Source organism: Pedobacter sp. MC2016-14 (assembly GCF_020991475.1).
Classification (GTDB): Bacteria; Bacteroidota; Bacteroidia; order Sphingobacteriales; family Sphingobacteriaceae; genus Pedobacter.
In genome coordinates, this window is sequence record NZ_JAJMPA010000003.1 from 1 (window position 1) to 56,041 (window position 56,041).

Here is a 56,041-nt window from a genome sequence, read left to right on the forward strand (position 1 = left end):
GGGCTTTTCTTGTTTTATTTAAAACAATATTGCTCTAGCCCGGTTTTATTTTAAAATCATTTACTTAAATAAAATTATGGGAAATTTACTTTATCTAATCGCTGTTATTCTTGTTATCATTTGGGCCATTAGTTTCTTAGGTGGTTATTACACTGGAGGAATTATTCATGCACTTTTAGTTATTGCTGTAGTAGCAATCTTACTTCGGGTGATCAGAAGTGCGTAAATTTTAGGGCAAACTATATTGATTAATACTTAACGGCTGACAATTGTCAGCCGTTTTTTTTTGTCTGGTCGGTAAAATCTGCTTCCCCGTCGGTACAACAGGCTCATTAAACGATTGCTGGATTTTAAGTTGTTTTTTGGTACGTGCTTTGGACTTCATCTTGTAAATACACACCATTAAATTGAACAAAATGAAAAGAATAGTATTCGCTGTAATTTTAGCCGTAGCTTCGGTAAGCAGCATCAGCACTAAAGCGCAAGTAAATGTGAACATCAATATTGCTCAGCAACCTGCATGGGGCCCAACTGGTTATGACCATGTAGATTATTATTATCTTCCGGATGTAGACGCCTATTATTATGTGCCATCCAGACAATATGTTTATCTTGATAATGGCGCCTGGGTATGGAGAAATAATTTGCCATCCAGGTATAGCAATTACGACTTGTATAAAGGATATAAAGTAGTGATCAACAATCCTAAAGCATATTTGTCTCATCAGTCTCACGTACAGCAATATGGTAAATACAAAGGTAACCAGGGTAAACAAGTGGTAATTAGGGACAGTAAAAATTCCAGGCCATCTGTACGCAGTCAATCTGTAAATAACGGAAACAGATCGGAGCGAAAAACCAATAACGGCAAAGGAAATGGCTCCAATAAGGCTAGGGGAAACAGGGGCGGAAATAGATAAATGATGAATTAATATCGAGCCAGTGGGTTAACCACTGGCTTTTTTATGCTCATTGTTTATGAAACAAAATAAGCTGCTTTAGGACAATAAGCCCTGGTTGTCTTTGAGTTGTACGCCAGAGATTTTTAACCTGAATGATTCCTGAACCAGGTAGAATATTTTGCCCGCCGCCAGGTCAAAATCCAATCCTGCAGGGCGAATGTTGGAGATGCAGTTTCGGGAATCATCAGTTAAACCCTTTTTAGGCTGATAGGTTAAATAGGCACCTAAGCTGTCGGCAGAACTTAATCCCGGTCGCTCGCCAATCAAAATGAGCGAAAGTTTTGCTTCCAGCGCTTCGGCAATTTCATCTGCAATGGCCACGCGACCTTGTTCTACGATGCAAAGCGGTGCAAGGCTAAGACCGCTGCTGATTAGCTTCGGGAGCAGCCGGCTGAGTAGCGGGATGATGTTTTCCTGCAACGCAAGGGCGGATAGTCCGTCTGCAAGTACCAGGACTACATCTGCACCAGTGACCTGATTTTTTAAAATTTCAGCAGACTGTCCGTCCAGTTGCCTTCCCAGATCAGGTCGTTGTAAATACTGCGCCCTATCTGCAGCTCCACTGTGCAGCAAAAGAATAGGGAGATTAAATTTAGACAGCGCTTTGGCAAACTGATCTGGTTGTATGGAAGAATAGACCGCATCTCTGGCATGGGCATGCGCCAGCTTAAATTCAAGCGATGCTTTGGCAGGGATACTGGTTCCGGCGCGGCCCAGAGCTATGCGGGCATCGGTGAATTTTTTTAAAAGCGCTAGCTTTGCCATAAGCGGTCCATATTTTTTAATAACGAAGCAGAGGCATCTAAAAGACGACCAGCCTGATCTGTAATGCCTTGTTTGATGAGCCATTCTTCAAACTCAGGGGCAGGCTTTAATCCCAAAACTTTCCGGACGTATAGGGCGTCATGAAAAGAAGTAGACTGATAGTTGAGCATGATGTCGTCAGAGCCGGGAACCCCCATGATAAAATTGCATCCCGCTACACCTAGTAATGTGACCAAATTATCCATATCGTCCTGATCTGCTTCTGCATGGTTGGTATAGCAGACGTCAACACCCATAGGCAGACCCAGGAGCTTGGCACAAAAATGGTCTTCCAGTGCAGCGCGGATAATCTGTTTACCATCATATAAATATTCGGGGCCAATAAAGCCTACTACCGTGTTTACGAGCAAGGGTTTATACTCTTTTGCTACGGCATAGGCCCTGGTTTCGCAGGTTTGCTGATCTACGCCATGATGCGCATTTGCCGACAATGCACTGCCTTGACCGGTTTCAAAATACATGACGTTTTCACCGAGGCTCCCTCTTTTTAATGACAAAGTAGCCTGGTGTGCTTCCTCCAGTAAAGTTAAATTGATTCCAAAACTTGAATTGGCTTTTTCAGTACCTGCAATGGACTGGAAGCAAAGATCAACCGGAGCACCCCGGGCAATTAAATCGATAGTTGTGGTGACATGACTTAAAATGCAGGATTGCATCGGAATAGCGAATTGTTGCCTTAAATTATCGGTTAAATGCAGCAGTTTTAGCACCGCATCCGGGCTGTCTGTTGCCGGATTGATGCCAATTACCGCATCACCGCTACCATAAAGTAAACCATCTACAATACTTGCTAAAATCCCTCTTGGATCATCTGTTGGATGGTTGGGTTGCAGCCGGGTGGAAAAACGTCCCGGTAGTCCTATAGTATTGCGAAAACGGGTGATGACACTGCATTTTTTTGCTACGGCGATCAGGTCCTGGTTACGCATGATTTTGGAGACTGCAGCAACCATTTCCGGGCTGATGCCATTTGCAATGCTGGTTAAGGTAGCTGTATCTGTGGCATCGTCTAAAAGCCAATCGCGAAAAGCACCCAGGGTAAGGTGACTAATTGCAGAGAATGCGTCTGCGTCATGCTCATCAACAATAAGCCTTGTTACTTCATCGTCCTCATAAGGAATCACGCTCTCGTTTAAGAAAACCTTTAAGGGCACATCTGCTAAAGCAATCTGGGCAGCTACCCGCTCTTCATAGTTTTCGGCCGCTAAACCTGCAAGTGCATCACCTGTGCGGAAAGGAGAGGCTTTGGCCAGCAATTGCTTTAAATCATTGAATGAATAAACCCTTCCCCTGACAGTATGCTGATAAGCCATGGCTAATTCTTAAACAAGTTGAAATTAGGTTTGATGATTTTAACGCTTTTCTTGGAAAGGTCTACACTGGCGTTGAGTTCAAAGCCGATGAGCAGGATGAGCGAGTTGAGGTACAACCAGATCATGACAACGATGAGTGTGCCTATGGAACCATAAATTTTATTGTACGAGCTGAAGTGATTGATGTAAAAAGAAAAGCCCCAGATGGTTAAAAAAGCGAGGATGGTAGCCAGCCAGGAACCAGCGCTAAAGAAACGCCATTTTTTGGAATGTGCCGGCCCATAGCGGTATAAAACAGAGATGGTTACAAAATAGAGCAGGGCCAGTAGCATCCAGCGTGTAAGCTGAATTACATAATAGGTAATGTTGCCTTTGATGTGGAGCTCTGACTTGAGGTAGTTGAGTGCGATTTCGCCGACTGTCATGGCTCCGATACAAATCATCACAGAAGTGAAAATAACCAATGTTAGTATCAGGGAGATGAGCCTTCTTTTGAGCCATGAACGCGTTTCTACAATTACAGAAGACTTGTTGAAAGCCATCATTAAACTGTGCACACCATTGGTGGCGAAATAGGTGGAGACGATAAAACCAAAAGAGAGCAATTTGCCGTTCTGTATTTTTACAATTTCTATAAGGGTTACTTCAAAGGCATCGTAGGCTTTATGCGGCAAAATTAGGCCAATGAGCATCATCAACTGGTCTTGAAAACCGTTGGGAAGAAAAGGGATGAGTGTAAACAGGAAAATGATGCCCGGAAAAATGGCCAGCATAAAATTATAGGCCAGGGAAGAAGCTTTGTTGACCAGAGAATCTTTTTGAATTTCCTGCAGGAAAAATGCGGCAACCGTATACAATGGGAGTGGGCTAAAACCCGGCAAAACATAAACTTTTGTCCAGTCTATTAACAAGGTGTAAGGTCTTGTTTTTAGCAGTAGTTTATGTAGCCATTCCATAGTTCAATTTAAAAGTAAGCAGCAATTTTATCCATGAATTCTTTTGGTGCCGTGCATGGCTTTTTAGTCTTCATGTCAAAAAAAACCAATGTGGTGGCACCGATATTGATCAGCTCCTGAGCGGGATTGTACAATTCGTAATCGAATGAAATGCGGACGCCTGGCAATGTTTTTACGGTGGTTTTAATGCTGATTTCCTGGTCGTAAAACGCAGGCTTGATGAATTTACACTGCAGTTCGAGAACGGGCAGCATTACGCCGTCCCTTTCCATAGCCGCATAATCCATTCCCAGACTTCTTAGCATTTCAACCCGCGCTACTTCATAATATTCTGCATAGTTACCATAATAAACGTAACCCATCTGATCTGTTTCTCCGTATCGGACCCTAACTGTACTGGTATGAATATACATTATCTGAAGATGTTGCGTTTATTTAAAGCATCCCTGTATTTTTTAGCATTGATGTTGTGCTCTTCTTTGGTCACAGCAAAATTGTGGTAACCGGAAAAATCTTCTTTGGCACACATGTAAATGTAGTTGTTATGGTCGTGGTTAAGCACCGCATCAATGGCATTGATGCTCGGCATCATGATGGGGCCCGGAGGCAGTCCTGCGTATTTATAGGTGTTGTACCTGGATTCTGTTTTTAGTAAAGCACCTGTTACCCGTTTTACTGTAAAATCATCATTCGCATAAATTACAGTAGGATCTGCCTGCAATAAGATCCCCTTATTTAAACGATTTAAATACAAACCTGCAATAATTGGCATTTCTTTGTCATACAGTGCTTCTGAATCTACAATAGAGGCCAGAATGGTCACCTGTGCAGGTGTTAGGTTTAAGGCTTCTGCTTTCTTCATACGTTTAGCCGTCCAGAATTTTTCAAACTCTTTATGCATTTTTTTGAAAAAATCCATCGGACTAATGTTCCAATACATTTCGTAGGTGTTTGGAATAAACATGGTATAGCTGTTGTCTTGTGTAAAGCCGTATTTTTCTACCAGGGCGGCAGAGTCCAATACTTTAATGAAGGTTAAAGAATCTGCTTCCATATTTGCCGCCAGGTAAGCAGCGAAATTTTCCTTTTTACGGATGTTCTGAAATTTAAGTTTTACCGGATCCTGATTGCCTGCTTTAATTTTATTGATCAGGGTGCGGTTATTCATTCCCTTAGCCAGTTTATATCGGCCTGGTTTAAGCTTACGGCCCAGTTCCATTTTAGCCGCTGCCTGACTAAAGGTGCCGACATCGCTTAAAATGTCTTTTTCTTTTAATACTGCAAAGACATCATCCAGCGTTGCATCAGTTTTGACGTACAGGTATTTTTGATTAGCGGTAACATTGGGTGAAAAATAAACCTTATAAAATTTTAGTCCCAGATAGCAGGCAGAGATCAGGATGAGTAAACCCAGCCCTAAAAAGATTTTGGTACCTGTTTTGATTTTTTTCTTTTCGGTAGTCATTATTTTGAAATGAATGAATGCTAATTTTTCTTGTTGGAAAGTACGATATTGATGGGGGTTCCAATTTTAACCTTTGTCAGCGAATCGCTCAGTAAAGGAACCTGCATCACAATGGTTGCCGAGGCACTGTCTGTGATTTCACCTTCGTACGTGATGGTGCCCAGGCTAAGCATAGCCCCCTTTAAAGAGAACCTGGCCTCATCTACTGTAAGACCGATTAAAGCCGGAATATCCACTTCTTCGCTTCCTCTTCCATCTCCCAGTACGAGGTCAATGCGCGAACCTTTAGGCAAAGACTGACCTGCTTTGATAACCTGGCCGCCGAAGGAAGCACTCAATACCACATCGCGGCTCACATCAGATTTGTAGGTGGTATCGCCGATTTTTAAACCAAAGCCTTCCAGCATAGGTTGCACTTCACGAAGTGATTTGAATTCAATTTCCGGAAAGGTAACGTTTGGTGCCAGTTCCGTATTGATGGTTAAATAGATGGTCCGGTTATCTTTCACAAAGGTTCCTGCGTCTGGATCCTGATCAATCACGATGCCTGGAGGTTTATCCATCACATATACAGAATCTACAGCATAACGTAAACCAAGTTCATCGAGTTTACTAATGGCCTGTCCGTAGGATAAGCCTTTTAAGGAAGGAACATCAAGTCCCTGACCATGTTTTGTGTAATACCTTAGACTAAAAAACGCAATCATTAAAAGTGCAAAAACGGTGGATATTGCCGCAATGAAGTTGTTTCTGAATGATTTAGTTTTTAAATAGGAGATGAATTTTGCCATTGAGCTTCTGATAAACGTAGTATTTTGTTCAAATTTAGGCTAAAAATATATTTTATCTCAATTTAAATGATATCTGTATGAACTAATTTATATTTTTGGCTTCATGAAGAAGACCATAGCATTGTTAACAGGAGGTACTACCGGCGAGTGGGTAATATCAGTAAAAAGCGCCGCAACGATTGCGCAGAACCTGGATGCTGATAAATTTGAGGTATATAAAATTATGCTTACCCAAAATGGCTGGTTTTATGAGCCTGCTGATTCTGTGAAAGTAGAAGTAGACAGGAACGATTTTTCTTTGCATATAAAAGGCAGGAAAGTAACATTTGACGGCGTATACATTGCCATTCATGGCTCTCCGGGTGAAGACGGGAAATTACAGGGCTATTTTGATATGCTGAATTTGCCCTATACCACCTGCGATGCCATGACTTCGGCCATTACAATGAACAAAGGCTATACAAAAGCCATTGTACAGGGGATAGCGGAGCTGAATACCGCGAAATCTGTGCAGATTTTTAAAAAAGGAAACTATAACCTGGAGCAGATTAAAAAAGACCTGAAGCTGCCTTATTTTATAAAACCAAACAATGGTGGAAGCAGCATTGGGATGAGTAAAGTGAACAACCAATACGACTTGAATGCGGCTTTAGATAAGGCTTTTAAAGAGGACGATCAGATTTTGATTGAAGAATTTATTGCCGGGCGTGAATTTACAGTAGGGGTAGCTAAACTGGATGGTAAAATTATGGTTTTGCCGGTTACAGAGGTGGAAACGGCTAAAGAGTTTTTTGATTTTGAAGCCAAGTATACGCCAGGTGTGGCTGTTGAAACTACGCCTGCGGTAATCAAACCTGAGACCAGGGCTCGTGTGGCGCAAATTGCTACCGAGGTTTACCAGCGCTTAAATTGCAGGGGAGTGGTGCGGATAGATTTTATCCTGACCGGTGATGAGGCTGATTTTTATTTCATAGAAATCAATACCATTCCTGGCCAAACGGCTACCAGTTTTATCCCGCAACAGGTAGCGGCGATGGGTATGAAGTTGAACGATTTTTATACCAAACTTATCCGCGAAACCATCGGTTAAACCGGATTTTGAATTCAATAAAAAAGGCTGCAAATTTCAAAATTTGCAGCCTTTTTTATTGATTGTGCTTTAGAACCTGAAGCCGATGTTGATTCCTCCGCGAAGGCCGGCCCATGGACCATCAAAATCTACTTTTGCACCATTTCCATCTACTGTGTAGCTGGTTTTTACAAGCGGAAGGTCATCAAGGTCTTTCAGCTGCTCTCTCAGCGCCTGCTGCTCATCTGAATTAAGGGTTTTCTTTCCGTCGATATGTCCTTTTGAAGTACCATAGTTGGGGCCGATGATCCACCAGTCTAAATAAACCAGTTTACTCAATTTCCATTGCGCACCAATTTGTAAGCCTCCGGTATAAGTGCTGATATTTCCATCCAGGTCAATGGTTTCTTTTCTGGTTATGGTAGTAACAGGGGTAGTCGGAATGTCAACGCTGACATCAAACGTATAAGGCATAGCGGCCGAGTAAGTGGCATATTTAACAAATGGTGCCAGGTAAAAGCCTCTGAATACACCTTTGCCGAAATAAAACCTTATCTCTGGTGCAATGGAAAAGTTACCGGTTTTTAGGTTTTTTACATTTTCCCAGGTATCGTCATTGTCGATCAGTTCTTTGATGTCTTCTTTAAAAGGAAGGTTAGATTTTGGCATAAAATGCAGGGTAACCGCTGCAGAGATTTTACGGCCAATGGCACGTTCATACTGAAAACTATAGTTGTTTACAAAGGGCGCAGTTACGCTTACTTTGACCAGGTTATTGCCGCCTGGATTTAAATCTGTGGTGTCTTTTTGAGCAAGAACCTGCGTTGTAGAGAAAACGCCCAGTAGTGCTACGCTCGCCAAAAGTGCTTTGGTAGATGTTGGTTTCATAAAAGGTTTTTTTGTAATTTGGAAAAAGCAAAACTAGGCAAAAAGTAAGTATAGCTACAATACCTACAGCTAGGTATTTTTAAATATTAGTACCTTTAACAGCTATGGACATTGCCTATTTAATTGACCATCATTTTGAGGTTATTTCTTATAAAAAAGGAGCAGTCATCTATGAACCGGGTGCAATCCCACGTGCGGTATATTTTATCAAAAGTGGTGAGGTTAAAATGGCTACCGTAAATAGTGATGGCAAAGAGTTTATACAAGGGATTTTTAAAAAAGGTGAGTATTTTGGGGAGCCGGCTTTGCTGGTGGGGCGACCGTACCTGGCCTATACCGTTACTACCTGCGATACAGAAATCATTCCGGTGTTGAAAAAAGAATTCCTAACGCTGCTGGAGACCCAGAAGGAATTTAGCATGGAGCTGATCAGGAATTTAAGTAACCGTTTGTTTTATAAATCGATGATGCTCGAAGAATTGGCAAATGAGCAGTCAGAACACCGGGTAAGGACATTGGTTAACTATTTATTTAAAGATCAGGAGAGCGGTGCTATCCTGAAATTTACCCGGCAGCAGCTGGCAGATATGAGTGGTTTAAGGGTGGAAACGGTGATTAAACTGGTTAAAAAGCTGGCCGCACAACGGGAATTAAAACTTAGCGGAAGCAAGATTGTTAAATTGTAAATATGATCTGCGTCATAAAATGGAATACTTTGTATAAGTATCTTTGAGCAATAATTAATCATCATGAAAGCGATATCAAAATTTCAAGCCGTTGTAGATTGCAAATGTCCGAGGTGCAGACAGGGTAATATTTTTTCTGGCGGTATGTATTCTTTGTCATTTAAGGGGCAAATCACCAACGAATATTGTCCGCATTGTGGATTGCGTTTTGAAAGGGAACCCGGATTTTTTTATGTATCGATGTTTGTGAGTTACGCGATGAACGTAGCAGAGATGATTAGCGTAAGTGTGGCTGCCTATGTTTTGGGTTTGCCGCTGGTTTATGAAAACCTGTGGTATTATATAGGTTTGCTGCTGCTTACGGTTTTTATCTGTTCGCCGTTTAATTACCGCTACTCCCGCGTCATTTTGCTGCACTGGTTAACTCCGGGCCTGCATTATGTAGAGGGCAGTGGTGATGCCAAGGCAAATGCTTAAATGCTGTAAGCGCGGATCATATCTTCATTAACCTTGCAACCTTTTCCTGTGTGGGTATCAATCATTACATAATCAAACCAGCCATCGGCGGCAATTTTTTTGGTACGTTGGTTTTCCATTTCAAACTGAACCCTGCAGCCTTTTTCGTTAATCGTTAAAATGCCTGTGCGCACTTTAACCACATCGCCAAGAATAAGCGGGCGCTTAAAGTCTACGTATGCGGTGCGCACTACCCAGCCAAAACCGCTTTCCAGAAAAGATTCCATAGGCATTTTGTAAAAAAGCTCCATCTGTTCGTATCTTGCGGCCAGCACATAATCAAAATATTTGCTGTTGTGTACATGGTTAAACATATCAATATCGTCTGGTCTAACTTTTAACTCGCTTTCAAAAATACTGTACGCCGCTTTTTCCATGGATCTGAGGTTGATGTACAAATCTAGCGATTTTTTGATACAACTTGTAAATCACTAAAAATACATTATCTTTGCGCTCAATTAATTAATTTTTACACACTTTAGTATCATTCAGGAATGTATTTAAGTAAAGAAAAGAAAGCCGAAATCTTTCAAAAACACGGCGAAGTAGAAACCAACACTGGTTCAGCAGAAGGTCAGGTAGCATTGTTTACCTACCGTATTGCACATTTGACAGAGCACTTGAAGAAAAATCGTAAAGATTTCTCTACTCAGTTGGCACTTCAGAAACTAGTAGGTAAACGTCGTGGGATTTTAGCCTATCTGTTCAAAAAAGATATAGAGCGTTACCGTGCAATTATCAAAACTTTAGGATTGAGGGATATCATCAAGCCTTTAGGTTCAAGAGACAGCAAATAAGCGTAATAATATCAGTAAAAGCCATTCTTAAGGGATGGCTTTTTTACTTTAAAATAAAATAATTATATATAATCCGGTGTATAGAAAGAGGAAAATACACCACAACAATTTGTAAATGAATGTAATAAAAAAATCGTTTGACCTGGGAGATGGAAGAACAATTGAAATTGAAACAGGTAAATTAGCTAAACAAGCTGATGGTTCTGTAGTGGTAAAAATGGGCGATACCATGTTATTGGCTACTGTAGTATCTACAGTGGGTGCTAAATCTGGTGTAGACTTTTTACCTTTATCGGTAGATTATCAGGAGAAATATGCTGCCGCAGGCCGTATCCCTGGTGGTTTCCTGCGTCGCGAGGCAAGATTATCAGATTATGAAGTTTTAATTTCACGTTTGGTAGACCGCGCTTTACGTCCGATGTTTCCTGAAGATTATCACTCTGATACTCAGGTAATGATCAGTTTGATCTCATCTGACAAAAACATTATGCCAGACTGCCTTGCCGGTCTTGCTGCTTCTGCTGCAATTGCGGTTTCAGATATCCCTTTTAACGGACCAATTTCTGAAGTACGTGTAGCTAAAATTGATGGTCAGTTTGTAATCAATCCTTATGTGAGTGATTTAGAGCGTGCAACAATGGAGTTTTTAGTTGCCGGTACTGAAAATGATATCGTAATGGTTGAAGGTGAAGCAGATGAAATTTCTGAAGCGGACATGGTTGAAGCCATTGAATTTGCACACAAAGCCATCGTGGTGCAGGTTAAAGCACAGAATGAACTTGCTGAACTGGTAGGTAAAACTGTAAAACGTACGTATTCTCATGAAGACAGCAACCCTGAACTTAAAGAACAGGTTTATGCTGCTACTTATGATAAAGTATATGCTATTGCAAAAAGCAATACAAGCAAAGGTGAGCGTGGTGACGCTTTTGGTGCGGTATTGATGGATTTCATCGCTACTTTAGGTGAAGATATTGATGACGTTACCGGATTCCTTTCTAAAAAATATTTTCACGATGTGCAATATGACGCCATCCGTAACCTGGTATTAGACGAAGGAATTCGTTTAGACGGTCGTGATGTGCGTACAGTGCGCCCAATCTGGTCTGAAGTAGGTTACCTTCCTTCTGCTCACGGTTCTGCTGTATTTACACGTGGTGAAACTCAATCTTTAACTACTGTTACTTTAGGTTCTAAGGACGATGAGCAAATGATTGATGGTGCATTCATCAATGGTTACAACAAATTCCTTTTACACTATAACTTCCCTGGTTTCTCCACCGGAGAGGTTCGCCCAAACAGAGGTGCTGGTCGCCGCGAAATTGGTCACGGTAACCTGGCCATGCGTTCATTGAAAAAAGTATTACCAGGACTGGAAGAAAACCCTTACACCATCCGTATCGTTTCTGATATTTTGGAATCTAATGGTTCTTCTTCTATGGCTACTGTTTGTGCAGGTACACTTGCGCTGATGGATGCCGGTATCAAAATCAAAGCACCTGTATCAGGTATTGCAATGGGATTGATCACCGACGAAAAAACCGGTAAATATGCAATCCTTTCTGATATCCTGGGTGATGAAGATCATTTGGGTGATATGGACTTTAAAGTTACCGGTACTGAAAAAGGTATTGTAGCCTGTCAGATGGATTTAAAAATCAATGGTTTGAAATGGGAAGTATTGAAAAATGCTTTAGATCAGGCCAAAGAAGCTCGTCTTCATATCTTAAATGAAATGAAGAAAACAATTGAGCAACCACGTGAAGATTACAAAGATCACGCTCCGCGGATTGTTTCTTTAACCATTGATAAAGAATTTATTGGTGCAGTAATTGGTCCAGGCGGTAAAATTATTCAGGAAATGCAACGTGAAACTGGTGCTTCTATCTCTATTGAGGAAGTTGGCAACAAAGGGATCGTTGAAATCTTTGCTGATAATAAAGCGGCAATTGATGCTGCAGTTAAACGCATCAGCGCAATTGCGGCTAAGCCGGATATTGGCGCAACCTACGATGGTAAAGTAAAATCAATTATGCCATTTGGTGCATTTGTTGAAATTATGCCAGGTAAAGATGGTTTACTACACATTTCTGAGATTTCTCATGAGCGCTTAGAAACTATGGACGGTGTGCTTAAAGAAGGTGACAAAATCCAGGTTAAATTATTGGATATTGATAAGCAAGGTAAAATGAAGCTGTCTAGAAAAGCTTTATTGCCGCGCCCACCAAGACCAGAGGCAGCTCCTGCAAAATAATTGCGTTGGGATACTGCCCACTTACAATAACAGATTTGGAGCGAATGCTTCGTGATCATAAATTAAAAACCCCGCAAAGTTGCGGGGTTTTTTTGTATTTATATATATTTACCGGATGAAACATTTAATTGCCCCATCCATACTTGCCGCTGATTTTGCAAACCTGCAATCTGACATAGAAATGGTCAATTCCAGTGCTGCCGACTGGTTTCATGTTGATGTAATGGATGGCGTTTTTGTGCCTAATATCTCTTTTGGTTTTCCTGTTTTGGAGGCCGTAAAAAAATACGCGTCTAAACCGCTCGACGTTCATTTAATGATCGTAAACCCAGACCAGTATATTGCTCGTTTTGCAGCGGCTGGTGCAGACATCATTACCGTACATTATGAGGCTTGTCCGCATTTGCACAGGACCATACAGCTGATTCACGATGCCGGATGCAAGGCAAGTGTAGCACTTAATCCGCATACACCTGTTTCCTTATTACAAGACATTTTAGCCGATCTGGATATGGTGCTGATCATGTCTGTGAACCCTGGATTTGGCGGTCAGCAGTTTATTCCAAACACCTATCATAAGCTTAGAGAATTGAAAGAGCTGTCTTTAAAGCTGAACCCTGAACTGCTGATAGAGGTAGACGGAGGCGTGAGTATGGCAAATATTTCTGCGCTAAGGGAGGCTGGAGCTGATGTTTTTGTGGCGGGAAATGCCGTTTTTGCAGATGCCTCACCAGTAGAAATGATTGCCACCCTGAAAGCAGCGTCCGCTGCTTCATCCAGCTTTATTTAAGGTCTATTGTTTTAGTAGATTATTTACGAAAAACTACCGCTATTTTAGATAAAACACTTACTTTTACAACCAATAAATAAACATAAAACATGACACATAATTTTGGCGCAGGACCCTGCATTTTGCCTCAGGAAGTATTTAAACAAGCTTCACAAGCCGTTTTAGATTTCAAGGACGGATTATCTATTTTAGAAATCTCGCACCGTACCTCCGAGTTTGAAGGTGTTGTGGCTGAGACAGAAAAGCTGGTTAAAGAACTGTTAAACGTACCTGAAGGCTACTCGGTTTTGCTGTTACAAGGTGGTGCGAGTTTGCAGTTTGCAATGGTGCCCATGAATTTGTTGCCTGAGGGCCAAACAGCCGCTTACCTGGAAACAGGTGTATGGGCAAATAAAGCCATCAAAGAAGTTAAAAACTTTGGTACGGCAAACGTAGTGGCTACTTCTAAAGACGCTAACTTTACCTTTATCCCTAAAGGATATACCATTCCTGAAGACAGTGCTTATTTTCATTGCACTTCAAACAACACCATCTATGGTACAGAATTGTTTGATTTCCCTGAAACAAACGTTCCTGTAGTGTGTGACATGTCATCTGATATCATGAGCCGCGTTATTGATGTGTCTAAATTTGACCTGATTTACGCCGGTGCACAAAAAAATATTGGTCCTGCAGGTTTAACTGTAGTGATTGTTAAAGATGAAATTTTAGGCAAAAGTGGTCGTAAAATACCATCAATGCTGGATTATAAAGTACATATTGAGGGTGGTTCTATGTACAATACACCGCCGGTATTTTCTATTTATGTAGCCATGTTAAATTTAAGATGGTTAAAATCTAAAGGTGGCGTAGCTGAAATTGAAAAAGAAAACATAGCGAAGGCAAAAGCACTGTATGCCGAGATAGACAGAAATCCTTTATTTAAAGGTACCTGCGAGGTGGAAGACCGTTCCAGAATGAACGTTTGTTTTGTGATGAACAATCCAGAGCTTGAAAAACCATTCCTTAAGTTTGCTGAAGAAAATGGCGTAGAAGGCATTAAAGGTCACCGTAGTGTAGGTGGTTTCAGGGCTTCTATGTACAATGCTTTGCCGATTACGAGTGTGCATACTTTAATTGAATTGATGCAGATTTTTGCAGAAAAACACCAATAATTATACCTTAAATGATCAGGATACTTGCAAATGATGGGATTGATCCTATCGGAAAATCATTATTAGAAGAGGCCGGTTTTGTAGTAGATACCGAAACTGTGCCACAAGATAAATTAATTGAAGCGCTTCAGAATTACGACGGATTAACTGTTAGAAGTGCTACTAAAGTACGTAAAGACGTTATTGATGCCTGCCCTAATTTAAAATTAATTGGCAGGGGCGGAGTTGGAATGGATAATATTGACGTAGAATATGCCCGTGAAAAAGGCATTGCGGTTGTCAATACACCTGCGGCTTCCTCGTTATCAGTTGCTGAATTGGTATTCGCGCACTTATTTACCGGCGTAAGGTTTTTACAGGATGCCAACAGAAAGATGCCTCTGGATGGAAATACGCAATTTAACAGTCTTAAAAAAGCATATGCCAAAGGGATTGAATTAAAAGGCAAAACTTTAGGTGTGATAGGTTTTGGCCGGATTGGCCGTGAAACGGCGAAGGTTGCTTTGCGTTTGGGCATGAATGTGCTGGCTTATGATTTATTTCCACATACCGGAAGTTTAACCTTAGACTTTGCCGGTGGTGTTTCAGTAGACATCCCTGTTGCAACGGTAAGTTTAGAAGAAGTGATCCGTAACAGTGATTTCATTACCCTGCATACGCCATTTGCAGAAAGACCAATTTTGGCTGCTGCTGAATTTGATCAAATGAAACCAGGTGTGGGGATTGTAAACTGTTCGCGTGGTGGAATTATCAATGAACAGGACCTGATTGATGCCCTTGACAGCGGAAAAGTTTCTTTTGCTGGTCTTGATGTTTATGATAACGAACCAACGCCATTAGCGGCGCTGTTACAGCATCCAAAGATTTCGTTAACGCCACACATCGGTGCGGCAACAAATGAAGCACAGGAGCGCATAGGCGTTGAACTGGCCTCATTGATTATTGAGCATTTTAACAAATAAACTTTAAATACAATAACAAAGGCCGCAATTAGCGGCCTTTGTTATTTCAATGCCTTCATCAGCACCCAGTACCGGAAGCCGAGTACCGCTTTCTGAAAATTATTCAGTTTAGCGGGGTCTTTCTTCGCGTAGCTGGGCAGGACCACCTTGTTCAGTTTCATCAGGAGTTTGAAAAACCAATTCATATCATTTGTATTTAAGTTTTCTGTAGCCTAAAAAGGAAATGCCAATCAGCAGGAGGATCAGAAAGATGACTACATACCAGGCAAAATTCTCTGCCGATTCCATTTTCTTAACTTCTTCGCGCAGTGTTTGATTTTGTTCCTGCAATTTTTTGATGGCCAGCATATAACTCTGCAGCCTGCCCTCATTGTTGCTTACATTGCTTTCAATTTGTTTGGTCTGCAAATCTTTGTAGTCCATCAGCACCTTCAATTCTTTGAAGATATTGTTGTCATTTAAAGTGATTTCCCTCAGGATTTCATTGGAATGCCTGATGTCTGATTTGGTTTGAAATCCAAAGATTCCTGTTCTTTCGTTTAAACTGGCTTCGTACTGATCAAATTTCGCACTTCGCTCTGCCAGCAGGCTATTGATTTTTAATCGTTGGGTTTGATAAGCAGAGGTATCACTTTGCGCGTTCGCGCAGAAGGTAAAAGCGATAAATATAAGGGTTAAGATGTTTTTCATTGGCATTTGTTTGTTGAAACAAGCAAACACCATGCCTTTAGCTAGGAATGAAATTCTATTCGTACAATATCATTGAGGTGCAGGCCTAGTAAACCACTTGCTTTGCCCTTATTGATGGCGATTTCTAGGTGGTTGCTGATCCCAAAAAGGCAAAGTTTTTCGCCTTCGGGTACTTCATTATAATGCCAGCTCAGTTGGGTAATGGTTTCGCTTTTTCTAAAATAAAGTGTAAAATCCCGGTTTCGCTGTATTTTGGTAAAAAGCTCTTTAGAAATATTAGTGATGACATTGCAAAAAGTATCGATATAGATGACGCTGCCTCGGATCATATCGCGCTCAATTACGGGATTTAACAACATGCGTTCTTCTACATGCGCTGTTGGCACGCCAATGTCTTTTAACTTACTGCCTTTGGCCAGGTGCACGGCTGCTTTAACAAAAATATCTACCAGCGGGAAGTGAAGGTATTTTAAATCCTGCATAATGTTCAATTCTACTACTTCTTCTGGTTGTTCCTGGAAAAGTAAAGAGAATATTCCGTTGTCTGCACCTACAAAATAATGGTCATGATGTTTAACCGCCAAATATTTGCTGTGTTCACTGAATACAGAATCTATACCAATCAGGTGCACAGTACCCTTAGGAAAATAAGGGTAGGCATTTTTAAGTACAAAGGCGGCATATGAAATATTAAAGGAAGGAACTTCATGTGTAATATCAACAATATTGGCTGTAGGCAAGATGCTCAGTATACTGCCCTTAAGGGCAGCCTGATAGAAATCTTTGGAACCTAAATCTGTTGTTAAAGTGATAATAGCCATTAAAAATTGAATATTTATTCTTAACCTTGCGTAAGCGGCAAATCGCGCACAAATATATCAAAATATACACCTCTATCTAAAAAACAATATTTTGAACGAACTTAAACTAACATTAGAATCAGTAGATCCGGCTCAATTTTGGGGTACCAACAATGAGCATTACGAAATCATTAAACGTGCATTTCCAAAGCTCAAAATAGTAGCCAGGGGAAATGAAGTGAAGGTACTGGGTGGGGACCAGGAACTTGCCGCTTTTGAACTGAAGTTTAACCAGCTGATTGGGCGACTTGAGCAGTACAGTTCAATCAATGCAAGTGAGGTGGAAACTATTTTATCTGTGAGCAGTACGGAACAGTCAAAAGAACCTTTAGCAGAGAAAACAAATCATGGTACGGGAGAGGTGATTGTTTTTGGTACCAACGGACTGATGATTAAAGCCCGGACGGCAAACCAGCGCCGGATGGTAGACAGCATTGTAAAAAACGATGTTTTATTTGCCATTGGCCCGGCAGGAACCGGTAAAACTTATACTGCGGTAGCTTTAGCTGTACGTGCCTTAAAAAATAAAGAAATTAAACGGATCATTTTAACCCGCCCGGCTGTAGAAGCAGGGGAGAGCCTTGGCTTTTTGCCCGGCGATTTAAAGGAGAAGGTAGATCCGTATTTGCGTCCGCTGTACGATGCTTTGGATGACATGATTCCGGCAGAGAAATTAAAACTTTACCTGGAAAACAGGACGATAGAGATTGCCCCGCTGGCATTTATGCGCGGCAGGACGCTTGACAATTGTTTTGTAATTTTGGATGAGGCACAAAACTCTACTGATTTGCAATTAAAGATGTTTTTAACCCGTATGGGGCCATCCGCCAAATTTATTGTAACTGGTGATGTTACGCAAATTGATTTGCCTAAGAAACAAATGTCGGGCTTACACAATGCACTTCGGATTTTAGACGATATACCCGGAATAGAAATTATTTACCTTACCGGTGAAGATGTGGTACGCCATAAACTGGTAAAAAGAATATTAAAAGCCTACGGCGATATCCAGTAGGAGCAAGGATTAGAGCGCAAGGAATAAAGAGCAAGGAATAAAATTATAATGAAAGCAATAAAAGAAACCAATTTTAATTTTCCAAAACAGAGTAGTTTTTATAAAGGAAAGGTACGTGATGTGTACACGATAGATAACCGTTTTATGGCTATGGTGGTAACGGATAGGATCTCTGCATTTGATGTGGTACTTCCTGAGGCTATTCCATTTAAAGGTCAGGTACTGAACCAGATTGCGGCTAAGTTTTTGGAGGCCACAAAAGACATCATTCCAAACTGGGTAATTGCTGTTCCTGATGAAATGGTGACCATTGGTCGCATTTGTGAGCCTTTTAAAGTTGAAATGGTGATTAGAGGATATCTTGCTGGACATGCCTGGCGTGAATATAGCGCAGGAAAACGCAGTGTTTGCGGGGTAAGTTTACCAGATGGTTTAAAAGAAAATGATAAGCTTCCAGAGCCGATTATTACGCCTACCACTAAAGCGGCTGTAGGACATGATGAAGATATTTCAAGGGAAGATATTCTTGCCAAGGGCATTGTATCTCTTCAGGATTACGCAAAACTTGAAAACTTTACGCAAGCCTTGTATCAGCGTGGTACGGAAATGGCTGCTGAGTGTGGCTTGATTTTGGTGGATACTAAATATGAGTTTGGTAAAGTTGGCGACGATATTTTCCTGATTGATGAGATCCATACCCCTGATTCTTCACGTTACTTTTACGCAGAAGGGTATGCTCAAAGGCAAAATGACCAGGAACCGCAAAAACAACTATCGAAAGAGTTTGTGCGTAAATGGCTTATTGATAATGGATTTCAGGGAAAAGACGGGCAGCAGGTTCCGGAAATGACACCGGAAATTGTAGCTTCTATTGCCGAGCGTTACATAGAGTTGTATGAGCAAATTACCGGCGACAAGTTTGTTAAAAATGAAAGCCAGGATGTATTGAACAGGATTGAAAAGAATATTGTAACTGAAGTGAGTAACTTGCTGGCTGAGTAATTTGCTTGTTGGTAATGTGATTTAATATTAAAGCAGATTGTAAAATGAAATTTTCACTAGATAAACATGAAAAATACGTTGCGTTAAAGCTGAACGAGACTAAGCTGACCAACGAGAATACGCCGGGATTAAAGTCGGAATTTATTTTATTGAATGCAGAAGGTTATCGCAATATCGTTCTGGATTTATCTGCGGTTAAACAATGCAACGATTCTCAGGATTTGAGCTGTCTGCTGGTTGGCGACAGGCTTTGTAAATCAGCAAATGGTTTGTTCGTTGTGGCAGGTGTAACTCCATGTGTGGCACAATTGTTGGAAATTTCTAATCTTGACCAGAACCTGAATGTAGTGGGCAACGTAGAAGAAGCTACGGACCTTATTTTTATGGATGAGATTGAAAAAGAATTGCTGGGTAGTTTTGACAGAGAAAATTAATGAAGTTTGAAGTTACTATTTTAGGCAGCAGCTCGGCTACTCCGGTGCATAACCGTAACCCAAGTGCGCAGCTGTTAAACTGTAATGAGAAATTCTATTTGATAGATTGCGGGGAAGGTGCGCAGCAACAACTCATGCGGTTGGGGATCAAGGCCAGTAAAATAGACCATATTTTTATCAGTCATTTACATGGCGATCATTATTTTGGGCTGATTGGCCTATTGTCTACCATGCACCTCAACGGCCGGATTAAGCCACTGAAAATTTTTGCGCCAAAGGCATTGAAGGATATTTTAGAAATCCAGTTTCTGCATTCTGAAACAGATGTCAGGTATCCTATTGAATATGTTTTTACGGAAGCAAATGAAAATGCCCTGATTTTTGAAAATGCCGACCTTACCGTGGAGACCATTGTATTAAACCACAGGATTCCATGTACTGGTTTTAAATTTGTTCAGAAAAAGCGCTTACGTAAACTGATTGCAGATAAAATTGAGGCAGATCAGATTCCGGTGGCCTACTATCCGATGTTGAAACGTGGCCTGGATTTGAACCTTCCCAGTGGCGAAGTTTTTCTGAATGCAGACTATACCACTGATTCTGCTGTGCCACGTACCTATTGCTATTGCTCGGATACACTTGCAGACGGAAGTTATTTAAAGGCCATACAAAATTGCGATGGGCTGTATCACGAAGCCACGTTTACACATGACTTATTGGACCGAGCGTTGCAAACACACCATAGTACGGCTTTACAGGCAGGAGAGGTGGCTAAAGCTGCAAATGTAGGTCAGTTGATCATTGGACATTTTTCGTCGCGCTACAAGGTGCTGCAGCCTTTGCTTGATGAGGCGAAGTCTGTCTTTGAGCATACGCAGCTTGCTGTTGAAGGTATTACTTACAAGATATAAAAAAAGCCCCAATAGGGGCTTTTTTATATCTTGTCTTGTAAAGTCATGAAAGACTAGTTGTCTTTTTTACCTCCGCCGCCAAATACAGAGAAGTGCACATAACGTTTAGGGTTTTCTTTTAAATCAATGATCAGGTTGTCCAGGTTTTTAGAAGCATTGTTCAGGTTGTCATACATCTTTGTATCGTTAACCAGCAAGCCCAAAGTACCCTGACCGTTGTTTACTTTAGTTACTATACCCTGCAGATCGCTCACAGCCTTATTGGCATTTTCTATGGTCTGTTTAAAGTTTGCGGCAGCAACCTGATCCGTTACCGTATGAATATGGGTTAAGATAGCGCTGATCTTTTCATTGTTGTTTCTTAAATTGGCCGAAATGGCTTCCGCATTTGCCAGGATAGCAGAAATTCTTTTGCCTTCTGTGCCTACCAAACCATCTACTTTTTTAGAAGTACCTTCCAGTGAATTCAACGTAGCCGCAATGCTGGTAAAGCTCTTGTTTACGTTTTTCTGGAAATCTGGATTTAAAATGGTGTTTACACTACTCAGGATAGAGTCCATTTTACCAATAATGGCCTCTGCTTTTTTCTGTACTGGCTGTACAGCCTCCATCAGGTTTTTCTCTACATTCGCATTTAAGGTGTCGCCATCCTGCGCAAAATCATTACCTGTGCCTAAATTCATCACTATGGCCTTGCTGCCCAAAAGGTCTGTGCTTTCCAGGCGGGCAATGCTGCTTTTTGGAATTTCATATTTGCCTTTAATTTTTAAGGTGGCTAAAATAGTTCCGTCTGGCTGCAGCTGGAGTTTATCTACCCTTCCAATCTGAAAACCGTTAATTAATACAGGTTTAGAGACAGCTAAACCATCAACGTGCGAATACCGGGCATATAGTACTGTTTCACTGGAGAATATGGCATTGCCTTTCAAAAAATTGTATCCTATAATCAATAGGGCAATGGAAAAGGCTGCTAATATGCCTACTTTGGTTTCGTTCGCTATCTTCATTTATCTAAATGTACTAATTTATTTCAGTTTCTTTTCTGTAAGTCTTCACCGCATTAAAAATAGCAGAAACTATTTCATCCTGCCCATCGTCAGAGTTCAGGTATTTTTCTTCGGCCGGATTACTGATAAATCCTATTTCCGTAAGTACTGCAGGCATACCACACCTTTGCAATATTAAAATTCCCTGTTCCTTAACACCTCTATCTACTCTATTGTTCTCGTTTCTGTAATTACGCTGAAATAGGTTAGCCAGTTTTAAGCTTTTATCTCTAAATGTATTCTTAAACAAAGATAACAATATAAATGTTTGCGGATCGTTGGGGTCATAGCCATCATAATTTTGCTTGTAGTTTTTTTCAAGCTTGATATCGGCATTTTCCCTGATGGCCACGTTCTGTTCATTTAAACGGTGACTTCCTGCTACAAAGGTCTCTGTACCACTGGTTGTCGTGTTTTTTACATAGCTGTACTTGGCCACCTTTTTGCCTTTGCTGTAGCTATATCCGGTAATTTTACGGATGTCGGGCATAGAGTTACAATGTATAGAAATAAAAAGATCAGCTTTAGCGTCGTTCGCAATTTCTGCCCTTTTATAGAAATCAACATCTACATCTGTTTTTCTGGTCAGGATGATTTTTACATCTTCCATGTCTTTTTCAAACTTCTTGCCCAGTTTTAAGGCTACCTGTAAGGCTACATTTTTTTCGTACGAAAAACTTCCCGCTGCACCAGGTTTTTTGCCACCGTGGCCGGCATCAATCACAATGGTTTTAACTTTGTAGCCTTGAGCAAGGACTGGTGAGATGGCACTGCATAACAGTGATAGCAGAATTAAACTTTTCTTTAATGTGAATTTAAACTTCATTTTAGATTCTTCCCTCAATACTTTGCTTGTAATTCCTAATGGCATTTAAAATACATTCCGTTACTTCAATTTGTCCGGATTCTGAATTCAGGTAATCTTCCTCTTCGGGATTACTGATAAACCCAATTTCAGTTAATATGGCTGGCATTCCGGCCCTGGCCAGTACCGCAAGGCTTTTTTCCTGTACACCGCGGTTTAACCTGCCTTTACTCACATACTGATCCTGCACCATCCGTGCCAGTTTTAAGCTCTGTGAGCGGAAGGTGTTTTTCATTAAAGAAAGGATAATGGAGTTTTCGGGGTTGGAAGGGTCAAAACCTTCATAGTTTTCTTTGTAGTTCTCTTCCAGAAAAATAGCGGCGTTTTCCCTGTTGATAACTGCATCCTGTTCGTTCATCCTGCCCATACCAGAAACAAAGGTTTCTACGCCATGTGTTGAGGTACTTTTGCGGTAAACAGATTTATAGATTGGGATTTTTTTTCCTCCTTTTCCTTTTTTATAGCCGGTGATGGTACTGGAGCGTTCCAGTGGCATGTCGTTGCAATGAACGGAAATAAAAAGATCCGCTTTTACCTGATTTGCAAGACCTATCCGGTCGTACAGGGGCACAAAAACATCCTCTGTGCGGGTATATACTACCTTCACATCTGGTAAGCTGGTCTCTATTGCTTTTCCAAGTCGCAAAACCGTTTTTAAAGCCACATCTTTTTCAGTTGAATATAAGCCCTGTGTGTGACCATCCTTCCCCCCGTGACCAGCATCTAAAACAATCGTTTTTATTTTATAATCCTGTGCAAAAGACTGATTTACAGTTGTTAGCGCAACAGCTATAGAAATAATCACAATCAAAATAAGATTTGGTCTGCCCAATGGTATATTTTTCATTAATTTTGAACGTTTTTGTTATACAATACTGCAAAAATAACATTCAGCACACGAATTTGAAACTTTTACAGGCTATCATTTTAATTACTTCTTTTCTTTTATTGACAACAGTCGGTAATTCGGTCTATGCCTTTCAGGTTCCGCAACAGCAGGACACCTCTAAAAAGGATACTACAAAAGCCGGTAAAATTGATTCCCTGAAAGCCAATCCAAAAGGCCAAAGTGGTCTTGATGCGAAGGTAGAGTATTCTGCCGTAGATTCTACCATTCATGATTATAAAAGTGGTACAGTATATTTATACGGTAAGGCCAGGGTAATTTACAATACTTTTGAGCTGGATGCTGATTTTATCAGGTACAACTCGAAGAACAACACCATTTTTGCCAGCGGATTAAAAGATCAAAAAGGGCGATATTCCGGAAAACCTATTTTTAAAATGGGTGCGGAAGGCTCTTCTGTAGCCGATTCCCTTTCTTATAACACCAAAACCGGCAAGGGAAACGTTTATAACACCTTTACCGAACAGGAGGGCGGGTTCTTTTCCGGCGGACAAAGCAAGAAGCAGCCTGATGATGAAATTCATGTTAAAAACATGATTTACAGTACCTGTAATTTGCCCCATCCGCATTTCGGTATTTTCATTACCAAAGGTATTGTGGCCGAGAAACAGATCATTACCGGTCCGGTCTATTTTGAAATAGAAGATATCCCTATTCCATTGGGCTTACCTTTTGCCATCTTCCCTAAGCCCAATAAAAAAACGTCGGGCTTTATCCTGCCCACGCCGGGTGAAGATGCCACCAGGGGCTTCTTTTTACAAAATGGAGGGTATTACATGGGGATAAACGACTATGTAGATGCCAAAATTTTAGGAACCATTTACACCAGGGGTTCTTACGATGCTACGCTTTCTTCCAATTACACCAAGCGCTACAAGTACACCGGTAACCTTAATTTTGCCTATTCCAGCATGCGTTTTGGTTTGGAAGGTACGCCGGAATATGAACCAAGGAAAGATTTTCACGTCAACTGGACACACAGCCAGAATGCCAATGCCAATCCGGGAAGTACCTTTAGTGCCAGCGTAAATGCCGGAACATCCAGTTATAACCTGAATACTGCCGGTGGTAGTACGTATGATCCAAGGGCAATTTCGGCAAACAGTTTATCGTCCAGTATCAGTTATTCCAAAACTGCGGGCATATTTAACCTGACCGTTTCTGCCAACCATAGCCAGGAAACGGCCTCTAAAACAGTCTCGTTAACCTTGCCAAACGTTAACTTAAGTATGACGAGTATCAACCCTTTTGATTCTAAAGACAGGGTGGGCGAGCAGAAGTGGTTTCAAAAATTTAACCTGGGCTATAACCTTGCCGCCAGTAATACGGTAAGCACTACAGAAGATCTTTTATTTGATAAAAATGCATTAAAGCGCTTTCAAAATGGGGTAACGCATAATGTTACCATGTCATTGCCTTTTACACTGGCTAAATATTTTAATTTTAGTTTAAGTGCGCCATATACAGAACAATGGCATTTTCAAACCCTGAGACAAACTGCTTTAAAAAGGCTAAACAGGACAGATTCCATAGCATACGACACCATTCCGGGCTTTAAAAGATCCGGAGAATATAACATTTCGGGAAGTGTTTCTACCAAAATATACAACACTTTACAGTTTAAAAATACAGGTAAAATACAAGCAGCCAGACATGTAATGACCCCTAGTGTTGGTTTTAGCTACCGTCCGGATTTTTCACAAACCAAGTATGGTTACTATCAAAACCTAACCTACCAGGATGGTACCGAAGTATTTGATCCAACCTACGGCAGACAAAAAAAATACTCTATTTTTCAGGGCTCTCCATATTCAGGGCCGGGCGAGGGAGAAAGTGCAAGCATAAACTTTAGTCTGGACAATACGGTAGAATTAAAGGTGCTTTCTTCCAAAGATACCACAGGGTCTGGAACCAAGAAAATCCCGATTCTTCAAGGCTTAAATTTTAGTGGCTCTTATAACTTCTTGTCTCCAAAATATAAACTTTCCAATATTGGTTTTAGCGGTCGCTCGCAGTTTACAGATAAGCTGGGCATCAATTTCAACGGTACCTTAAACCCTTATGCGGTTGGCGATACCACCATTAATGGTTTTCAAACCAAGCAGGTTATTGATGTATATACTTTTAAACTTGGTAAACTGCCGCGTTTAACCAGCTTTGGGTTCTCTTTTGACTACAGTTTAAACCCGGAGGCTTTAAAAAGAAGAAACCAGAACGGTGATAAGCTGAAAGATGAGGCGACAAGAACGGGCATTACGCCAGAACAGCAACAGCAACTGAATGCCATTAGCCGTGATCCTAATGCTTTTGTTGATTTTAACATTCCATGGAATTTCTCTTTTGCGTACAGTTTCCAGTACCGTACAGACGATACAGGCTTAAATGCTACAACCAGTAATACTGTGACCTTTAACGGTGATTTTAATGCCACACCAAACTGGAAAATCCAGTTTAACTCTGGGTACGACATTAAAACTAAATCTGTGTCCATGACCAATATCTCTATTTACAGAGATTTGCATTGCTGGGACATGAGTTTTAACTGGGTACCTTTTGGAACCTACAAAAGTTATTCTGTAACGCTAAAGGTTAAAGCGTCTATTTTACAAGATTTAAAGCTGAGCAAGCAACAGGCTTTCTACACACGATACTAATTGCAATTTTATGTTAGCAGAAATTATTACCATAGGCGATGAAATCCTGATTGGTCAGATTGTAGATACCAATTCTGCCTGGATGGCCAGACAGCTCAACCTTGCAGGTATCCAGGTTAAACAGATTACTTCGGTTTCTGATGATGCCAGCCATATTGTAGAAGCTTTACAGCAGGCAGAAAAAAGGGCGCAAATCATTTTAATTACCGGGGGACTGGGGCCAACCAAAGATGACATTACTAAAGTTACTTTGGCCAAATATTTTAACATGGGTTTTCGCAGAGATGAGGAAACGCTGAGGCATGTAGAACAGATTTTTGCGCGCTCTAACCGGCCCATGATAGAAATGAACAAAATGCAGGCCGACGTTCCTGATGGCTGTATCGTTATTCAAAATAAAAACGGAACCGCACCCTGTATGTGGTTTAATCAGAACGAGCGTATTTTTGTCTCAATGCCAGGGGTACCTTTTGAAATGATGTACCTGATGGATGATGAAATACTGCCCCGGCTAAAAAAGACCTTCGACCTTCCATTTATTTACCATAAAACATTATTGACCGCCGGCATCGGCGAATCCTTTTTGGCTGCAGAAATTGAAGAATTGGAATCTGCATTGCCGGCTCATATTAAGCTGGCTTACCTTCCCCGTTTGGGGCAAGTCCGTTTAAGGCTAAGTGCTTCTGGTACCGATGAAGCCTTACTAAAAGCAGAAGTAGATGAGCAGGCAAACCTGATTGTACAAAAAGTAAAGCAATATGTGGTGGCAGAAGAAGATATTGCCATTGAAAAGGCCCTGTTAGACTACATGAAGGCTGCTAAGCTTACCTTATCTACCGCAGAAAGTTGTACAGGTGGTTACATTGCCCATTTAATTACGCAGCATCCCGGATGTTCTGCTGTTTATGCAGGCGGGGCCGTTACCTATGCCAATGAACTGAAAAAATCTGTATTAGCGGTACAAGAAGAAACCTTGCTCAACTATGGTGCGGTAAGCGAACAGACGGTAGCTGAAATGGCATTGGGTGCCTTAACACAGTTTAAAACAGATTGCTCCATTGCCGTAAGCGGGGTTGCTGGTCCCGATGGTGGCACAGCAGAAAAGCCAGTGGGTACCGTTTGGATTGCGGTAGCCATCCGGGGGGTAGTGCATACCAAATTATTTAAGCTTGGCAACAAAAGGGTCCAAAATATAGAGCGTGCGGCAATTTCTGCCCTGGGTATGTTGCTGCAGGAACTGCATAAACAAGGCCAAGCTGCTGTTATTGTGTAGCTTATGAACTATAGCCGGTTATGTACCAAAATTCTGCAAAAAGGCTTACTTTTGCAGCAGATACAAATTCACATATTACTGTAACTTAAAATGGCTCAATACGAATTACTGTTACCTAAAATGGGAGAGAGTGTTGCCGAGGCAACGGTCATCAAATGGTTAAAACAACCAGGTGATCTGATACAGCTGGATGACATCTTGTTGGAAATTGCAACAGATAAAGTGGATTCGGATGTACCTTCGCCAGTAACAGGAAAGCTGGTCAAGCACCTTTTTGCTGCCGATGAGGTTGTTCAGGTGGGTGCGGTGATTGCCATTATAGAAACGGATGAGCCGATTGCCGAAACACCAGTATCGCAAAACAGTGATGCAGAACCCCTGCTGGAAGATCCAGAGCCTAATGTAGCGTCTATTCCTGGTTCAGAACTTTTAAATCCGGTTGTAGTTTCACAAGAAAGCAATGCTGAGGCTTCTGGTCGCTTTTATTCTCCTTTGGTTAAAAGTATTGCTATCCAGGAGGGTATTTCTTTTACAGAGCTGGATACACTTCAGGGAAGCGGTGCAGAAGGTAGATTAACCAAGGATGATCTTTTGGCTTATATTAGCAGTAAAAATGGGATGAATGGAGCTGTAGAAATTACAATTACTCCTCCGCCACCAGAACCACAGCCAATACCTTCAGCGGTTCAATCGGCACCGGTGCAACAGCCCCTTCCTGTAACGGCCAGCTTAAGTGGTACAGACGAGATCATTGAAATGGACAGGATGGGCAAGCTCATTGCAGACCATATGGTGATGAGCAAACACACTTCTGCACATGTTACTTCTTTTGTAGAAGCAGATGTTACCAACCTGGTACTGTGGAGAGAAAAAGTAAAGAAAAACTTTGAGAAAAGGGAAAATGAGAAAATTACTTTCACGCCTATTTTTATTGAGGCGGTAACAAAAGCAATTAAAGATTTCCCGATGATTAACATATCCGTTAACGGTACACAGATCATCAAGAAAAAAGACATTAATATTGGTATGGCTGCTGCTTTGCCAAATGGAAATTTAATAGTTCCGGTCATTAAAAATGCAGATCAGTTGAACCTTGTGGGTTTAACCAAAGCTGTAAATGACCTTGCTGCGCGTTCCAGGGCTTCAAAGCTTAAGCCAGACGAAACGCAAAACGGTACCTTTACGCTCACCAACATCGGCTCGTTCGGGAATGTGATGGGTACGCCGATCATCAATCAGCCGCAAGTGGCCATTTTAGCCATAGGTACCATTAAAAAGAAACCCGCTGTAATAGAAACCGAATACGGAGATGTAATTGCCATCAGGCACATGATGTTCCTTTCCCTATCTTATGACCATAGAGTTGTAAATGGCGCCTTAGGAGGCACCTTTGTAAAAAGGGTAGGAGATTACCTGGAAAATTGGGATATCAACAGAGAAATTTAACAAGTCCTGCGCTAAGCAGGACCTGTTAAATTCAGAATATTATTGAGCCAGTTCCAGACCTTCGTCTGCAATCGCTTTAATTTGGTCTTCTGTGTAGGTGTATTTGCCTGTATGGGCAATAAACACATCTTTATTGGTCAGCAATTCCTTATTGGCCAATAGGGTTTTTAAGTTTACATTGCCAATTACATATTTGTAATCGTTGCGCGAAAAGCGCTCTACAATGTTTTCTACTTTGAGCTTATCCAGCGTATATTCGTGTACATAACGCAAGTAAACCTCTATGTTTACATTGTCCGTATGCACTAAGCCATTGTGCTGGTGGTATTTTTTATATTCGTAGCGGTAATCGTAGCGCAACGCAGCAATGTCTGATAAAACCGCCGCACCAGTAGGGTGCCCGCCCGCACCTTTACCAAAAAAGAACTGTTTATCTGCAAAAGCAGCCTGTACCGTTACGCCGTTGTACTCATTCTCTACGTTGTACAAGAAGTCATCTGCTTTTACAAACTTAGGCAGTACATAGGTTACCACCTGTTTAGTGCTGATTTTACGTGCTGTGGGTACCAGTTTAATTTTAAAGTTCTTTTCTCGGGCGTACTGAATGTCATTGTCAGAGAGGTTTTGGATCCCTACATTTAAAATTTTATCCGGATTGATGAACAACCCATAAGCATGAGCAGTAGCAATGGCCAGTTTAAATTTAGGATCATAACCACCAACATCCATAATCGGATCTGTCTCTGCAAAGCCTAAGTCCTGAGCTTGTTTCAAGGCCTGGTCATAGGGCATATCTTCATTAAAGATTTTAGAGAGGATGTAATTTGAAGAACCGTTAAAAATTCCGCTGATGCCATGCAGCAACTCATTGTCGTAATATTCTTCCAGGTTTCTGATAATTGGGATACTGCCGCAAACAGCACCTTCATATAATAAAGAAGTACCATGTTTAGCCTGCAATTCTACCAATTCTGCCAAATGATTTGCAATCATTTTTTTATTTGCAGAGACTACGTTTTTGCCATTTATCAATGCTTTTTTAGTGATGGCAAATGCAGCGTCTGCATCATCAATTAATTCTACTATGGTATTAATTTCCGGATTATCCAGGATCTCATCATGATTTGCCGTAAATAATTTAGAATTAAGGCTTCTTTTTTTGTCCGGATTTTTGATCGCGATTTTGATGATTTCCAGGTTAAGTTCCTGTCCACGGATGATGTCATGTAATCCCTGGCCCACTACGCCAAACCCGAATAACCCGATTTTGAGTGTCTTGCTCATTTATGCTATTTTATGTAATTTGATAATTTTCTTACTTGTACTGTTTTTTAAAAAATTGCTGATGATGTTGGTTAATACACCAGTTTCAATTAAAAAGCCATCATGTCCAAAAGCCGAGGCTACGGCTGCAAATTCTGCATCTTTAATATGATCGCTCATAAATTTTTGTTCCGTAATGGGAAAAAGAACGTCGTTCTCAATGCCAATAACCAATGTGTTGGATTTTACGCTGGCAAGGGCATCTACCACACTTTTCCTGCCACGACCCACATTATGACTATCCATGGCTTTGCTCAGGTACCAATAGCTGTAGGCATTAAACCTGTTGCAGAGCTTTTCTCCCTGATAGTTTTGATAAGATGCCGCCCTAAAGCCGCTTGTTTTATCATTTACGCTTTCCAGCTGCGTAGCAGCATAAGCATCATAAGTACGGTAAGAGAGTAAGGCAATACTTCTGGCCACTTTTAATCCTTTTAGTCCTCCATCTGGTTTCTGCGCGTAAAAAGTCCTGTCTGTGCTAATGGCCAGTCGCTGACTTTCATTAAAAGCAATTCCCCAGGGCGAGTGTAGCGCATTAGAGGCTACGAGAATCAGGTTTTTAATTCTGTTTTGCTCCATAATTGACCATTCCAGTGCTTGCTGTCCGCCCAGAGAACCCCCAATCAGTACCTTAATGGTATCAATAGCAAGGTGTGCGGCCAGCAATTGGTGCGCCTGCACAAAATCTCTGATGGTAAGTTCAGGAAAAGCAAGGTAGTAGGGTAAACCCGTTACCGGATTTATGCTCAGTGGATTGGTGCTGCCATAATTAGAACCCAGTACATTTGCACATACAATAAAATGTTCTTCAGGATTAAATAAAGCATTGCTTCCAAAAAGTCCTTTCCACCAGTCCAATACATCTGAGTTTGCTGTTAAAGCATGACATGCCCAGATCACATTGTCTTTATTGGCGTTTAATTTTCCATACGTATGGTAAGCAATCTCAATTCCCTTTAGCTTCTTCCCGTTTTCCAGTTTAAACTGCCTGGTATAATTGTATGTGTGTATCGTGCTCATTATGGGCAAGCTAAATTTGCTTAGTGCTTTTGTTGATGGCTTGTTCAAAATCGGCCTTGATGTCGTCAATATGTTCAATCCCTACAGATACCCTTAGTAATTGAGGAGAAATCCCTGCCGCAAGCTGTTCTTCATCGCTCAATTGCTGATGTGTAGTGGCAGAAGGCTGGATGATCAGCGTTTTTGCATCACCCACATTGGCCAGATGGCTTACCAGTTCAAGGCTGTCTACCAATTTGGTAGCAGTTTCCTTATCTCCTTTAAGTTCAAAAGAAAGCACCGCGCCAAAGCCGTTTTGTAAATATTTTTTAGCTAGTGTATGGTAAGGACTGCTTTCCAGTCCCGGGTAGTTTACTTGTTTAACCGCCGGATGCTGTTGCAGCCAGGTTGCCAGGGCCAGCGCGTTATCTACATGGCGTTGTACCCGTAAAGAAAGTGTTTCCAATCCCTGGATCAATAAAAAGGAATTGAAAGGCGCCAGTGCCGGACCAAAATCCCTTAGGCCTTCAACCCTTGCGCGGATGGCAAACTGAATGTTGCCAAATGGGCCGCCAATACCAAATACATCGTTAAAAACCAATCCGTGATAACCTTCAGAAGGAGCGGTAAATTGTGAGAACTTACCGTTTCCCCAATTGTAATTCCCGCCGTCTACAATCACGCCACCAACACTGGTACCATGGCCGCCTATCCATTTGGTGGCAGATTGCACCACAACATGCGCACCATGCTCTAATGGTTTAAACAGGTATCCTGCGGCACCAAAGGTATTGTCTACAATGAGGGGTAAATCATGTTTTTGGGCAATAGAAGAAAGCCTTTCAAAATCAGGAATGCTAAAAGATGGGTTTCCTATGCTTTCTACATAAATAGCCTTGGTTTTGGCATCTATTTTAGCTTCAAAATCGTTTGGATCATCGCCATTGGCAAATTTAACCGTTATGCCCAGGCGCTTAAACGCAACTTTAAACTGGTTGTAGCTACCACCATACAGGTGCGTTGAGGATACAAAATTATCTCCCGCTTCCAGAATGTTGTTTAGTGCAATAAACTGAGCAGCTTGTCCTGAGGCTACTGCCACAGCTGCCACACCACCTTCAAGTGCCGCTACCCGTTTTTCAAAAACATCTGTTGTTGGGTTCATGATCCTGGTGTAGATGTTGCCAAATTCTTTTAAAGCAAAAAGATTGGCGCCATGTTCAGAATTTTTAAATCCGTACGAAGTAGTTTGATAGATGGGTACTGCGCGTGAGCCTGTTGATGGATCGATTTCCTGTCCTGCGTGGACTTGTAAAGTTTCAAATTTATGTGAGGTTGACATGTTTTTGTGATTTAAGGTTTAAAATGAGTATAACATTGCTGACGTACCCCAGAGCTGGGGCCTTCCGGATTGAATAACAAAAAGGAAGATTTTTATTTTAGGCCATGCAACAGCACATACAAGTATGTAACTGCATTAAACCACCGTTAAAAACGATGCCGGATGTAAAGGCTAACGTTGAGCGCTTTAAAATTAACTGATCTCTTTGAAGAGAAGGAATGTACGTAATGTTCATTTTAGTTCTAATTTATCTTTCCAAATAACACCATGTTATGTGGTCAGGAATTGGCACCTTCTCCGTTAGGGAGGGTTGCCAGTGGGTCAATGAGCCTGTCTCTCGCCACTTCTTTATAAATCAAACCAATTGAGATTTGACTTTCGCGGGCTTTATGCCTTTGATACTGCAAATGTAGGGTTTACTTGTAAAATCACCAAAATAAAATTCTGAATTTATATTAAGTGTTTGTTTTTTAGTTAGATAATTAAGTTTATTTGGCTTTTATTTATCCTAAAGCTTGGCTTAAGTCGTTGATTAAGTCGTCAATGTGTTCCAGTCCGGCAGAGATCCGAATTAAATTCTGTGGGGTTTTGGTGTCTGGCCCTTCTACAGAGGCACGGTGCTCAATGAGGCTTTCTACACCGCCAAGACTGGTAGCCTGGGCAAATAAGTGTACGCTATTCACCACCTTTTTAGCGGTTTCGCCTGTACCTTTTACCAGAATAGAAAGCATCCCGCCAAAATCAGACATTTGTTTTTTGGCAATTTCGTGCTGCGGATGAGAACTCAGTCCAGGATAATAAACTGCTTCTACCTTGGGGTGCTGTTCCAGGTATCGTGCCAGTGCCATTCCGTTTGCACTATGTCCGCGCATTCTATAGGCCAAGGTTTTAATGCTCCTTAAGAGCAAATAACAATCAAAAGGAGCAGGTACGGCACCGCCAACCTGCTGTATGTTCCTGATTCGCTCCCAAAATTCATCTTTTTTTGCCGTTACCAATACGCCGCCCAACACGTCACTATGGCCGCCGATATATTTTGTACTGGAATGCATCACGATGTGTGCCCCCAATACGATCGGATTTTGAAGACATGGCGAAGCAAAGGTGCTGTCGCAAGCCAGCAAAAGCTGGTGCTCGTTCGCAATGCTGGCTACAGCTGCCACATCGGTAATTTTCAAAAGCGGGTTAGAGGGTGTCTCTACCCAAATCATCACCGTATTGTGCTTTATATATTGCGCAATTTCCCCAATTTGTGTAAGGTCAATAAAATCAATTTCCAGGATGCCTTCAAATAAAGATTGCAGCTGTTTTTTAAAACCCCAGTACATATCGTCAGGCGCAATAATATGACTTCCTGGCTTCAGGGCCTGAAAAAGTGCCATTCCAGCAGTATTGCCCGAAGAAAAAGCACAGGCATCGGCTCCGCCTTCCAGTTGGGTAAGCACCTGTTCAAGTGCAGCGCGGTTTGGGTTACTAACGCGGCTGTACATATGTCCCCCGGGGTAACCTCCGGTTTCGTCTCTAAAAAATGTTGTAGATAAGGAGATTGGCTGTGTTACATCTCCGGTTGCGGTCTTAATGTTTCCGGCGTGTATGGCCGTGGTTTCTATTTTAGGCATAAACAAATTTAGCGGTTATAGTTTAAACTCCCCAATTTTGGCAGGATTTATGTAAGCTATTTGTTACTAAATACAAATTAACAAATACAACAAAAAATGAAAAGAATATTATTTATAGCGGCCATTTTATGCGGTTCATTAATGGTTTTACAAAGCTGTTCGTCAACAAAAGGAACTACTGCCGGTGCAGATTTAAAAAGAGGTAAGGTAACAGGCACCTGGTTGTTAAATACAGTTAGCTTTGAAGGTATTCCTTCTGTAGCGGTTAAATCATTGTTTGATGAAGCTTCGTATAAATGTTTTGAAGGTAGTACCTGGAGATTTACCAACAGCGGTAACGGAAGTTACGCTTTGCCAGGTGGCAATGGCTGCGATGCAAAAACGCAAACCATATTCTGGTCTGTAAGCACTGCCGATGAGACTTTTCAATTTAAAAAGCTATATGAAGGTGATAAAGCCAAAAACGTAACTACAGGTTACAGGCTTATTCTTTCTGCAACTACCGGTGATAACCTGGTTTTAAAATCACCCATCCAGTATGGCAATACTACTGCTTACATCGTATTAAATTATACAAAAGCACAATAGTTAGTAAATTTTAAATCATTCATAGAGAAGGACCCTTTTGGGTCCTTTCTTGTTTAGCAAAAATTATTGCTATTTTGAGCCCTCAAGTGATTTATGGCTAGAGTTTCGATTATAGGTACCGGGTTTTCAGGTTTATCAGCCGCCTGCTTTGCAGCAAAGGCGGGTCATGATGTAACTGTCTTTGAGAAGAATGCCACCATTGGTGGCAGGGCAAGAATGTATGAAGCCGAGGGCTTTAAATTTGATATGGGCCCAAGCTGGTATTGGATGCCTGATGTGTTTGAAGATTTTTTTGCGGAATTTGGTAAAAAATCAGCTGATTATTATGAACTCATCCAATTGGACCCCGGATTTCAAATGATCTTTAACCCTGCTGATGTGGTAAAGATTCCTGCCAATGAAACTGAACTTTACGCTGCTTTTGAAAACATAGAAGCCGGAAGCAGTGTAGCACTAAAGAAGTTTTTAAAGGAAGCGGAAGTAAAATATACCATTGGCATGAAGAAGTTTGTGTTTAAGCCTTCTTATTCATGGCTGGAATACATCAATTTTGACATCCTTAAAGGCGCCATGAGTTTACAAATGTTTAGTTCTGTAAGTTCCAGTGTGCGCAGTTATTTTAAAGATGAACGTTTAATTGCGCTAATGGAGTTTCCTGTGCTTTTTCTTGGTGCTACGGCTGGTAAAATACCGGCACTCTACACCATGATGAACTATTCTGCATTGGTACAGGGCACCTGGTATCCTAAAGGGGGCATGCATCAGCTCATCACCGCCATGGAAACCCTGGCCCGTTCTCTCGGAGTTACCATCTATACCAATACCGCAGTTAGCAAAATTGAAGTTAGCGGGGGCAGGGCCACTGCGCTGGAGACTTCAGCCGGACGGGTTGAAACAGATGGTGTAATTGCTTCTGCAGATTACCACCATGTAGAGCAGCATCTACTTGAAGCACCTTACCGCAATTACACTGAAAATTATTGGGAGGCTAAAACTTTTGCCCCTTCCTGCCTCATCTATTACCTTGGCATCAATAAAAAATTAAAAGGGCTATTGCATCACAATTTGTTTTTTGATGCAGACCTTGAGGTCCATGCCGCAGAAATTTATACCCGTCCAAAATGGCCGGAACATCCTTTGTTTTATACCTGCTGCCCTTCTAAAACCGATGAAACCGTTGCGCCGGAGGGCATGGAGAATGTTTTTATACTCATTCCCATCGCAACTGGCCTAACCGATACGGATGCGCTCAGGGAGCGTTATTTTAATGGGGTTATTCAGCGGATGGAAAACTATTGTGGCGAAAGCTTCGCCGAAAATATCGTTTATAAAAAAACGTATTGCATCAATGATTTTGTAGCAGATTACAATGCTTACAAAGGCAATGCTTACGGTTTGGCAAATACCCTGCTGCAAACAGCCGTATTAAAGCCCAGTCTAAAAAATAAAAAAGTAGCCAACCTGTTTTATACCGGTCAGCTTACTGTACCGGGGCCAGGCGTGCCGCCTGCGCTGATTTCGGGACAGGTAGCGGCCAAAGAACTGATTCGTGAACTGACAAAAAAATCTGCCTTATGAAGTTACTATTTGACCGCATTTCTCAAGCTTCCAGTAAAATTGTAACCACCACCTACAGCACCAGTTTCTCTCTTGGGATCCGCTGTCTGCATAAAAAATTTCATACCCCCATTTATGGGATCTATGGTTTTGTACGCCTGGCCGATGAAATTGTAGATTCTTTTCACGAGTATGATAAAGAGACTTTACTCCAGGATTTTAAAGAAGGAACCTATAAAGCCATCGACCAGAAAATAAGCTTAAATCCTATTTTAAATAGTTTTCAGCACGTGGTAAGGGATTACCAGATAGAAAATGAACTGATTGAGCGCTTTCTGGCCAGCATGGAGATGGACCTGAACGATAAGCAGCATTCCAGTGGTTCTTACGATGAGTATATTTTAGGCTCTGCCGAAGTGGTAGGTTTAATGTGCCTGCGTGTATTTTTGGAAAATGACGAGCAACGCTACCAGCATTTAAAACCATTTGCCATGAAACTAGGGGCCGCATTTCAGAAAATCAACTTTCTGCGCGATCTTAAAAATGATTACGAGGTTTTGGGCAGGGTATATTTTCCTGAACTGGATTTGAGTGTCTTTTCTGAGCAAAGCAAGGCTGCTATTGAAGCGGATATTGAGCTTGATTTTAACGCTGCCTTGGTAGGCATTAAACAGCTTCCCTGCAGCTCTCGTTTTGGTGTGTATGTAGCTTATGTGTATTACCGCACGCTGTTTAATAAAATAAAATCTGTTTCTTCGGCCAAAATTATGGGCGAGCGAATCAGGATTCCGAATACACAAAAAATAAGTTTACTTGCAGGATCGTACTTTAAATACCGATTGGGATGGCTATAAAATTAGTACTGGTTTGCTGGTTGTGGGTATTTGGCCTGGCCTATGATGATACCGCAGACCTCCGGGTCTACCGTAAACTCATGGAGCAATCGGTGGAGGATAGCAAGGTGGCTACGCAGTTTTACGAAAAGCTTAAGACTGTAAAAGACGATGGTTTGCCTGTGGTCATGGGTTTTAAGGCGATGTCGGAATTTCTGATGTGTAAACATCTGGTAAATCCTTTATCCAGGTTGTCGCATTTTAAAAATGGAAGGAAACTCCTGGAAGAAGCGATTGCGAAATCTGAAGATAACCCTGAACTTATCTTTTTTAGGTACACTACGCAATTAAACTGCCCTTCAATTTTAAATTATAATGGCAATCTGGCCTCAGATAAAGCGTTCTTGTTACAATGGCTAAATAAAAACGCATCAGATGAGGACCTCTACAAAAGAATTAAAACTTTTATGGCAAAGCGCCGCTAAATGGCTTTAACTTTACACTGAAAATGATACATGTACTCAGCAACATCGGGATTGTGGTGTTAACCTTCTGTTTAATGGAATGTGTAACCTGGCTCACCCATAAATACATTATGCATGGGCTGCTATGGATATTGCATGACGACCATCACAATAAAACTGCCCATTTTTTTGAAAAGAACGATTACTTTTTTGTGATTTTTGCTACTATATCCATGTGCTTTTATTTTGTGGGCACCTTTGTAGCCGATTTTGGTTTTATGTTTTACATTGGCATAGGCATTACGCTGTATGGCTTTGCGTATTTTATGGTGCATGATATTTTGATTCATCAGCGCTTTAAATTCTTTTCGCGCACCAATAACTTTTATTTTAGGGCGCTGCGGAAAGCACACAAAATGCACCATAAACATTTGGGTAAGGAACAGGGCGAATGCTTTGGTATGTTGTATGTGCCCATGAAGTATTTTAGGGAAGCCTGGCGGACTAAAAAATAAAACATACTGTCGCCTCCTCAAAATTCTTGCCCTGAAAAAGGGCGAATTTCGCATGTCGGCTCGTAGTATGTTTTATTTTTTGAGCAGATGCTGCTTCCGGTATGTAGCATACTTTCATGGGGCGGTGTGGTTTTCCGGCTGGGTGTTTAGTGTATCTTATTTTAAGCCTACATTTTAGGCTGCCTAGTGTGGGTTGTTTAGCTTCTTCCAGTGAATGTTTTAGCACAATTTCATGCTGCGTAGTGTGGGTTATTTAGCTTCTTCCAGCGATTGGTTTAGCACAATTTCATGCCGCATTTGGCATTTCTTTGACTTTATAAAAACACAACAAAGGTGATTTTAACTTACTTTTGTGCATAATCAATTCATCGATGACCACTACTGCAAAACTAACTTTCTTGCTCAATGATCCGGATTTACCGGCACCGCTTAAAGTTATTGCCCAAAAAGTTCAGCAAAAAGAAAGAATTTCATTTGACGAAGGCGTTTATTTATACGAACATGCCGAACTAGGCTATTTGGGCACCTTAGCCAATTACATCAGGGAAGAAAGACACGGAGACCGTACTTATTTTAACCGCAACTTCCATATTGAACCTACCAACGTTTGCGTTTACAGCTGTAATTTCTGCTCGTATTCCCGTTTAATCAAAAATAAGGAAGATGGCTGGGAAATGAGTGTGGATGGCATGATAGACATCCTGAAAAAATACGATAAAGAGCCGGTAACTGAAGTACACATTACAGGCGGGGTAGTGCCAAAGCAGAACCTGGATTTCTACGCTGATTTTTTCAGGAAAGCTAAAGCACATCGTCCTGATCTTCACATTAAAGCGTTAACTCCGGTAGAGTATTACTACATCTTTAAAAAGGCTAAATTAAGTCATTACGAAGGCATGAAATACATGCATGAGGCAGGTCTTGATTCTATGCCCGGAGGCGGAGCAGAGATTTTTCATCCAGAAGTAAGGGAAAAGATAGCACACGATAAATGTAATGCAGCGCAGTGGCTAGACATTCATGAGCAGGCGCATAAACTGGGCATGAGAAGTAATGCAACCATGTTATATGGCCACATCGAAGAATTTTGGCACCGTGTAGACCACATGGAGCGCTTACGCCAGCTGCAGGATAAAACCGGCGGCTTCCAGGCTTTTATTCCCTTAAAGTTCAGAAACCAGAACAACCAAATGGACCATGTGCCGGAAGTGTCTGTAGTGGAAGATTTGCGGAATTACGCCATCGCCAGGATTTATATGGATAACTTCGATCACATCAAAGCCTATTGGGCCATGATCAGCAGGCAGACTGCGCAGCTGTCCCTTAATTTTGGGGTAGATGATATTGACGGTACACTGGATGATACCACCAAGATTTATTCTATGGCGGGGGCAGAAGAGCAGACACCTGGAATGAGCACGCAAGAGTTGGTAAACCTCATTAAACAGGTAAACCGAAAACCTATAGAAAGAGATACTTTATACAACGTAGTAACCGATTATACAGCTTTTGTATTTGAGGATGAAGTTAAACCTCAGTTTTACAAATTGCCAGTAATCAACTAATGGATAAAGAGTTATATATTATAAGACACGGAGAAACAGAATTAAACAGACAGGGTATTGTACAAGGCAGGGGAATTAACAGTGACCTTAACGATACGGGCCGGGCGCAGGCCGAAGCCTTTTACCAGATGTACAAGGATGTTCCCTTTCAAAAAATTTATACCTCCAGTTTAAAACGTACCCATCAAACGGTTCGCCGCTTTATTGAATCTGGTTTACCCTGGGAACAGCTGTCTGGTCTGGACGAGCTGGCCTGGGGAGAATGGGAAGGCCAGCCGACCTCTGAAAATGCACTGGCAATTTTTAGAGGACTGGTAGAACAATGGCAACATGGCTATTACGATGCCAAGTTTGCCGGAGGGGGCGAAAGTCCGAATGAGGTAGCCATCAGGTTAAAAGAAGCTGTAGCGCATATCCTGAGCCATACAGAAGAAAAACTGGTATTGGTTTGTATGCATGGAAGGGCCATGCGCCTCTTGCTTTGCATCCTTACCGGAAAGCCTTTTTCTGACATGGGTTTTTTCCCGCATCAAAATACCACGCTATATAAAATTGCCTTAAATGGCGATGAATTTAGTGTGATAGATTTTAACAATACCGATCATTTACAGGAGATAAAATAATTTTGAATAAGCTAAAAATATCGGCAGTAAGCTATACCAATACCAAACCTTTTCTTTATGGCATTGAACGTTCTGAGGTCATCAATCAAATAGACTTGAGCTTAGATATCCCTTCAGATTGTGCTGCTAAATTAATTGATGGACAGGTTGATATCGGTTTGATTCCTGTTGCAGCTTTTCCGCAGGTGCCCAATGGCAGGATCATTGCAGATTATTGCATCGGCTCCGTTGGAGCGGTAAATTCTGTGTTCATCTTTAGTGCCGTTCCGGTTAATGAAATAAAAACCCTCAGGTTAGATGCCCAATCACGTACCTCTAACAATCTGGCCAGGGTGTTGCTTAAGTTTTTCTGGAAACAGGAAGTACAGTTAACTACTGACCCGGATGCACAAACAGATGCCATTGTGTTGATTGGCGACCGTACCTTCGGAAAAAAGGACAGTTACGCGTATGCCTTTGATCTTGGAGAGGAGTGGATGAACTTTACAGGTTTGCCTTTTTTATACGCCGCATGGATTGCCAATAAGGATATTCCGGATTCTTTTATTGCTGAGTTTAATAAAGCCTTAAAATTTGGGCTTGACCACCGTAAAGAAGTACTGAAAAGCCTTCCTGCACATCCCGAATTTGATGTAGATGATTACCTGATGCATAAGCTGGATTTTGAGCTTACTGAAGCCAAAAGAACGGCCATGAACTTGTTTCTTGGCTACATTGCACAATTGTAAAAGCCGCTTTTTATTTCAAAAAAATACCAACGCTAAATTTCTAGGTAGTATCTTTACGATTTTGTAAACACAATCATTTTGGCCAAAGATACGACTAAAGAAACACCGTTAATGCAACAATACAATGCCATCAAAGCAAAGTATCCGGGTGCACTATTGTTATTCAGAGTAGGAGATTTTTATGAAACTTTTGGAGAAGACGCTGTAAAAACAGCAGGTATTCTGGGCATTGTGCTCACCAGAAGGGGTACTGGTCCAAATGGCGGGGCCTTAGAGCTGGCCGGTTTTCCGCATCATTCTTTAGAAAACTATTTATCTAAGTTGGTTAGGGCCGGACAAAGGGTGGCCATTTGCGATCAACTGGAAGATCCTAAAGCAACCAAGACCATTGTAAAAAGAGGGGTAACGGAACTGGTTACACCGGGCGTGGCTTATAACGATAACATCCTGAGCCAAAAATCAAACAACTACCTTGCTGCGGTTTATTTTGATAAAAACCAGCTTGGCGTGGCCTTTCTGGACATCTCTACAGGAGAGTTTTTGGTGGCCCAGGGCAATACAGAATACATAGATAAACTATTACAGGGTTTTAAACCTACAGAAGTTGTTTTCCAAAAAAGCCGGCGCAAGGACTTTTTTGAGCAGTTTGGCGATAAGTTTTACACCTATCAGCTGGATGAATGGGCATTTGCCAATGATTATGCCACTGAAATTTTAACCAAACATTTTGAAGTTACGTCCTTAAAAGGCTTCGGTATCGATAAAATCCAGGCCGGTATTGTTGCTGCCGGGGTAGTGTTGCATTACCTCAATGAAACTGAACACCGCAATTTGAAGCACATCTCTTCTATTTCCAGACTGGAAGAGGATAAATACATGTGGCTGGACCGCTTTACCATCCGCAACCTGGAACTGGTTAGCTCTGCCAATGAAAACGCAGTAACCCTGTTTGATGTACTGGACCAAACTTCTACCCCTATGGGTGCCAGGATGCTCCACAAGTGGATCATTATGCCCTTAAAGGAATTAAAGCCTATACAAGAACGCCTGGGTATGGTAGATTTCTTTGTAAAGCACGATGCTTTATTGCAGGAGTTTTTAGGCCACATTAAACAAATTGGCGATCTGGAAAGGCTGATTTCTAAAGTGGGCCTTCAAAAGGTGGGACCGAGGGAGCTTTGCCAGCTTAAAAAATCGCTCTACCACATAGAAGCTGTACAGCAGCTGGCCAAAAAATCCAATAATCCATTTTTAATTGCCCTGGCAGATCAGCTGAACCCTTGCTTGTCCATCCGCGAAAAACTGGAGCGTGAATTACAGCAAGATCCTCCTGCTTTACTGATTAAAGGAAACGTGATCAGCGACGGGATAGACGAAGAGCTGGATAAATTGCGCAAAATCTCTTATGGCGGCAAAGATTACCTGATCGAAATTCAAAAAAGGGAAGCTTTAGCTACGGGTATTCCGTCGCTTAAAATCGCTTTCAACAATGTTTTTGGCTATTACCTGGAGGTTACACACACGCATAAAGATAAAGTTCCGGCAGAATGGTTGCGCAAGCAGACGCTGGTAAATGCCGAGCGTTACATTACACCAGAATTAAAGGAGTACGAAGAACAAATATTAGGTGCCGAAGAGAAGATACAGCAAATTGAAGTGCGCATGTATACAGAGTTGATGTACCAGGTTTCTACCTATATTAAGCCCATTCAGCTCAATGCACACCTCATTGCTAAACTGGATGTATTGCTGTGCTTTGCACAACTTGCGGTCAGCAATCATTACGCAAAGCCAGAACTGAATAAACAGCGCGTGCTGGACATTAAAGGTGGCAGGCACCCGGTTATCGAAAAAAGATTGCCTGTTGGCGATGAATACATCACCAATGATGTATTCCTGGATAACGATACACAGCAAATCATCATCATTACCGGACCCAACATGTCGGGTAAATCGGCCATACTACGGCAAACAGGCCTAATTGTGCTCATGGCGCAAATGGGTTGTTTTGTACCGGCCAAGGCCGCTACTATTGGTCTGGTAGATAAGATTTTTACCCGTGTGGGTGCCTCAGATAACCTGTCATCCGGAGAGAGTACCTTCATGGTAGAAATGAACGAGACGGCAAGTATCCTCAACAACATCTCTGACAACAGTTTAATTTTACTGGATGAAATTGGTCGGGGTACCAGCACTTACGATGGAATTTCCATTGCCTGGGCCATTGCAGAATTTTTGCACACGCATCCTACCGCAAGGCCTAAAACCTTGTTTGCCACCCATTACCATGAGCTTAATGAGCTGGCCAGCACCATGAACAGGATTAAGAACTTTAATGTTTCTATTAAAGAGACGGCTACCAAAGTCATCTTTTTAAGAAAGCTGATTCCCGGTGGCAGCGAGCACAGTTTCGGGATCCATGTGGCTAAAATGGCCGGTATGCCGCCAAAACTCATCAACCGCGCCAATGAGATTTTAAAGAAACTGGAAATTGACAGAACAGAGGGGCAAAGCATTAAAGACAGCATTAAAAAGGTGCAAAATCAGGCTTATCAGCTCCATATGTTTTCTGTAGATGATCCGATCCTGGTTAAAATCCGCGATATGCTCAATAACCTGGATGTAAATGTACTCACCCCGGTAGAGGCCCTGCTTAAACTGGACGAGATTCAACGTTTAACTAAACAATAGACCTATGGGGTATAAAACAACTTTTAGACTGGTATTGATCTTTGTAGCTATGCTGGCCTTTTCTTCCTGCGGATCGAGGCGTGGCACTGTAAAATCTACTACGGCGGCTGCCGGTGCTGCAGATGCCATGGCCAGGTTAAAAAGCAGGGAGCTGTACAAATTTATTACCGATTGGACGGGGGTAAGGTACCAGTTGGGCGGTTTAGATAAAAAGGGCATAGATTGTTCTGGCTTTGCCTTGCTGTTACAAAGGGATATTTATGGCATCAAATTGCCCAGAAGGTCAAGAGACCAGGCCGAAGTGATTAAAAGTTCGGGTTCTTTGAAAGAGGGCGACCTGATTTTCTTTTCTTTTGGTGGCTCGGGGGTAGATCATGTAGGTGTGTACCTGAATAACGATTATTTTGTACATGCCTCTACCACCAGGGGGGTAATTGTAGATAATTTGAAGTTAGCCGCCTATCAGCGTGCTTTTGTTAAAGCAGGCCCCGTAAAAGATTAACGCATACAAGCATGGAAAAGCAAAAACACGACATTTCCTTTTGGACAAAATATAAGAAATTTGCCACCACAGAGATTTTAATGTACCTCATCATGGTCATCGGAATTGGCCTAGGTATCATTTTTTTATCTTACTTTTGATTGGGTATTACATATAGAAACTAATGAAATTAAATTTAATAAGACCGCTCGCCTTTTTTGATCTGGAGACCACAGGTTTAAGTATCGGAGCCGACAGGATAGTTGAAATTGCTATTTTAAAAGCCATGCCTGATGGAACTGAGCTGGTAAAAACGCTGAAGATTAACCCTGAAATGCCTATCCCTTTGGCTTCATCTTTAATTCATGGAATCTATGATGAACATGTTGCTGAAGCCCCTACATTTAAAGCGGTAGCACAAGAACTGGTAGATTTTATAGGTGATGCCGATTTGGCGGGCTATAACTCCAACCGCTTTGACATTCCGGTGTTACTGGAAGAGTTTTTAAAAGCAGGGGTAGATTTTGACATGTCAGACCGCAAGTTTGTAGATGTGCAGAACATCTTCCACCAAATGGAGCAGCGTACTTTGCGTGCAGCTTATAAATTTTATTGCGATAAAGACATCATCAATGCCCACTCTGCCGAAGCGGATATTACCGCTACCTATCATGTACTGCTGGCACAGCTGGAGCGTTATGAAAATGCCGACTTTGAAGACAAGCAGGGAAACATTACCCAACCGGTAAAAAATGACGTACCGGCCTTGCATGCCTTTACCAATATGAATAAACCGGTAGATTTTGCCGGAAGGTTGGTGTACAACGAGAATGATGAAGAAACCTTCAACTTTGGAAAACACAAAGGCAAAACGGTTGAAGACGTATTTGATGTAGAGCCCAGCTATTACGCCTGGATGAAGAATGGCGACTTCCCCTTATATACCAAAAAGAAACTGGACGAGATCTGGACGCGCTGGAGCACTAAAAAGGCAAAAAATCCACCTGCAGCCCGGCCTGTACAAGCGGCTAAACCTGCTGCACAGCCCAATCAGGCACCAAAGCCTTCTTTTGTTAATAAACCTAATTTTGCCAAGCCTGCAGAACAGGCCCAGCCTAGAAAAGAAAAACCTGCCGCAGAAGTGACCAATGATATGTTGGAGCAGCTGAAAATGAAATTCGGCAAGTAATTTAAAGCAGCGCTGATAATGAACGTAATCAGCGCTGCTTAATAAAGTCTATATTCCTGGTCAGGCCTTTAAACTTGGTGCGCTTTACGGCCGAGTTTTTAAAAATCACTTTAAATACATCCTCTGTAATATCCTGCCAGTCTTCTTTTTTCATTTCCAGCAATTGCGCATTCGGTTGAAAAGCCGGTTCCGAATGCGGAGCCGAAAAGCGGTTCCATGGACAAACGTCCTGGCAAATGTCACAGCCAAACATCCAATTCTCCATTTTCTGGTTAAATTGTGCCGGGATCTCTTCTTTAAGCTCAATGGTGAGGTAGGAGATGCATTTATTGGCATCTATGATAAAAGGAGAGAGGATCGCATCCGTAGGACAGGCATCAATGCAGCGGGTGCAAGTTCCGCAATGGTCGGTTTGAAAAGGATGGTCGTATTCCAGATCCAAATCCACAATCAGTTCTGCAAGGAAAAAAAAGGAACCACTTTTTTTGCTGATGATGTTGCTGTTTTTACCCACCCAGCCAATTCCCGCACGTTTAGCCCAGGCCCGGTCCAATACCGGTGCAGAATCTACAAAAGCCCTGCCGCTCACTTCGCCAATTTCTTCGCGGATAAACTCCAGCAGTAAAAACAGCTTGTCTTTAATTACCGTATGGTAATCTATGCCATAAGCGTATTTGGAAATCCTTGGCGCGTCGGGGTCTTGCTGACCGGCCTCCGGAAAATAGTTGAGGCTTAAAGAAATTACAGATTTTGCATCCTCTACCAGCAAGCGTGGGTCCAGTCGTTTGTCAAAATGATTTTCCATGTAAGCCATTTTGCCATGGTGCTCATTCTTCAGCCAGGTTTCCAGTCGCGGGGCTTCTTCTTCCAAAAATTCTGCCTTCGCTATACCGCATTGCATAAAGCCAAGCCTAAGGGCTTCGTCTTTAATTAATTTGCTGTTTTTGGCGGCATTGCTGGACATCGTTTGGCAAAGATAGGGCTTTCAACGCAAAACATTTTAGGCCTTTTGCTGTTGTAACTCGTATATAAACACAAATTCAAACAGTATGGAAACTACAGATCAACAACACCACGAAGATCCGAATCAAGCGCCGAAACCGATAGAACATGATTACGCAGCACACGAAAATGATCCTGGACCTTCTCCGCAAGCCGTAGAAGAAGACAACGATAAAGGCGCAGGACCAGTAATGAAATGGGCTATCCCAATTATTGTAATTGTACTGATTATTGTTTGGTGGTTTTTAAAATAACCTGCCAGATTGCGATAAATAATCCCGTTTAAGATGTTTATAAGCCGCTTCAGTTACCTCTCTGCCGCGTGAAGTGCGCATGAGGTAACCTTCCTGGATCAGGAAAGGCTCATAAACTTCTTCAATGGTGCCCTCGTCTTCGCCAACAGCAGTGGCTATGGTTTTTAAACCTACGGGGCCGCCTTTAAATTTATCAATAATGGTCAGCAAAATCTTGTTGTCCATTTCATCCAAACCATGTTCATCTACATTCAGTGCCGTTAAAGCAAAGCGGGCAATCGCGGTATCAATGGTGCCATTGCCTTTAATTTGCGCAAAATCACGCGTTCTGCGCAACAGCGCATTGGCAATCCGGGGTGTCCCGCGACTACGTCTGGCAATTTCATAAGCACCTTCGTCTGTAATCGGGGTATTTAAAATTTGAGATGACCGCAATACAATCGTGGTCAGTAATTTGGCATCGTAATAGGCTAAGCGGGAATTGATCCCAAACCTGGCCCTCAATGGCGCGGTCAGCAAACCAGAACGGGTAGTGGCCCCAACTAATGTAAAAGGATTTAAGCCAATTTGAACAGAGCGCGCATTCGGCCCGCTCTCCAGCATAATGTCAATCTTAAAATCTTCCATGGCAGAATACAGGTATTCTTCAACCAGGGGACTCAAGCGGTGGATTTCGTCAATAAAAAGGATGTCTCCGGTATCCAGATTGGTCAGCAGACCTGCCAAATCTCCGGGTTTATCCAGCACCGGCCCAGAAGTTACCTTAATGCCCACATTCATTTCATTGGCAATGATGTAAGATAAGGTGGTTTTACCAAGACCAGGAGGGCCATGCAGTAGCACATGGTCTAAAGGTTCGCCACGTAATTTAGCGGCAAGCACAAAAATCTTAAGATTTTCCATCACTTTCTCCTGTCCCGTAAAGTCGTCAAAAGCTTGCGGGCGCAATACTTTTTCTATATCTCGTTCTACAGGACTTAAGTTTTCTGAAGATGGATCCAGATTTTCATTCATAATATAAAGGTAACAAATCTTAGTACTTGTAAAAGCCCTGGCCAGATTTTACTCCGGTTTTTCCAGCCATCACCATGTTCACCAATAGCGGACAAGGTGCATATTTAGCGCTGCCAAAGCCAGATTGCATCACGCGAAGGATGGCCAGACAAACATCCAGACCTATAAAATCTGCCAGTTGCAAAGGCCCCATAGGGTGGGCCATGCCCAATTTCATCACGGTATCAATTTCATTTACGCCCGCTACACCCTCATATAAGGTATAAATGGCCTCATTGATCATCGGCATCAAAATTCTATTGGCCACAAAACCAGGGTAGTCGTTTACCTCTACAGGTACTTTCCCTAATTTTTCCGAAAGTTCCATCACGGCTTTAGTGGTTTCATCACTCGTAGAATAACCACGGATAATTTCTACCAGTTTCATCACCGGTACCGGGTTCATAAAATGCATGCCAATCACTTTATCGGCCCTGCCCGTAGCCGCCGCAATTTGGGTAATGGAAATAGAAGAAGTATTGCTGGCCAAAATGGTACTCGCTTTGGCAGATGCGGCTACTTCCCTAAATATTTTCAGTTTAAGTTCCAGATTTTCACTGGCCGCTTCCACCACCAGGTCTACATCCGCAACACCATCATGAATAGAGGTAAAGCGGGTAAGCCTGGCCAAAGTTTCCGCTTTCTGCTCTTCGGTCAATACCGCTTTGGCCACTTGCCTGTCCAGGTTTTTGCCTATGGTAGTCAGTGCCCTGTCCAGCGCCTCATCATTAATGTCAATCAAATTTACCTGATAGCCATACTGCGCAAAGGTATGTGCAATGCCATTGCCCATTGTGCCAGATCCAATTACCGCTATAGTATTCATATCAATATGTTTAAGGTGCAAGCCTGTTAATCACCCATACACCATCAACCAGGTTATAATTGATCCTGTCGTGCAACCTGCTAGGGCGACCCTGCCAAAATTCCATATGCAAAGGCTCCACAATATAACCGCCCCAGTGCTCTGGTCGCGGTACATTGGCATCCGCATAATCTTTACTTAGCTGCGCTACCCTTTGTTCCATCACTTCCCTGCTTTCCAATACGGCACTTTGAGGAGAAGCCATGGCACCAATCTGGCTGCCTTTAGGGCGACTCTGGAAATATTCGGTAGACAATTCAGGAGCAATTTTGCTCACCACACCATCTATCCGGATCTGCCTTTCCAGTTCAGCCCAAAAAAACACCAGAGAAGCCTGTGGGTTCTCTTTCATCTCCGCACCTTTAGCACTGTGGTAATTGGTAAAAAACGTAAAACCGTTCTGGTCAAATCCCTTCAACAGTACAATCCTGGCCGATGGTTTTCCAAACCTGTCCGCAGTGGCCAGTGTCATCACATTGGGTTCGTACAATTTCGCATCCAGGGCAGCCTTAAACCAAATCTGAAACTGGTCTATCGGGTTTTTAGCCACTTCATTTTCATGAAGCTCGGCACTGCGGTACTCTTGTCGTAGGTTTTGCAGGTCTTCTTGCGTAAATTCCATGATCTCCTTAGTTAATTTTTTCCAGTTCGGCAGCAGTCTCCTCTACGGCCATGCGCAGCTCATCTTTATACTGCTGCATTGCTGTAGCCAGCGCTTCATCTGCGGTAGAAAGAATTTGCACGGCCAGTAAACCTGCGTTTTTAGCCGCGTTTAGCGCTACCGTAGCCACTGGGATACCGTTTGGCATTTGTAAAATAGAAAGGATAGAATCCCATCCATCAATAGAGTTAGATGATTTAACCGGCACACCAATTACAGGTACCACGGTAATAGAAGCCACCATGCCCGGCAAATGGGCTGCGCCACCCGCTCCGGCAATAATTACCTTTATCCCCCTTGATGCTGCGCTTTTGGCGTAGTCAAACATGCGTTCTGGTGTACGGTGGGCAGAGACTACCGTCATTTCAAAATCCACACCAAATTTCCTTAATACATCTGCAGCGTCGTTCATGATGTTTAAATCAGATTTGCTGCCCATGATGATGCCTACCTTTATGCTCATTTTATGATATTACTTTTAGCGTTTCCTTAATTAAATTTGCCTTTTCTATCGCCGCTTCGCGGTTTTGGTCCACAATCGTCACATGTCCCATCTTGCGGAATGGCTTCGTATATTTCTTGCCATATAAATGCACATATACACCGTCTATGGCCATTATTTTTTCCAGTCCCTGGTATTTGGCCACCCCATCATGCCCTTTTTCACCCAGTAAATTAATCATCACCGCATTCGTAATCGAACGGGTATCGCCCAATGGAAGGTTACAAACCGAACGTAAATGCTGTTCAAACTGCGATACATAATTTCCTTCTATCGTATGGTGACCGCTGTTGTGTGGCCTTGGGGCCAGTTCGTTCACCAAAATATCCCCATCCCTGGTCACAAACATTTCTACCGCCAGTAAGCCGGTAATGTTTAAGGCTGCGGCAATTTGTTTGGCCAGTGCTTCTGCTTTTTCCTGAATGGCATCCGGATAAGTAGAAGGGCTGATTAGAAACTCAACCAGATTGGCTTCGGCATTAAATTCCATTTCCACCATCGGGAAGGTACGCACCTCACCGTCACTGTTCCTGGATACAATTACCGCTATTTCTTTTTCAAAATCTACCAGTTCTTCTACCAGGCAAGGCACCTCAAAAGCATGTTCAATGTCATGATAGGTGTTAATTTTCATTACCCCTTTTCCGTCGTAACCATCTTTGCGCTGCTTTAAAATATATGGAAAAGCCATACTGCAGTTTTTAAGGTCTTCCTTGGTGTTTACCAGCTGGAATGGAGCGGTTGGAATGTCATTTTCTTTAAAAAACTGTTTCTGAACGCCTTTGTCCTGGATCAGGCGGATTACCCTGGCCTGAGGGAATACTTTTTTGCCTTCTTTTTCCAGTTGTTCCAGCGCTTCAATGTTTACTTTTTCTATTTCAATGGTAATCACATCGGCTTTCTTTCCAAAATTATAAACGGTATCAAAATCAGTAATGGAACCGCATTCAAAATAATTTGCCAGGTGTTTGCAAGGAGCGTCAGTATCGGGATCAAGAATTAAGGTAGTCACGTTGTAATTAATGGCTTCCTGAATGAGCATCCTGCCCAACTGTCCGCCGCCTAATATGCCCAATCTCAACTCACTTATTTGTTTTGCCATAATGGATAGAAAAATTTATGCTTATTTTGCACAAAAATACAATTATAAACGGATTGATGGATGCAGATGCTATAATAATTGGTGCAGGGGCCTGCGGATTAATGTGTGCCGTACAGGCTGGTTTTTTAGGTAAAAGGGTTATCTTACTGGAAAAAGGGCCAAAGCCCGGTGCTAAAATATTAATTTCGGGTGGCGGACGCTGCAATTACACCAACCTGGGCAATAGCGATGAGCAGTTCATTTCGGCCAACCGCTATTTCTGCAAATCTGCTTTTACGCAATGGACGGTAGAAGATACGCTTAGTTTTTTTGAAACCTACGGCATCAGCGGACAGGAGAAGACCCTGGGACAAATCTTTCCAGCGGGTAAAAACGCCAGGGACATTGTAGAAGTGTTTACCAGTCTATGCCATGATTTTGGGCAGGAGATCGTCTGCAATGCCAACGTCACAGCAATCCAGCAGGAAGGAGATACTTTTGTGGTCAGTTTTGAGGATGGCCATGCTAAAACGCAGGTACTGCGCAGTAAAAAACTGGTTATCGCTACCGGGGGCTTACCCATCCCAAAAATGGGGGCATCAGATTTCGCCTTGCGTTTTGCACGCCGGCATGGGCTTAAAATTGTAGATACGGCACCTGCATTGGTACCGCTTACCATCACCGGAAAAGATGAGGAATGGTATGCACAGCTTTCGGGCAATAGTGTTTTTTGCGAAGTGAGCAACGAGCTCATCTCTTTTGAAGAGAACATCCTGTTTACACATTGGGGACTCAGCGGACCGGCAATTTTGCAAATCTCTTCGTACTGGCGCCCGGGCACACAAATCAATATTGATCTTTTGCCCGGCCAGAACATTACCGAATTGATTGAGCAGGAGCGGAGCAACAGTGGGAAAACCCTGCTCTCTACTTTGCTGCACCGCTTTTACGCCCGCAAATTTACCGATGCGCTGCAAAAGTTTCTGCCTGTGGCCAAGCCTGTGGCCGCATTAACCAGGGCAGAGCTGGAAATGATCCATCAAACCATTCATGAGTTTAAAGTAAAACCCGCCGGAGATAAAGGTTACGATAAGGCTGAGGTAATGCGGGGCGGCATCGATACCAATGAGTTGTCTTCTAAAACGCTCGAATGTAAAAACATGCCCGGTTTGTATTTCGGTGGCGAATGTTTAGACGTTACAGGTTGGCTGGGCGGTTATAATTTTCAATGGGCCTGGGCAAGTGGTTTTGTCATCGCGCAACAGATTTAACATGAAAAAATCCTTTTTAAAAGAACTTTATAAAATCCTCGGAATTTATTTTATCTATCTCGAAAAAGATCTTGTTTAAATGATCAAAATCACCATCAGTAGTAACTAGTTTCAATCCAAGTAAAGCAGCTAGAGCGGCAATCCATAAATCATTTTTCCCCATGTTTCTGGGTGATTTGAATGGATAGTCAGTAAACTCTGGGTTACTGCATTGAGAATAGGTGTCAATTTCAATATAAGTATTGATATAGTGCTGAGTTATTTCCATGATATTCACCCTATCTAAAAATGCATCCAGCTTAGCTAGTCTTAGAGCGCCCCATTTTGATCTGAGCGCAATGGATTTAATTTCCGCTTCAGTGGCTACAGAAATATAGATTTTAACACCTTTAGGATTCAAGAAAGAAAGGATGTTATTGTCATTACTTCTAATAATCGCTAATATTATATTGGTATCGTATAAACGATTCATAGTAATGAGATCAGTTACAACCTTTACTTACTTTCTTTTAGAGATTTAAGCGTATTGTTCCACTCTTCTTCAGTAAAAGGTTCTACTTCGGGAAATTCCTTGAATATTTCAGCCATGTTTTCATTAGACTGTCCATTTTTACTGCCAAATGCAGTGGTTCCTCCTGCTGCCCATACATCCTCTGGAGAATAGGACTTATGGCTTCTAAAACCGAGTGGTGATGTATTGTTTTTAAACTTGGTATTCATGTGTACCTCCTTTTATAATATACAAAAGTAACAAATTTGCGTGGAATAACCATCAGTTTGAGAATTGTTTACAGCTACATTTTTGGGTTTATATTACAGACTATGATAATGCCTCTCTTTAATTACCTTTGGTCATCTTAACACACTATTAGGTTTGAAAAAAATTATATTATTCCTCGTTTTATTTGTCAGCTTTAGCTGCGCGGCACAACAAATCACGGTTTGCTCCTGGAACCTCAAAGATTTCGGACAAACCAAAACAGCGGCTCAGATTGATTTCATTGCTCAAACCCTAAAGCATTTTGATGTGGTGGCGGTACAGGAAGTAGTAGCCGGACCAGGCGGACCAAAAGCGGTGGCGCAGTTGAGCGATGCTTTAAACCGTACGGGCGCCAAATGGGCTTATACCATTAGTCATGGTACCTCAAGTGATAGATACAGCAAGGAGCGTTATGCCTATTTATGGAAAACCAGTAAAACGGCCTTAGTAGGCGAGGCCTGGCTGGAGAAAAAATACAACCTGCAAATTAGTCGGGAACCCTATATGGGGCGTTTTAAAATGGGTAAAAAGCAGTTTACACTGGTGTCTTTCCATGCCATCCCCAAAGCCAAACAGCCAGAAACGGAGATCAAATACCTGCAATATTTTCCAACCGTTTACCCTACAGACCAGCTAATTTTTTGTGGTGATTTTAACCTTTCCGAAGCGCATTCGGTATTTAATCCCTTAAAAAAAGCGGGTTATCCCGCTGCCTTCAGCAATCAGAAAACCTCCTTGCGACAAAAATGCATCAATGGCGATTGCCTGGCTTCAGAATATGACAATTTCTTTTACGCCCAGGCGCAAATCAATTGTATCAAGGCAGGTGTAGTGCCATTTCATACCTCTTTTACGGAGGTTAAGGAGGCCCGAAAAATTTCGGACCATTTACCCCTTTATTTTCAGTTTGCTTTAAAGGGATCAGTCATCAAATAAATACCCGCTATAGGCAAGCCCTTTGGCTACACTGGTAAAATTATCACCAGAATTTACAGGTACCTGCGGAAACCTTTCTTTAAACAAAGCCTGAACGCCCTTTACCAATGAGGTACCGCCGGTTAAAAAGAGACTGTCTATTTCTGCAGGGTTGATGTTGTTGCTGGCTAAAAATTCATCCAGGTAAGCCGCAATCTTCGCCACGTCTTTGGCAATAATGCCATTGTACTGCGCTAAAGAAATCTCCTCCTCAATTTCTATCTCCATATTGGAATAGGCAAAGGCAGAAAGTTCCTGTTTAGAAAGCTCAATTTTGGTACGCTCTATAGACTGGAAAACCGAGTAACCCAGGTTATTGTCAATCAGCGTAATCAGGTTTTTAAATTTCGGGTCGTTTTTAGAGTAATGGTAGTAATTCTCCATGTCTTTACGGATGCGCAAACCGTTAAAGAAGTTCATTTGGTCCCAGGAACAGATGTTGGCAAACAAAGATACGGGTACGGTAAGCACTTTTCCCGGTGTAGCTTCGTATAAGGTGTTTTTCCCAAAATAAGGCGTGCCACGGTCCCACATAAAGGCCGAATCAAAGCTGTCGCCACCAATGTAAATCCCTCCGGATGCCATGTTGTCCCGTTTACGGTCTTTGTTGCCCGCCTGTTCCGGATCAAGAATTAAAAAGGTAAAATCTGTAGTACCACCGCCAAGATCGGCCACCAAAACCTTTTCCTGTTTGGTAATGGTGCGCTCATACGCAAAAGCGGCCCCTATCGGTTCAAATTGAAAACGTACCTCGCCAAAACCCGCCAGTTGAGCGGCCTTGGTTAAGCGGGTATGTGCCAGCGTATCTTTAGCAGGGTCATTGTCGTCAAAAAATACCGGCCGGCCTATCACGGCTTTCTGGCAGTCGTATCCCAGCAGCTCATCCGCTTTCGCTTTCAGGTCTTTCAAAATCAGCGCCACCAAATCAGCCGCATTGTACCTTTTGTTGTGGATGCGGGTTTCAATAAAACTACTGCGCGATAAAATTTGCTTAATAGATTTGATGAAACGGCCTTTCATGCCATCGGCCAGGTAACCCGTAATGGCCTGTTCGCCCACTACGTAGTTTTTTTCGCCCGGAATGGCTTCTTGCGGAAAATAGATCAGCGAGGGAACGGTAATGGTGGCAATAATTTGTTGGCTTGCTTCATCAAAGATGGAAAGTGCAGAATTGGTGGTTCCAAAATCAATTCCGTAAAGGTGCTTATTCATGAAAAATGGGAAAATTAGGCGGCGAAAGTAATTATTATTTCCCGAACCCTAAAAACATTCTTAAAGGTATCCTGTTGCAGCTATAATACCAGCAAAAAACCACAGCTATGAAAAACCCAACTACATCAATGGTTTTACCGGAGGATATTCCACTGAACCTCAAAGTTAACGGACAAAATTACCACCTTAAACTGCAGCCATGGGTAAGCCTGCTGGATGCCCTGCGGGAACACCTGCAATTAACCGGCACTAAAAAAGGCTGCGACCACGGCCAATGCGGGGCCTGTACGGTACTGGTAGATGGCGTACGGATCAATTCCTGCCTCACCATGGCCGTGATGAAGGATGGGGCAGAAATTACCACTATAGAAGGGGTAGCGGCTTTATCTGATCAGGAATTACATCCTTTACAACAGGCTTTTATCAACCACGATGCCTTTCAATGCGGCTATTGTACACCCGGACAAATCTGCTCGGCCATCGGCCTTTTTAACGAAGGTAAAGCAGAAACTTTAGCAGAAGTTCAGGAACTGATGAGCGGAAACATATGCCGCTGCGGGGCCTATAAACATATCAATTCGGCCATTATGGAAGTAAAAGGAGGACAAGAGCATGCATAAATTTAGCTATAGCAGGGCTTCAGTTCCACAAGAAGCACTGGCCAGTGTTGGTCAGGAGCCTAAGGCCAAATTTGTAGCCGGTGGAACAAATTTGTTCGATTTGATGAAAGAACATATCGAATGCCCCGAGCACCTCACGGACATCAACCGACTGGATCTGGCAAAAATTGAAGGTTTTCCTGATGGCAGCCTGCGATTGGGTGCTTTGGCCAGCAATGCCGCTACAGCTTGGCATCCGCTGGTAGAAAAAAACTATCCCTTGCTTTCCCAGGCCATCCTGGCAGGGGCTTCTCCTCAACTCCGGAACATGGCCACCAATGGCGGCAATCCTTTACAACGCACCCGCTGTTATTATTTTTACGATCTTTCTACACCCTGCAACAAAAGGACTCCGGGAACAGGATGCTCGGCTTTAAAAGGCTTTAACCGCATCCACGCCATTCTGGGTACGAGCGAGCATTGTATCGCTACCCATCCATCAGACATGTGCGTGGCTTTAATGGCCCTGGATGCCAGGGTAGAAGTATTGGGTTTAAAGGGGAGCAGGACCATCGATTTTGCAGATTTCCACCGTTTACCGGGAGATACGCCGCATTTGGATCATAACCTGGAACATGGGGACTTAATCACCTCTATCGATTTACCCGCGCAGCATTTTAAAAATGTGGCCTATTTGAAACTGCGCGACAGGCAATCTTATGCCTTCGCACTGGTTTCTGTAGCCGCAATTATAGAAC

At 42.2% G+C, this 56,041-nt stretch carries 61 protein-coding genes and 1 riboswitch (1 of these 62 cut by a window edge); of the genes, 34 read left to right on the forward strand and 27 right to left on the reverse strand.

Annotated features, from left to right (window positions below; all coding sequences use genetic code 11):
• Positions 1-76: 76 nt before the first annotated feature.
• Both LPB86_RS15270 and LPB86_RS15275 read left to right on the forward strand, forming a co-directional pair.
• The gene (locus LPB86_RS15270) at positions 77-226 is read left to right on the forward strand and encodes a lmo0937 family membrane protein (RefSeq protein ID WP_230645490.1); all 150 of its coding nucleotides are present in this window, start codon (positions 77-79) and stop codon (positions 224-226) included.
• 190 nt (positions 227-416) lie between these two features.
• On the forward strand, positions 417-920 hold the full coding sequence (locus LPB86_RS15275; RefSeq protein ID WP_230645492.1) for a hypothetical protein: 504 nt from the start codon (positions 417-419) through the stop codon (positions 918-920).
• 78 nt (positions 921-998) lie between these two features.
• Here LPB86_RS15275 and eutC read toward each other — a convergent pair whose 3' ends face one another.
• Genes eutC through LPB86_RS15305 form a run of 6 tightly spaced genes read right to left on the reverse strand, consistent with a single transcriptional unit; the run spans position 999 to position 6,312 of the window.
• Positions 999-1,727: an ethanolamine ammonia-lyase subunit EutC gene (eutC, locus tag LPB86_RS15280; RefSeq protein ID WP_230645494.1), complete on the reverse strand. Its 729-nt coding sequence runs from the start codon at positions 1,725-1,727 to the stop codon at positions 999-1,001.
• Complete coding sequence (locus LPB86_RS15285) at positions 1,715-3,100, reverse strand: ethanolamine ammonia-lyase subunit EutB (protein ID WP_230645496.1); 1,386 nt, start codon at positions 3,098-3,100, stop codon at positions 1,715-1,717. Before LPB86_RS15285 ends, eutC begins: the two co-directional genes overlap by 13 nt.
• A gap of 2 nt (positions 3,101-3,102) precedes the next feature.
• A complete protein-coding gene (locus LPB86_RS15290) occupies positions 3,103-4,056 on the reverse strand; it encodes a YihY/virulence factor BrkB family protein (RefSeq protein ID WP_230645497.1) in 954 nt (317 codons plus the stop codon).
• An 8-nt stretch (positions 4,057-4,064) separates the two neighbouring features.
• Positions 4,065-4,469, reverse strand: a complete 405-nt coding sequence (locus LPB86_RS15295) for a thioesterase family protein (protein ID WP_230645499.1) — start codon at positions 4,467-4,469, stop codon at positions 4,065-4,067.
• Positions 4,469-5,521, reverse strand: a complete 1,053-nt coding sequence (gene mltG / locus LPB86_RS15300) for an endolytic transglycosylase MltG (protein WP_230645501.1) — start codon at positions 5,519-5,521, stop codon at positions 4,469-4,471. The genes LPB86_RS15295 and mltG overlap by 1 nt, the downstream gene beginning before the upstream one ends.
• Positions 5,522-5,541: 20 nt before the next feature.
• Positions 5,542-6,312, reverse strand: coding sequence for a PASTA domain-containing protein (locus LPB86_RS15305; RefSeq protein WP_230645503.1), 771 nt, complete (start codon positions 6,310-6,312; stop codon positions 5,542-5,544).
• A gap of 103 nt (positions 6,313-6,415) precedes the next feature.
• Between LPB86_RS15305 and LPB86_RS15310 the strand changes: the two genes are divergently transcribed.
• Complete coding sequence (locus LPB86_RS15310; RefSeq protein ID WP_230645505.1) at positions 6,416-7,402, forward strand: D-alanine--D-alanine ligase; 987 nt, start codon at positions 6,416-6,418, stop codon at positions 7,400-7,402.
• A gap of 69 nt (positions 7,403-7,471) precedes the next feature.
• On the opposite strand, the gene LPB86_RS15315 is transcribed toward LPB86_RS15310, so the two are convergent.
• Positions 7,472-8,269 (reverse strand): DUF3575 domain-containing protein, encoded by a 798-nt coding sequence (locus tag LPB86_RS15315; RefSeq protein ID WP_230645507.1) that lies wholly within the window; start codon positions 8,267-8,269, stop codon positions 7,472-7,474.
• 104 nt (positions 8,270-8,373) lie between these two features.
• On the opposite strand from LPB86_RS15315, the gene LPB86_RS15320 reads away from it, so the two are divergent.
• Positions 8,374-8,955 (forward strand): Crp/Fnr family transcriptional regulator, encoded by a 582-nt coding sequence (locus LPB86_RS15320; RefSeq protein WP_230645509.1) that lies wholly within the window; start codon positions 8,374-8,376, stop codon positions 8,953-8,955.
• Between the two features lie 63 nt (positions 8,956-9,018).
• Entirely contained in the window at positions 9,019-9,432 is a 414-nt protein-coding gene (locus LPB86_RS15325) for a DUF983 domain-containing protein (protein WP_230645510.1), read from the forward strand.
• Here LPB86_RS15325 and LPB86_RS15330 read toward each other — a convergent pair.
• Entirely contained in the window at positions 9,429-9,848 is a 420-nt protein-coding gene (locus tag LPB86_RS15330) for a thioesterase family protein (RefSeq protein WP_230645512.1), read from the reverse strand. The genes LPB86_RS15325 and LPB86_RS15330 overlap by 4 nt on opposite strands.
• Before the next feature lie 117 nt (positions 9,849-9,965).
• On the opposite strand from LPB86_RS15330, the gene rpsO reads away from it, so the two are divergent.
• The 5 genes from rpsO (at position 9,966) to LPB86_RS15355 (ending at position 15,428) form a co-directional block, all read left to right on the forward strand.
• Complete coding sequence (rpsO, locus tag LPB86_RS15335) at positions 9,966-10,268, forward strand: 30S ribosomal protein S15 (protein WP_230645514.1); 303 nt, start codon at positions 9,966-9,968, stop codon at positions 10,266-10,268.
• A gap of 115 nt (positions 10,269-10,383) precedes the next feature.
• The gene (gene pnp / locus LPB86_RS15340; RefSeq protein WP_230645516.1) at positions 10,384-12,522 is read left to right on the forward strand and encodes a polyribonucleotide nucleotidyltransferase; all 2,139 of its coding nucleotides are present in this window, start codon (positions 10,384-10,386) and stop codon (positions 12,520-12,522) included.
• Positions 12,523-12,637: 115 nt separating this feature from the next.
• Positions 12,638-13,312, forward strand: coding sequence for a ribulose-phosphate 3-epimerase (gene rpe / locus LPB86_RS15345; protein ID WP_230645518.1), 675 nt, complete (start codon positions 12,638-12,640; stop codon positions 13,310-13,312).
• An 89-nt stretch (positions 13,313-13,401) separates the two neighbouring features.
• On the forward strand, positions 13,402-14,466 hold the full coding sequence (gene serC / locus LPB86_RS15350; protein ID WP_230645521.1) for a 3-phosphoserine/phosphohydroxythreonine transaminase: 1,065 nt from the start codon (positions 13,402-13,404) through the stop codon (positions 14,464-14,466).
• Positions 14,467-14,477: 11 nt separating this feature from the next.
• Positions 14,478-15,428 carry a D-2-hydroxyacid dehydrogenase gene (locus tag LPB86_RS15355; protein WP_230645524.1) on the forward strand — a complete coding sequence of 317 codons (951 nt, stop codon included), beginning with the start codon at positions 14,478-14,480 and terminating at the stop codon, positions 15,426-15,428.
• Between the two features lie 41 nt (positions 15,429-15,469).
• On the opposite strand, the gene LPB86_RS15360 is transcribed toward LPB86_RS15355, so the two are convergent.
• Genes LPB86_RS15360 through LPB86_RS15370 form a run of 3 tightly spaced genes read right to left on the reverse strand, consistent with a single transcriptional unit; the run spans position 15,470 to position 16,939 of the window.
• Positions 15,470-15,613 (reverse strand): hypothetical protein, encoded by a 144-nt coding sequence (locus LPB86_RS15360; protein WP_230645526.1) that lies wholly within the window; start codon positions 15,611-15,613, stop codon positions 15,470-15,472.
• Position 15,614: 1 nt separating this feature from the next.
• Complete coding sequence (locus LPB86_RS15365; RefSeq protein ID WP_230645528.1) at positions 15,615-16,118, reverse strand: hypothetical protein; 504 nt, start codon at positions 16,116-16,118, stop codon at positions 15,615-15,617.
• Between the two features lie 41 nt (positions 16,119-16,159).
• A complete protein-coding gene (locus LPB86_RS15370; RefSeq protein WP_230645530.1) occupies positions 16,160-16,939 on the reverse strand; it encodes an S-adenosyl-l-methionine hydroxide adenosyltransferase family protein in 780 nt (259 codons plus the stop codon).
• Between the two features lie 91 nt (positions 16,940-17,030).
• Between LPB86_RS15370 and LPB86_RS15375 the strand changes: the two genes are divergently transcribed.
• From LPB86_RS15375 to LPB86_RS15390, 4 genes are read left to right on the forward strand one after another with little or no spacing between them, the layout of a single operon-like run.
• Entirely contained in the window at positions 17,031-17,993 is a 963-nt protein-coding gene (locus LPB86_RS15375; protein WP_230645532.1) for a PhoH family protein, read from the forward strand.
• 48 nt (positions 17,994-18,041) lie between these two features.
• Positions 18,042-18,995, forward strand: a complete 954-nt coding sequence (locus LPB86_RS15380; RefSeq protein ID WP_230645534.1) for a phosphoribosylaminoimidazolesuccinocarboxamide synthase — start codon at positions 18,042-18,044, stop codon at positions 18,993-18,995.
• A 44-nt stretch (positions 18,996-19,039) separates the two neighbouring features.
• Positions 19,040-19,429: an STAS domain-containing protein gene (locus LPB86_RS15385; protein ID WP_230645536.1), complete on the forward strand. Its 390-nt coding sequence runs from the start codon at positions 19,040-19,042 to the stop codon at positions 19,427-19,429.
• Positions 19,429-20,340, forward strand: a complete 912-nt coding sequence (locus tag LPB86_RS15390; protein WP_230645538.1) for a ribonuclease Z — start codon at positions 19,429-19,431, stop codon at positions 20,338-20,340. Before LPB86_RS15385 ends, LPB86_RS15390 begins: the two co-directional genes overlap by 1 nt.
• A 53-nt stretch (positions 20,341-20,393) precedes the next feature.
• Here the strand turns inward: LPB86_RS15390 and LPB86_RS15395 are convergent, their stop codons facing one another.
• From LPB86_RS15395 to LPB86_RS15405, 3 genes are read right to left on the reverse strand one after another with little or no spacing between them, the layout of a single operon-like run.
• Positions 20,394-21,347 (reverse strand): MlaD family protein, encoded by a 954-nt coding sequence (locus tag LPB86_RS15395; protein ID WP_230645540.1) that lies wholly within the window; start codon positions 21,345-21,347, stop codon positions 20,394-20,396.
• Positions 21,348-21,360: 13 nt separating this feature from the next.
• Complete coding sequence (locus LPB86_RS15400; RefSeq protein WP_230645542.1) at positions 21,361-22,212, reverse strand: N-acetylmuramoyl-L-alanine amidase; 852 nt, start codon at positions 22,210-22,212, stop codon at positions 21,361-21,363.
• Position 22,213: 1 nt separating this feature from the next.
• Positions 22,214-23,098 carry an N-acetylmuramoyl-L-alanine amidase gene (locus LPB86_RS15405; RefSeq protein WP_230645544.1) on the reverse strand — a complete coding sequence of 295 codons (885 nt, stop codon included), beginning with the start codon at positions 23,096-23,098 and terminating at the stop codon, positions 22,214-22,216.
• Positions 23,099-23,154: 56 nt separating this feature from the next.
• Here LPB86_RS15405 and LPB86_RS15410 point away from each other — a divergent pair, with 56 nt between their 5' ends.
• The 3 genes from LPB86_RS15410 to LPB86_RS15420 all read left to right on the forward strand — a co-directional run bounded on the left by LPB86_RS15410 (position 23,155) and on the right by LPB86_RS15420 (position 28,531).
• Positions 23,155-25,812 carry a putative LPS assembly protein LptD gene (locus LPB86_RS15410; RefSeq protein WP_230645546.1) on the forward strand — a complete coding sequence of 886 codons (2,658 nt, stop codon included), beginning with the start codon at positions 23,155-23,157 and terminating at the stop codon, positions 25,810-25,812.
• 10 nt (positions 25,813-25,822) lie between these two features.
• The gene (locus tag LPB86_RS15415) at positions 25,823-27,085 is read left to right on the forward strand and encodes a competence/damage-inducible protein A (protein WP_230645548.1); all 1,263 of its coding nucleotides are present in this window, start codon (positions 25,823-25,825) and stop codon (positions 27,083-27,085) included.
• A 90-nt stretch (positions 27,086-27,175) separates the two neighbouring features.
• The gene (locus LPB86_RS15420; protein ID WP_230645550.1) at positions 27,176-28,531 is read left to right on the forward strand and encodes a dihydrolipoamide acetyltransferase family protein; all 1,356 of its coding nucleotides are present in this window, start codon (positions 27,176-27,178) and stop codon (positions 28,529-28,531) included.
• 39 nt (positions 28,532-28,570) lie between these two features.
• On the opposite strand, the gene LPB86_RS15425 is transcribed toward LPB86_RS15420, so the two are convergent.
• From LPB86_RS15425 to LPB86_RS15440, 4 genes are all read right to left on the reverse strand, one after another.
• Positions 28,571-29,815, reverse strand: coding sequence for a homoserine dehydrogenase (locus LPB86_RS15425; protein ID WP_230645552.1), 1,245 nt, complete (start codon positions 29,813-29,815; stop codon positions 28,571-28,573).
• Complete coding sequence (gene metX, locus LPB86_RS15430; protein WP_230645554.1) at positions 29,816-30,874, reverse strand: homoserine O-acetyltransferase; 1,059 nt, start codon at positions 30,872-30,874, stop codon at positions 29,816-29,818.
• 10 nt (positions 30,875-30,884) lie between these two features.
• The gene (locus LPB86_RS15435) at positions 30,885-32,195 is read right to left on the reverse strand and encodes an O-acetylhomoserine aminocarboxypropyltransferase/cysteine synthase family protein (protein ID WP_230645556.1); all 1,311 of its coding nucleotides are present in this window, start codon (positions 32,193-32,195) and stop codon (positions 30,885-30,887) included.
• Positions 32,196-32,439: 244 nt separating this feature from the next.
• Positions 32,440-32,552: riboswitch (SAM riboswitch) on the reverse strand.
• 146 nt (positions 32,553-32,698) lie between these two features.
• Positions 32,699-33,814: a PLP-dependent aspartate aminotransferase family protein gene (locus tag LPB86_RS15440; protein WP_230645558.1), complete on the reverse strand. Its 1,116-nt coding sequence runs from the start codon at positions 33,812-33,814 to the stop codon at positions 32,699-32,701.
• A gap of 96 nt (positions 33,815-33,910) precedes the next feature.
• Here LPB86_RS15440 and LPB86_RS15445 point away from each other — a divergent pair, with 96 nt between their 5' ends.
• The 12 genes from LPB86_RS15445 (at position 33,911) to LPB86_RS15495 (ending at position 45,048) form a co-directional block, all read left to right on the forward strand.
• Positions 33,911-34,402, forward strand: coding sequence for a lipocalin family protein (locus LPB86_RS15445; RefSeq protein WP_230645560.1), 492 nt, complete (start codon positions 33,911-33,913; stop codon positions 34,400-34,402).
• Positions 34,403-34,495: 93 nt separating this feature from the next.
• Entirely contained in the window at positions 34,496-35,980 is a 1,485-nt protein-coding gene (locus LPB86_RS15450) for an NAD(P)/FAD-dependent oxidoreductase (RefSeq protein ID WP_230645562.1), read from the forward strand.
• Positions 35,977-36,813: a phytoene/squalene synthase family protein gene (locus tag LPB86_RS15455; protein WP_230645564.1), complete on the forward strand. Its 837-nt coding sequence runs from the start codon at positions 35,977-35,979 to the stop codon at positions 36,811-36,813. The genes LPB86_RS15450 and LPB86_RS15455 overlap by 4 nt, the downstream gene beginning before the upstream one ends.
• Complete coding sequence (locus LPB86_RS15460; RefSeq protein WP_230645566.1) at positions 36,804-37,277, forward strand: hypothetical protein; 474 nt, start codon at positions 36,804-36,806, stop codon at positions 37,275-37,277. The genes LPB86_RS15455 and LPB86_RS15460 overlap by 10 nt, the downstream gene beginning before the upstream one ends.
• 23 nt (positions 37,278-37,300) lie before the next feature.
• Positions 37,301-37,771, forward strand: a complete 471-nt coding sequence (locus tag LPB86_RS15465) for a sterol desaturase family protein (protein ID WP_230645568.1) — start codon at positions 37,301-37,303, stop codon at positions 37,769-37,771.
• 371 nt (positions 37,772-38,142) lie between these two features.
• Complete coding sequence (mqnE, locus tag LPB86_RS15470) at positions 38,143-39,336, forward strand: aminofutalosine synthase MqnE (RefSeq protein WP_230645570.1); 1,194 nt, start codon at positions 38,143-38,145, stop codon at positions 39,334-39,336.
• The gene (locus tag LPB86_RS15475; protein ID WP_230645572.1) at positions 39,336-39,959 is read left to right on the forward strand and encodes a histidine phosphatase family protein; all 624 of its coding nucleotides are present in this window, start codon (positions 39,336-39,338) and stop codon (positions 39,957-39,959) included. Before mqnE ends, LPB86_RS15475 begins: the two co-directional genes overlap by 1 nt.
• Before the next feature lie 2 nt (positions 39,960-39,961).
• Positions 39,962-40,687, forward strand: a complete 726-nt coding sequence (locus tag LPB86_RS15480) for a menaquinone biosynthetic enzyme MqnA/MqnD family protein (protein WP_230645574.1) — start codon at positions 39,962-39,964, stop codon at positions 40,685-40,687.
• A 78-nt stretch (positions 40,688-40,765) separates the two neighbouring features.
• Positions 40,766-43,378: a DNA mismatch repair protein MutS gene (gene mutS, locus LPB86_RS15485; RefSeq protein ID WP_230645576.1), complete on the forward strand. Its 2,613-nt coding sequence runs from the start codon at positions 40,766-40,768 to the stop codon at positions 43,376-43,378.
• A 4-nt stretch (positions 43,379-43,382) separates the two neighbouring features.
• A complete protein-coding gene (locus LPB86_RS15490) occupies positions 43,383-43,880 on the forward strand; it encodes a C40 family peptidase (protein ID WP_230645578.1) in 498 nt (165 codons plus the stop codon).
• Positions 43,881-43,891: 11 nt separating this feature from the next.
• Positions 43,892-44,020, forward strand: a complete 129-nt coding sequence (locus LPB86_RS20865) for a hypothetical protein (RefSeq protein WP_255695561.1) — start codon at positions 43,892-43,894, stop codon at positions 44,018-44,020.
• 23 nt (positions 44,021-44,043) lie between these two features.
• A complete protein-coding gene (locus LPB86_RS15495) occupies positions 44,044-45,048 on the forward strand; it encodes a 3'-5' exonuclease (protein ID WP_230645581.1) in 1,005 nt (334 codons plus the stop codon).
• Positions 45,049-45,076: 28 nt separating this feature from the next.
• Here LPB86_RS15495 and queG read toward each other — a convergent pair whose 3' ends face one another.
• Positions 45,077-46,012: a tRNA epoxyqueuosine(34) reductase QueG gene (gene queG, locus LPB86_RS15500; RefSeq protein ID WP_230645583.1), complete on the reverse strand. Its 936-nt coding sequence runs from the start codon at positions 46,010-46,012 to the stop codon at positions 45,077-45,079.
• An 85-nt stretch (positions 46,013-46,097) separates the two neighbouring features.
• Between queG and LPB86_RS15505 the strand changes: the two genes are divergently transcribed.
• The gene (locus LPB86_RS15505) at positions 46,098-46,304 is read left to right on the forward strand and encodes a hypothetical protein (protein ID WP_230645585.1); all 207 of its coding nucleotides are present in this window, start codon (positions 46,098-46,100) and stop codon (positions 46,302-46,304) included.
• Here the strand turns inward: LPB86_RS15505 and ruvB are convergent.
• From ruvB to LPB86_RS15530, 5 genes are read right to left on the reverse strand one after another with little or no spacing between them, the layout of a single operon-like run.
• Positions 46,296-47,318: a Holliday junction branch migration DNA helicase RuvB gene (gene ruvB, locus LPB86_RS15510; RefSeq protein ID WP_230645587.1), complete on the reverse strand. Its 1,023-nt coding sequence runs from the start codon at positions 47,316-47,318 to the stop codon at positions 46,296-46,298. The two genes, LPB86_RS15505 and ruvB, sit on opposite strands and share 9 nt — an antisense overlap.
• A 19-nt stretch (positions 47,319-47,337) precedes the next feature.
• On the reverse strand, positions 47,338-48,189 hold the full coding sequence (locus LPB86_RS15515; RefSeq protein WP_370632855.1) for a 3-hydroxybutyryl-CoA dehydrogenase: 852 nt from the start codon (positions 48,187-48,189) through the stop codon (positions 47,338-47,340).
• Positions 48,190-48,193: 4 nt separating this feature from the next.
• Complete coding sequence (gene pdxH, locus LPB86_RS15520) at positions 48,194-48,844, reverse strand: pyridoxamine 5'-phosphate oxidase (protein WP_230645590.1); 651 nt, start codon at positions 48,842-48,844, stop codon at positions 48,194-48,196.
• 7 nt (positions 48,845-48,851) lie between these two features.
• Entirely contained in the window at positions 48,852-49,346 is a 495-nt protein-coding gene (purE, locus tag LPB86_RS15525; RefSeq protein ID WP_230645592.1) for a 5-(carboxyamino)imidazole ribonucleotide mutase, read from the reverse strand.
• Between the two features lies 1 nt (position 49,347).
• Entirely contained in the window at positions 49,348-50,487 is a 1,140-nt protein-coding gene (locus tag LPB86_RS15530) for a 5-(carboxyamino)imidazole ribonucleotide synthase (protein ID WP_230645594.1), read from the reverse strand.
• A 17-nt stretch (positions 50,488-50,504) separates the two neighbouring features.
• Here LPB86_RS15530 and LPB86_RS15535 point away from each other — a divergent pair, with 17 nt between their 5' ends.
• A complete protein-coding gene (locus LPB86_RS15535) occupies positions 50,505-51,737 on the forward strand; it encodes an aminoacetone oxidase family FAD-binding enzyme (protein WP_230645596.1) in 1,233 nt (410 codons plus the stop codon).
• Between the two features lie 16 nt (positions 51,738-51,753).
• Here LPB86_RS15535 and LPB86_RS15540 read toward each other — a convergent pair whose 3' ends face one another.
• A complete protein-coding gene (locus tag LPB86_RS15540; RefSeq protein ID WP_230645599.1) occupies positions 51,754-52,209 on the reverse strand; it encodes a PIN domain-containing protein in 456 nt (151 codons plus the stop codon).
• A 23-nt stretch (positions 52,210-52,232) separates the two neighbouring features.
• Positions 52,233-52,457, reverse strand: coding sequence for a hypothetical protein (locus tag LPB86_RS15545; protein ID WP_230645601.1), 225 nt, complete (start codon positions 52,455-52,457; stop codon positions 52,233-52,235).
• 154 nt (positions 52,458-52,611) lie between these two features.
• Here LPB86_RS15545 and LPB86_RS15550 point away from each other — a divergent pair, with 154 nt between their 5' ends.
• Positions 52,612-53,433, forward strand: a complete 822-nt coding sequence (locus tag LPB86_RS15550; protein ID WP_230645603.1) for an endonuclease/exonuclease/phosphatase family protein — start codon at positions 52,612-52,614, stop codon at positions 53,431-53,433.
• Here the strand turns inward: LPB86_RS15550 and LPB86_RS15555 are convergent.
• A complete protein-coding gene (locus tag LPB86_RS15555; RefSeq protein ID WP_230645605.1) occupies positions 53,419-54,684 on the reverse strand; it encodes an Hsp70 family protein in 1,266 nt (421 codons plus the stop codon). The two genes, LPB86_RS15550 and LPB86_RS15555, sit on opposite strands and share 15 nt — an antisense overlap.
• A 107-nt stretch (positions 54,685-54,791) precedes the next feature.
• Between LPB86_RS15555 and LPB86_RS15560 the strand changes: the two genes are divergently transcribed.
• Together LPB86_RS15560 and LPB86_RS15565 are read left to right on the forward strand one after the other, a co-directional pair.
• Positions 54,792-55,304 carry a (2Fe-2S)-binding protein gene (locus LPB86_RS15560; protein WP_230645606.1) on the forward strand — a complete coding sequence of 171 codons (513 nt, stop codon included), beginning with the start codon at positions 54,792-54,794 and terminating at the stop codon, positions 55,302-55,304.
• Positions 55,297-56,041: the 5' portion of a xanthine dehydrogenase family protein subunit M gene (locus tag LPB86_RS15565; protein ID WP_230645608.1), read on the forward strand. It continues 242 nt past the right edge of the window; the window shows 745 of its 987 coding nt (coding positions 1-745); the start codon lies at positions 55,297-55,299; its stop codon lies beyond the right edge, outside the window. Before LPB86_RS15560 ends, LPB86_RS15565 begins: the two co-directional genes overlap by 8 nt.

Bases quoted from the DNA above. Each gene is read 5' to 3' on its own strand.
- LPB86_RS15360 (WP_230645526.1), bottom strand. From the start codon at position 15,613: ATGAATTGGTTTTTCAAACTCCTGATGAAACTGAACAAGGTGGTCCTG.
- LPB86_RS15295 (WP_230645499.1), bottom strand. From the start codon at position 4,469: ATGTATATTCATACCAGTACAGTTAGGGTCCGATACGGAGAAACAGAT.
- LPB86_RS15320 (WP_230645509.1), top strand. From the start codon at position 8,374: ATGGACATTGCCTATTTAATTGACCATCATTTTGAGGTTATTTCTTAT.
- ruvB (WP_230645587.1), bottom strand. From the start codon at position 47,318: ATGAATGAAAATCTGGATCCATCTTCAGAAAACTTAAGTCCTGTAGAA.
- LPB86_RS15400 (WP_230645542.1), bottom strand. From the start codon at position 22,212: ATGAAGTTTAAATTCACATTAAAGAAAAGTTTAATTCTGCTATCACTG.
- LPB86_RS15405 (WP_230645544.1), bottom strand. From the start codon at position 23,098: ATGAAAAATATACCATTGGGCAGACCAAATCTTATTTTGATTGTGATT.
- LPB86_RS15490 (WP_230645578.1), top strand. From the start codon at position 43,383: ATGGGGTATAAAACAACTTTTAGACTGGTATTGATCTTTGTAGCTATG.
- rpsO (WP_230645514.1), top strand. From the start codon at position 9,966: ATGTATTTAAGTAAAGAAAAGAAAGCCGAAATCTTTCAAAAACACGGC.
- LPB86_RS15495 (WP_230645581.1), top strand. From the start codon at position 44,044: ATGAAATTAAATTTAATAAGACCGCTCGCCTTTTTTGATCTGGAGACC.
- LPB86_RS15330 (WP_230645512.1), bottom strand. From the start codon at position 9,848: ATGGAAAAAGCGGCGTACAGTATTTTTGAAAGCGAGTTAAAAGTTAGA.
- LPB86_RS15415 (WP_230645548.1), top strand. From the start codon at position 25,823: ATGTTAGCAGAAATTATTACCATAGGCGATGAAATCCTGATTGGTCAG.
- LPB86_RS15460 (WP_230645566.1), top strand. From the start codon at position 36,804: ATGGCTATAAAATTAGTACTGGTTTGCTGGTTGTGGGTATTTGGCCTG.
- pnp (WP_230645516.1), top strand. From the start codon at position 10,384: ATGAATGTAATAAAAAAATCGTTTGACCTGGGAGATGGAAGAACAATT.
- metX (WP_230645554.1), bottom strand. From the start codon at position 30,874: ATGAGCACGATACACACATACAATTATACCAGGCAGTTTAAACTGGAA.
- serC (WP_230645521.1), top strand. From the start codon at position 13,402: ATGACACATAATTTTGGCGCAGGACCCTGCATTTTGCCTCAGGAAGTA.
- LPB86_RS15275 (WP_230645492.1), top strand. From the start codon at position 417: ATGAAAAGAATAGTATTCGCTGTAATTTTAGCCGTAGCTTCGGTAAGC.
- purE (WP_230645592.1), bottom strand. From the start codon at position 49,346: ATGAGCATAAAGGTAGGCATCATCATGGGCAGCAAATCTGATTTAAAC.
- LPB86_RS15555 (WP_230645605.1), bottom strand. From the start codon at position 54,684: ATGAATAAGCACCTTTACGGAATTGATTTTGGAACCACCAATTCTGCA.
- LPB86_RS15370 (WP_230645530.1), bottom strand. From the start codon at position 16,939: ATGGCTATTATCACTTTAACAACAGATTTAGGTTCCAAAGATTTCTAT.
- LPB86_RS15545 (WP_230645601.1), bottom strand. From the start codon at position 52,457: ATGAATACCAAGTTTAAAAACAATACATCACCACTCGGTTTTAGAAGC.
- LPB86_RS15390 (WP_230645538.1), top strand. From the start codon at position 19,429: ATGAAGTTTGAAGTTACTATTTTAGGCAGCAGCTCGGCTACTCCGGTG.
- LPB86_RS15420 (WP_230645550.1), top strand. From the start codon at position 27,176: ATGGCTCAATACGAATTACTGTTACCTAAAATGGGAGAGAGTGTTGCC.
- LPB86_RS15385 (WP_230645536.1), top strand. From the start codon at position 19,040: ATGAAATTTTCACTAGATAAACATGAAAAATACGTTGCGTTAAAGCTG.
- LPB86_RS15380 (WP_230645534.1), top strand. From the start codon at position 18,042: ATGAAAGCAATAAAAGAAACCAATTTTAATTTTCCAAAACAGAGTAGT.
- pdxH (WP_230645590.1), bottom strand. From the start codon at position 48,844: ATGGAATTTACGCAAGAAGACCTGCAAAACCTACGACAAGAGTACCGC.
- LPB86_RS15445 (WP_230645560.1), top strand. From the start codon at position 33,911: ATGAAAAGAATATTATTTATAGCGGCCATTTTATGCGGTTCATTAATG.
- LPB86_RS15455 (WP_230645564.1), top strand. From the start codon at position 35,977: ATGAAGTTACTATTTGACCGCATTTCTCAAGCTTCCAGTAAAATTGTA.
- LPB86_RS15395 (WP_230645540.1), bottom strand. From the start codon at position 21,347: ATGAAGATAGCGAACGAAACCAAAGTAGGCATATTAGCAGCCTTTTCC.
- LPB86_RS15325 (WP_230645510.1), top strand. From the start codon at position 9,019: ATGAAAGCGATATCAAAATTTCAAGCCGTTGTAGATTGCAAATGTCCG.
- LPB86_RS15285 (WP_230645496.1), bottom strand. From the start codon at position 3,100: ATGGCTTATCAGCATACTGTCAGGGGAAGGGTTTATTCATTCAATGAT.
- LPB86_RS15310 (WP_230645505.1), top strand. From the start codon at position 6,416: ATGAAGAAGACCATAGCATTGTTAACAGGAGGTACTACCGGCGAGTGG.
- LPB86_RS15435 (WP_230645556.1), bottom strand. From the start codon at position 32,195: ATGTCAACCTCACATAAATTTGAAACTTTACAAGTCCACGCAGGACAG.
- LPB86_RS15450 (WP_230645562.1), top strand. From the start codon at position 34,496: ATGGCTAGAGTTTCGATTATAGGTACCGGGTTTTCAGGTTTATCAGCC.
- LPB86_RS15530 (WP_230645594.1), bottom strand. From the start codon at position 50,487: ATGGCAAAACAAATAAGTGAGTTGAGATTGGGCATATTAGGCGGCGGA.
- LPB86_RS15425 (WP_230645552.1), bottom strand. From the start codon at position 29,815: ATGAGCAAGACACTCAAAATCGGGTTATTCGGGTTTGGCGTAGTGGGC.
- LPB86_RS15315 (WP_230645507.1), bottom strand. From the start codon at position 8,269: ATGAAACCAACATCTACCAAAGCACTTTTGGCGAGCGTAGCACTACTG.
- LPB86_RS15440 (WP_230645558.1), bottom strand. From the start codon at position 33,814: ATGCCTAAAATAGAAACCACGGCCATACACGCCGGAAACATTAAGACC.
- LPB86_RS15560 (WP_230645606.1), top strand. From the start codon at position 54,792: ATGAAAAACCCAACTACATCAATGGTTTTACCGGAGGATATTCCACTG.
- LPB86_RS15270 (WP_230645490.1), top strand. From the start codon at position 77: ATGGGAAATTTACTTTATCTAATCGCTGTTATTCTTGTTATCATTTGG.
- LPB86_RS15355 (WP_230645524.1), top strand. From the start codon at position 14,478: ATGATCAGGATACTTGCAAATGATGGGATTGATCCTATCGGAAAATCA.
- rpe (WP_230645518.1), top strand. From the start codon at position 12,638: ATGAAACATTTAATTGCCCCATCCATACTTGCCGCTGATTTTGCAAAC.
- LPB86_RS15475 (WP_230645572.1), top strand. From the start codon at position 39,336: ATGGATAAAGAGTTATATATTATAAGACACGGAGAAACAGAATTAAAC.
- LPB86_RS15535 (WP_230645596.1), top strand. From the start codon at position 50,505: ATGCTTATTTTGCACAAAAATACAATTATAAACGGATTGATGGATGCA.
- LPB86_RS15465 (WP_230645568.1), top strand. From the start codon at position 37,301: ATGATACATGTACTCAGCAACATCGGGATTGTGGTGTTAACCTTCTGT.
- LPB86_RS15540 (WP_230645599.1), bottom strand. From the start codon at position 52,209: ATGAATCGTTTATACGATACCAATATAATATTAGCGATTATTAGAAGT.
- mltG (WP_230645501.1), bottom strand. From the start codon at position 5,521: ATGACTACCGAAAAGAAAAAAATCAAAACAGGTACCAAAATCTTTTTA.
- eutC (WP_230645494.1), bottom strand. From the start codon at position 1,727: ATGGCAAAGCTAGCGCTTTTAAAAAAATTCACCGATGCCCGCATAGCT.
- LPB86_RS15365 (WP_230645528.1), bottom strand. From the start codon at position 16,118: ATGAAAAACATCTTAACCCTTATATTTATCGCTTTTACCTTCTGCGCG.
- LPB86_RS20865 (WP_255695561.1), top strand. From the start codon at position 43,892: ATGGAAAAGCAAAAACACGACATTTCCTTTTGGACAAAATATAAGAAA.
- LPB86_RS15505 (WP_230645585.1), top strand. From the start codon at position 46,098: ATGGAAACTACAGATCAACAACACCACGAAGATCCGAATCAAGCGCCG.
- LPB86_RS15305 (WP_230645503.1), bottom strand. From the start codon at position 6,312: ATGGCAAAATTCATCTCCTATTTAAAAACTAAATCATTCAGAAACAAC.
- mqnE (WP_230645570.1), top strand. From the start codon at position 38,143: ATGACCACTACTGCAAAACTAACTTTCTTGCTCAATGATCCGGATTTA.
- queG (WP_230645583.1), bottom strand. From the start codon at position 46,012: ATGTCCAGCAATGCCGCCAAAAACAGCAAATTAATTAAAGACGAAGCC.
- LPB86_RS15290 (WP_230645497.1), bottom strand. From the start codon at position 4,056: ATGGAATGGCTACATAAACTACTGCTAAAAACAAGACCTTACACCTTG.